The organism is Ruegeria sp. BHSA162, from assembly GCF_059613385.1.
This window is the reverse complement of record NZ_JBXWSK010000001.1, coordinates 1-54,091: the sequence shown is the minus strand read 5'-3', so window position 1 is coordinate 54,091 and position 54,091 is coordinate 1. Positions and strand designations below refer to the sequence as shown.

62 protein-coding genes and 1 tRNA gene (1 of these 63 cut by a window edge) are annotated in these 54,091 nt (G+C 60.2%); 30 read left to right on the top strand and 33 right to left on the bottom strand.

The genetic code is table 11. From position 1 onward, the window contains the following. A protein-coding gene (locus tag AC2FM5_RS00315; RefSeq protein ID WP_496733283.1) for an iron-sulfur cluster assembly scaffold protein crosses the window boundary here: on the bottom strand, positions 1-412 show its 5' portion. 41 nt of this gene lie to the left of the window's left edge; 412 of the gene's 453 nt are visible here — the first part of the coding sequence; its start codon is at positions 410-412; the stop codon falls past the left edge of the window. A gap of 48 nt (positions 413-460) precedes the next feature. Between AC2FM5_RS00315 and hisI the strand changes: the two genes are divergently transcribed. Beyond that, entirely contained in the window at positions 461-850 is a 390-nt protein-coding gene (hisI, locus tag AC2FM5_RS00310) for a phosphoribosyl-AMP cyclohydrolase (protein WP_170442666.1), read from the top strand. 15 nt (positions 851-865) lie between these two features. Here the strand turns inward: hisI and gluQRS are convergent, their stop codons facing one another. The 4 genes from gluQRS to AC2FM5_RS00290 all read right to left on the bottom strand — a co-directional run bounded on the left by gluQRS (position 866) and on the right by AC2FM5_RS00290 (position 4,793). Then, positions 866-1,744 (bottom strand): tRNA glutamyl-Q(34) synthetase GluQRS, encoded by an 879-nt coding sequence (gene gluQRS / locus AC2FM5_RS00305; protein ID WP_496733282.1) that lies wholly within the window; start codon positions 1,742-1,744, stop codon positions 866-868. Continuing rightward, entirely contained in the window at positions 1,741-2,355 is a 615-nt protein-coding gene (locus tag AC2FM5_RS00300) for a class I SAM-dependent DNA methyltransferase (RefSeq protein ID WP_170432707.1), read from the bottom strand. The genes gluQRS and AC2FM5_RS00300 overlap by 4 nt, the downstream gene beginning before the upstream one ends. Before the next feature lie 37 nt (positions 2,356-2,392). Continuing rightward, positions 2,393-3,733, bottom strand: coding sequence for a methylenetetrahydrofolate--tRNA-(uracil(54)-C(5))-methyltransferase (FADH(2)-oxidizing) TrmFO (gene trmFO, locus AC2FM5_RS00295; RefSeq protein ID WP_170439273.1), 1,341 nt, complete (start codon positions 3,731-3,733; stop codon positions 2,393-2,395). A 274-nt stretch (positions 3,734-4,007) separates the two neighbouring features. After that, on the bottom strand, positions 4,008-4,793 hold the full coding sequence (locus tag AC2FM5_RS00290) for an enoyl-CoA hydratase (RefSeq protein WP_170439270.1): 786 nt from the start codon (positions 4,791-4,793) through the stop codon (positions 4,008-4,010). 58 nt (positions 4,794-4,851) lie between these two features. Between AC2FM5_RS00290 and AC2FM5_RS00285 the strand changes: the two genes are divergently transcribed. Next, the gene (locus AC2FM5_RS00285) at positions 4,852-5,295 is read left to right on the top strand and encodes a PaaI family thioesterase (RefSeq protein ID WP_170439268.1); all 444 of its coding nucleotides are present in this window, start codon (positions 4,852-4,854) and stop codon (positions 5,293-5,295) included. A 61-nt stretch (positions 5,296-5,356) separates the two neighbouring features. On the opposite strand, the gene AC2FM5_RS00280 is transcribed toward AC2FM5_RS00285, so the two are convergent. Next, positions 5,357-5,584 carry a DUF1127 domain-containing protein gene (locus AC2FM5_RS00280; protein WP_170439266.1) on the bottom strand — a complete coding sequence of 76 codons (228 nt, stop codon included), beginning with the start codon at positions 5,582-5,584 and terminating at the stop codon, positions 5,357-5,359. A gap of 99 nt (positions 5,585-5,683) precedes the next feature. Here AC2FM5_RS00280 and AC2FM5_RS00275 point away from each other — a divergent pair, with 99 nt between their 5' ends. The 3 genes from AC2FM5_RS00275 to rpsI all read left to right on the top strand — a co-directional run bounded on the left by AC2FM5_RS00275 (position 5,684) and on the right by rpsI (position 8,202). Continuing rightward, complete coding sequence (locus AC2FM5_RS00275; protein WP_496733281.1) at positions 5,684-7,087, top strand: aminotransferase-like domain-containing protein; 1,404 nt, start codon at positions 5,684-5,686, stop codon at positions 7,085-7,087. A gap of 164 nt (positions 7,088-7,251) precedes the next feature. Next, positions 7,252-7,710 carry a 50S ribosomal protein L13 gene (rplM, locus tag AC2FM5_RS00270; protein ID WP_170339225.1) on the top strand — a complete coding sequence of 153 codons (459 nt, stop codon included), beginning with the start codon at positions 7,252-7,254 and terminating at the stop codon, positions 7,708-7,710. A gap of 6 nt (positions 7,711-7,716) precedes the next feature. Then, complete coding sequence (gene rpsI / locus AC2FM5_RS00265; RefSeq protein ID WP_005983014.1) at positions 7,717-8,202, top strand: 30S ribosomal protein S9; 486 nt, start codon at positions 7,717-7,719, stop codon at positions 8,200-8,202. 71 nt (positions 8,203-8,273) lie between these two features. Here the strand turns inward: rpsI and AC2FM5_RS00260 are convergent, their stop codons facing one another. From AC2FM5_RS00260 to AC2FM5_RS00220, 9 genes are all read right to left on the bottom strand, one after another. Further along, entirely contained in the window at positions 8,274-9,434 is a 1,161-nt protein-coding gene (locus AC2FM5_RS00260) for an ABC transporter substrate-binding protein (protein WP_170357792.1), read from the bottom strand. A gap of 31 nt (positions 9,435-9,465) precedes the next feature. Beyond that, on the bottom strand, positions 9,466-11,352 hold the full coding sequence (locus tag AC2FM5_RS00255; RefSeq protein ID WP_496733280.1) for an AMP-dependent synthetase/ligase: 1,887 nt from the start codon (positions 11,350-11,352) through the stop codon (positions 9,466-9,468). A 5-nt stretch (positions 11,353-11,357) separates the two neighbouring features. Then, entirely contained in the window at positions 11,358-12,131 is a 774-nt protein-coding gene (locus AC2FM5_RS00250; protein WP_170357796.1) for an ABC transporter ATP-binding protein, read from the bottom strand. Further along, entirely contained in the window at positions 12,128-12,892 is a 765-nt protein-coding gene (locus tag AC2FM5_RS00245) for an ABC transporter ATP-binding protein (RefSeq protein ID WP_149775121.1), read from the bottom strand. The genes AC2FM5_RS00250 and AC2FM5_RS00245 overlap by 4 nt, the downstream gene beginning before the upstream one ends. Next, positions 12,889-13,986, bottom strand: coding sequence for a branched-chain amino acid ABC transporter permease (locus AC2FM5_RS00240; RefSeq protein ID WP_480633065.1), 1,098 nt, complete (start codon positions 13,984-13,986; stop codon positions 12,889-12,891). The genes AC2FM5_RS00245 and AC2FM5_RS00240 overlap by 4 nt, the downstream gene beginning before the upstream one ends. Before the next feature lie 4 nt (positions 13,987-13,990). Then, positions 13,991-14,866 carry a branched-chain amino acid ABC transporter permease gene (locus AC2FM5_RS00235; RefSeq protein WP_496733279.1) on the bottom strand — a complete coding sequence of 292 codons (876 nt, stop codon included), beginning with the start codon at positions 14,864-14,866 and terminating at the stop codon, positions 13,991-13,993. Positions 14,867-14,941: 75 nt separating this feature from the next. Beyond that, the gene (locus AC2FM5_RS00230; RefSeq protein WP_496733278.1) at positions 14,942-15,970 is read right to left on the bottom strand and encodes a zinc-binding dehydrogenase; all 1,029 of its coding nucleotides are present in this window, start codon (positions 15,968-15,970) and stop codon (positions 14,942-14,944) included. A 232-nt stretch (positions 15,971-16,202) separates the two neighbouring features. Beyond that, on the bottom strand, positions 16,203-16,754 hold the full coding sequence (locus tag AC2FM5_RS00225) for a hypothetical protein (RefSeq protein ID WP_496733277.1): 552 nt from the start codon (positions 16,752-16,754) through the stop codon (positions 16,203-16,205). 208 nt (positions 16,755-16,962) lie between these two features. Next, positions 16,963-17,052: transfer RNA gene (locus tag AC2FM5_RS00220), tRNA-Ser, on the bottom strand. A gap of 123 nt (positions 17,053-17,175) precedes the next feature. Between AC2FM5_RS00220 and AC2FM5_RS00215 the strand changes: the two genes are divergently transcribed. From AC2FM5_RS00215 to AC2FM5_RS00175, 9 genes are all read left to right on the top strand, one after another. Then, entirely contained in the window at positions 17,176-18,018 is an 843-nt protein-coding gene (locus tag AC2FM5_RS00215) for a DUF2059 domain-containing protein (protein ID WP_170357817.1), read from the top strand. After that, a complete protein-coding gene (locus AC2FM5_RS00210) occupies positions 18,018-18,824 on the top strand; it encodes a DUF2059 domain-containing protein (protein WP_170371063.1) in 807 nt (268 codons plus the stop codon). The genes AC2FM5_RS00215 and AC2FM5_RS00210 overlap by 1 nt, the downstream gene beginning before the upstream one ends. A gap of 208 nt (positions 18,825-19,032) precedes the next feature. Then, positions 19,033-19,647, top strand: coding sequence for a 50S ribosomal protein L21 (locus tag AC2FM5_RS00205; protein WP_170339207.1), 615 nt, complete (start codon positions 19,033-19,035; stop codon positions 19,645-19,647). A gap of 11 nt (positions 19,648-19,658) precedes the next feature. Then, positions 19,659-19,928 (top strand): 50S ribosomal protein L27, encoded by a 270-nt coding sequence (gene rpmA, locus AC2FM5_RS00200; RefSeq protein ID WP_005983052.1) that lies wholly within the window; start codon positions 19,659-19,661, stop codon positions 19,926-19,928. Positions 19,929-20,024: 96 nt separating this feature from the next. After that, positions 20,025-20,633, top strand: a complete 609-nt coding sequence (locus tag AC2FM5_RS00195; RefSeq protein WP_149777268.1) for a LysE family translocator — start codon at positions 20,025-20,027, stop codon at positions 20,631-20,633. Further along, positions 20,630-21,166 carry a GNAT family N-acetyltransferase gene (locus tag AC2FM5_RS00190; protein WP_170339204.1) on the top strand — a complete coding sequence of 179 codons (537 nt, stop codon included), beginning with the start codon at positions 20,630-20,632 and terminating at the stop codon, positions 21,164-21,166. Before AC2FM5_RS00195 ends, AC2FM5_RS00190 begins: the two co-directional genes overlap by 4 nt. 37 nt (positions 21,167-21,203) lie before the next feature. Beyond that, the gene (obgE, locus tag AC2FM5_RS00185) at positions 21,204-22,238 is read left to right on the top strand and encodes a GTPase ObgE (RefSeq protein ID WP_170432672.1); all 1,035 of its coding nucleotides are present in this window, start codon (positions 21,204-21,206) and stop codon (positions 22,236-22,238) included. Continuing rightward, positions 22,226-23,332 (top strand): glutamate 5-kinase, encoded by a 1,107-nt coding sequence (gene proB, locus AC2FM5_RS00180; RefSeq protein ID WP_496733275.1) that lies wholly within the window; start codon positions 22,226-22,228, stop codon positions 23,330-23,332. Before obgE ends, proB begins: the two co-directional genes overlap by 13 nt. A 51-nt stretch (positions 23,333-23,383) precedes the next feature. Continuing rightward, the gene (locus AC2FM5_RS00175) at positions 23,384-24,646 is read left to right on the top strand and encodes a glutamate-5-semialdehyde dehydrogenase (RefSeq protein WP_170390085.1); all 1,263 of its coding nucleotides are present in this window, start codon (positions 23,384-23,386) and stop codon (positions 24,644-24,646) included. A gap of 9 nt (positions 24,647-24,655) precedes the next feature. On the opposite strand, the gene AC2FM5_RS00170 is transcribed toward AC2FM5_RS00175, so the two are convergent. Continuing rightward, the gene (locus AC2FM5_RS00170; protein ID WP_170390087.1) at positions 24,656-25,252 is read right to left on the bottom strand and encodes a histidine phosphotransferase family protein; all 597 of its coding nucleotides are present in this window, start codon (positions 25,250-25,252) and stop codon (positions 24,656-24,658) included. 45 nt (positions 25,253-25,297) lie between these two features. On the opposite strand from AC2FM5_RS00170, the gene AC2FM5_RS00165 reads away from it, so the two are divergent. From AC2FM5_RS00165 to tsf, 5 genes are all read left to right on the top strand, one after another. Further along, a complete protein-coding gene (locus AC2FM5_RS00165) occupies positions 25,298-25,480 on the top strand; it encodes a DUF3553 domain-containing protein (protein ID WP_170339192.1) in 183 nt (60 codons plus the stop codon). A 108-nt stretch (positions 25,481-25,588) separates the two neighbouring features. Beyond that, on the top strand, positions 25,589-26,344 hold the full coding sequence (olsB, locus tag AC2FM5_RS00160) for an L-ornithine N(alpha)-acyltransferase (protein ID WP_496733272.1): 756 nt from the start codon (positions 25,589-25,591) through the stop codon (positions 26,342-26,344). Continuing rightward, complete coding sequence (gene olsA / locus AC2FM5_RS00155) at positions 26,331-27,185, top strand: lyso-ornithine lipid O-acyltransferase (RefSeq protein WP_496733270.1); 855 nt, start codon at positions 26,331-26,333, stop codon at positions 27,183-27,185. The genes olsB and olsA overlap by 14 nt, the downstream gene beginning before the upstream one ends. 168 nt (positions 27,186-27,353) lie before the next feature. Continuing rightward, a complete protein-coding gene (gene rpsB, locus AC2FM5_RS00150) occupies positions 27,354-28,133 on the top strand; it encodes a 30S ribosomal protein S2 (protein ID WP_093962056.1) in 780 nt (259 codons plus the stop codon). A gap of 76 nt (positions 28,134-28,209) precedes the next feature. After that, positions 28,210-29,085 carry a translation elongation factor Ts gene (gene tsf, locus AC2FM5_RS00145; RefSeq protein ID WP_170580407.1) on the top strand — a complete coding sequence of 292 codons (876 nt, stop codon included), beginning with the start codon at positions 28,210-28,212 and terminating at the stop codon, positions 29,083-29,085. Positions 29,086-29,429: 344 nt separating this feature from the next. On the opposite strand, the gene AC2FM5_RS00140 is transcribed toward tsf, so the two are convergent. The 3 genes from AC2FM5_RS00140 to AC2FM5_RS00130 all read right to left on the bottom strand — a co-directional run bounded on the left by AC2FM5_RS00140 (position 29,430) and on the right by AC2FM5_RS00130 (position 31,757). After that, positions 29,430-30,182: a LuxR family transcriptional regulator gene (locus tag AC2FM5_RS00140; protein WP_093962957.1), complete on the bottom strand. Its 753-nt coding sequence runs from the start codon at positions 30,180-30,182 to the stop codon at positions 29,430-29,432. Beyond that, complete coding sequence (gene aroQ / locus AC2FM5_RS00135) at positions 30,182-30,631, bottom strand: type II 3-dehydroquinate dehydratase (protein ID WP_170339183.1); 450 nt, start codon at positions 30,629-30,631, stop codon at positions 30,182-30,184. Before aroQ ends, AC2FM5_RS00140 begins: the two co-directional genes overlap by 1 nt. 130 nt (positions 30,632-30,761) lie before the next feature. Continuing rightward, positions 30,762-31,757, bottom strand: coding sequence for an NADPH:quinone oxidoreductase family protein (locus AC2FM5_RS00130; RefSeq protein WP_496733267.1), 996 nt, complete (start codon positions 31,755-31,757; stop codon positions 30,762-30,764). 154 nt (positions 31,758-31,911) lie between these two features. Here AC2FM5_RS00130 and AC2FM5_RS00125 point away from each other — a divergent pair, with 154 nt between their 5' ends. From AC2FM5_RS00125 to AC2FM5_RS00115, 3 genes are read left to right on the top strand one after another with little or no spacing between them, the layout of a single operon-like run. Then, on the top strand, positions 31,912-32,730 hold the full coding sequence (locus AC2FM5_RS00125; RefSeq protein ID WP_496733265.1) for an SDR family NAD(P)-dependent oxidoreductase: 819 nt from the start codon (positions 31,912-31,914) through the stop codon (positions 32,728-32,730). Positions 32,731-32,762: 32 nt separating this feature from the next. Continuing rightward, complete coding sequence (locus AC2FM5_RS00120) at positions 32,763-33,788, top strand: phosphotransferase (RefSeq protein ID WP_480726453.1); 1,026 nt, start codon at positions 32,763-32,765, stop codon at positions 33,786-33,788. A 10-nt stretch (positions 33,789-33,798) separates the two neighbouring features. Beyond that, positions 33,799-34,593 (top strand): IclR family transcriptional regulator, encoded by a 795-nt coding sequence (locus tag AC2FM5_RS00115; protein WP_496733263.1) that lies wholly within the window; start codon positions 33,799-33,801, stop codon positions 34,591-34,593. A 4-nt stretch (positions 34,594-34,597) separates the two neighbouring features. Here AC2FM5_RS00115 and AC2FM5_RS00110 read toward each other — a convergent pair whose 3' ends face one another. Then, positions 34,598-35,203, bottom strand: a complete 606-nt coding sequence (locus AC2FM5_RS00110; RefSeq protein WP_496733261.1) for a 2-hydroxychromene-2-carboxylate isomerase — start codon at positions 35,201-35,203, stop codon at positions 34,598-34,600. Positions 35,204-35,421: 218 nt separating this feature from the next. Between AC2FM5_RS00110 and AC2FM5_RS00105 the strand changes: the two genes are divergently transcribed. Together AC2FM5_RS00105 and AC2FM5_RS00100 are read left to right on the top strand one after the other, a co-directional pair. After that, positions 35,422-36,639, top strand: coding sequence for a serine hydrolase domain-containing protein (locus tag AC2FM5_RS00105; protein ID WP_496733259.1), 1,218 nt, complete (start codon positions 35,422-35,424; stop codon positions 36,637-36,639). A gap of 49 nt (positions 36,640-36,688) precedes the next feature. Further along, positions 36,689-37,558 carry an acyl-CoA thioesterase gene (locus tag AC2FM5_RS00100; RefSeq protein ID WP_170403122.1) on the top strand — a complete coding sequence of 290 codons (870 nt, stop codon included), beginning with the start codon at positions 36,689-36,691 and terminating at the stop codon, positions 37,556-37,558. On the opposite strand, the gene AC2FM5_RS00095 is transcribed toward AC2FM5_RS00100, so the two are convergent. Both AC2FM5_RS00095 and AC2FM5_RS00090 read right to left on the bottom strand, forming a co-directional pair. Then, positions 37,555-38,322 carry an SDR family oxidoreductase gene (locus tag AC2FM5_RS00095; RefSeq protein WP_496733257.1) on the bottom strand — a complete coding sequence of 256 codons (768 nt, stop codon included), beginning with the start codon at positions 38,320-38,322 and terminating at the stop codon, positions 37,555-37,557. The genes AC2FM5_RS00100 and AC2FM5_RS00095 overlap by 4 nt on opposite strands. Positions 38,323-38,452: 130 nt before the next feature. After that, positions 38,453-39,682, bottom strand: a complete 1,230-nt coding sequence (locus AC2FM5_RS00090) for an acyl-CoA dehydrogenase (protein ID WP_170600540.1) — start codon at positions 39,680-39,682, stop codon at positions 38,453-38,455. A gap of 96 nt (positions 39,683-39,778) precedes the next feature. Here AC2FM5_RS00090 and AC2FM5_RS00085 point away from each other — a divergent pair, with 96 nt between their 5' ends. Further along, on the top strand, positions 39,779-40,690 hold the full coding sequence (locus AC2FM5_RS00085; protein WP_170357851.1) for a LysR family transcriptional regulator: 912 nt from the start codon (positions 39,779-39,781) through the stop codon (positions 40,688-40,690). A gap of 1 nt (position 40,691) precedes the next feature. On the opposite strand, the gene phoB is transcribed toward AC2FM5_RS00085, so the two are convergent. The 7 genes from phoB to AC2FM5_RS00050 all read right to left on the bottom strand — a co-directional run bounded on the left by phoB (position 40,692) and on the right by AC2FM5_RS00050 (position 46,102). Then, positions 40,692-41,381 carry a phosphate regulon transcriptional regulator PhoB gene (gene phoB / locus AC2FM5_RS00080; protein ID WP_170339162.1) on the bottom strand — a complete coding sequence of 230 codons (690 nt, stop codon included), beginning with the start codon at positions 41,379-41,381 and terminating at the stop codon, positions 40,692-40,694. A gap of 12 nt (positions 41,382-41,393) precedes the next feature. Beyond that, a complete protein-coding gene (phoU, locus tag AC2FM5_RS00075; protein ID WP_093962068.1) occupies positions 41,394-42,095 on the bottom strand; it encodes a phosphate signaling complex protein PhoU in 702 nt (233 codons plus the stop codon). 16 nt (positions 42,096-42,111) lie between these two features. After that, a complete protein-coding gene (pstB, locus tag AC2FM5_RS00070) occupies positions 42,112-42,891 on the bottom strand; it encodes a phosphate ABC transporter ATP-binding protein PstB (protein ID WP_260066122.1) in 780 nt (259 codons plus the stop codon). A gap of 70 nt (positions 42,892-42,961) precedes the next feature. Beyond that, positions 42,962-44,008 (bottom strand): sensor histidine kinase, encoded by a 1,047-nt coding sequence (locus AC2FM5_RS00065; protein ID WP_170339160.1) that lies wholly within the window; start codon positions 44,006-44,008, stop codon positions 42,962-42,964. 16 nt (positions 44,009-44,024) lie between these two features. Further along, positions 44,025-44,558, bottom strand: a complete 534-nt coding sequence (locus AC2FM5_RS00060; RefSeq protein ID WP_170418871.1) for a gamma carbonic anhydrase family protein — start codon at positions 44,556-44,558, stop codon at positions 44,025-44,027. Then, positions 44,555-45,196 carry a guanylate kinase gene (gene gmk / locus AC2FM5_RS00055; protein WP_170357855.1) on the bottom strand — a complete coding sequence of 214 codons (642 nt, stop codon included), beginning with the start codon at positions 45,194-45,196 and terminating at the stop codon, positions 44,555-44,557. Before gmk ends, AC2FM5_RS00060 begins: the two co-directional genes overlap by 4 nt. A gap of 15 nt (positions 45,197-45,211) precedes the next feature. Next, positions 45,212-46,102 (bottom strand): YicC/YloC family endoribonuclease, encoded by an 891-nt coding sequence (locus AC2FM5_RS00050; RefSeq protein WP_496733253.1) that lies wholly within the window; start codon positions 46,100-46,102, stop codon positions 45,212-45,214. A gap of 237 nt (positions 46,103-46,339) precedes the next feature. On the opposite strand from AC2FM5_RS00050, the gene AC2FM5_RS00045 reads away from it, so the two are divergent. Beyond that, entirely contained in the window at positions 46,340-47,014 is a 675-nt protein-coding gene (locus AC2FM5_RS00045) for a PAS domain-containing protein (RefSeq protein WP_496733251.1), read from the top strand. Between the two features lie 54 nt (positions 47,015-47,068). Here AC2FM5_RS00045 and AC2FM5_RS00040 read toward each other — a convergent pair whose 3' ends face one another. After that, on the bottom strand, positions 47,069-48,439 hold the full coding sequence (locus AC2FM5_RS00040) for a class II 3-deoxy-7-phosphoheptulonate synthase (protein ID WP_170339151.1): 1,371 nt from the start codon (positions 48,437-48,439) through the stop codon (positions 47,069-47,071). A 169-nt stretch (positions 48,440-48,608) separates the two neighbouring features. Between AC2FM5_RS00040 and AC2FM5_RS00035 the strand changes: the two genes are divergently transcribed. Beyond that, complete coding sequence (locus AC2FM5_RS00035; RefSeq protein ID WP_170338595.1) at positions 48,609-49,613, top strand: GlxA family transcriptional regulator; 1,005 nt, start codon at positions 48,609-48,611, stop codon at positions 49,611-49,613. 3 nt (positions 49,614-49,616) lie between these two features. On the opposite strand, the gene AC2FM5_RS00030 is transcribed toward AC2FM5_RS00035, so the two are convergent. From AC2FM5_RS00030 to AC2FM5_RS00020, 3 genes are read right to left on the bottom strand one after another with little or no spacing between them, the layout of a single operon-like run. Further along, positions 49,617-49,841, bottom strand: a complete 225-nt coding sequence (locus AC2FM5_RS00030; protein WP_480635764.1) for a hypothetical protein — start codon at positions 49,839-49,841, stop codon at positions 49,617-49,619. 3 nt (positions 49,842-49,844) lie between these two features. Then, on the bottom strand, positions 49,845-50,027 hold the full coding sequence (locus AC2FM5_RS00025; RefSeq protein WP_480635763.1) for a hypothetical protein: 183 nt from the start codon (positions 50,025-50,027) through the stop codon (positions 49,845-49,847). 32 nt (positions 50,028-50,059) lie between these two features. Next, the gene (locus AC2FM5_RS00020) at positions 50,060-51,157 is read right to left on the bottom strand and encodes a PQQ-dependent sugar dehydrogenase (protein ID WP_480635761.1); all 1,098 of its coding nucleotides are present in this window, start codon (positions 51,155-51,157) and stop codon (positions 50,060-50,062) included. A gap of 167 nt (positions 51,158-51,324) precedes the next feature. Between AC2FM5_RS00020 and AC2FM5_RS00015 the strand changes: the two genes are divergently transcribed. The 3 genes from AC2FM5_RS00015 to AC2FM5_RS00005 form a co-directional block, all read left to right on the top strand. Beyond that, positions 51,325-52,506, top strand: coding sequence for an ABC transporter substrate-binding protein (locus tag AC2FM5_RS00015; RefSeq protein ID WP_170338589.1), 1,182 nt, complete (start codon positions 51,325-51,327; stop codon positions 52,504-52,506). Positions 52,507-52,637: 131 nt separating this feature from the next. Next, entirely contained in the window at positions 52,638-53,426 is a 789-nt protein-coding gene (locus AC2FM5_RS00010) for an ABC transporter ATP-binding protein (protein WP_496733247.1), read from the top strand. Next, positions 53,423-54,091: ABC transporter ATP-binding protein (locus AC2FM5_RS00005; RefSeq protein ID WP_496733245.1), on the top strand; the 669-nt coding region annotated here is incomplete at its 3' end. The genes AC2FM5_RS00010 and AC2FM5_RS00005, both read left to right, overlap by 4 nt.

The window sequence follows — 54,091 nt, the reverse complement described above, 5'->3', positions numbered from 1 at the left end:
CGGTTGCGTCGAGCGCAAGCATGATCGACGCGTGCCGGTTCTTGTAATCGCGGGCGGGCCGCAGAACTTCCAGTTCGTCAAACGGCGCATCCGGGGTGGGGCCGTCACTCTTGAGCATGGCCGCCAGCTGGTCGCGCGCGGTTTCAATTTGGGGGCGGGTTGCCCAGATGACCGATGCACCGACCACTGCCGCTGCGGCCTGACCCAGTGCGCAGGCTTTCACGTCCTGACCAAACTCGGTAATCCGGCCGTCCCGCACTTTGATGTCCACGGCAACCGTCGAGCCGCACAAGGGCGACCGTTTCTTGACGGTCGCATCCGGATCTTCCAACCGCTGCAGGTGCGGAATGTCGGCCGCCAGCGCCAGAATGCGCCCGGAGTAGAGCTTGATCAGGTCGGTTTCGCCGGACATGGGTTTCCCTCGGTGGCTGTTCCCCATACATAGTGGCCATGTTCTGGGATGCAAAAGGTTTTTGCGATGTCGCGCTCTGCTACGTTCGACCCGTCGACGCTCAAATTCAATGAGGCTGGGTTGGTCCCGGCCATCGCGCAAGAGGAGAGCACCGGCGAGGTTCTCATGATGGCTTGGATGAACGCCGAGGCGATCCGAAAGACGCTGGAAACCGGGCGCGTCACCTATTGGTCGCGCTCGCGCCAGTCCTTCTGGGTCAAGGGAGAAAGCTCGGGCCACGTGCAAGAGTTGGTGGATTTTCGCGTCGATTGCGATCGGGATTGCCTGTTGGTTCTGGTGCGACAAAGCGGCCCCGCTTGCCACACAAACCGCCGAAGCTGCTTCTACACCGCCGTCCGGAACGGGGAAGAGGTCGAATTGATGTCGCCGATGGCCTGAGGGCGCCTAGCGGGCCTAAAGACCGACCATTGCGCGGACGTCTTCGGGCGTCGCTCCTTCGGCCCGGTATTTCGCAATCGCCCTGGCGTCGTCTCGCTTGGCCAGCCGTTTACCCGTTTCGTCCCGGATCAGTCGGTGATGGTGATAGGTGGGCGTCTCAAACCCCAACAAGCGCTGCAGCACCACGTGAATCCCGGTTGCGTCAAACAGATCCTGACCGCGAACCACATGTGAGATGTTCTGGGCGGCATCATCCAGAACGACTGACAGGTGATAGGACGTGCCCATACCCCGCCGGGCGAGGACGACATCGCCGACGCCGTGCAGCATCTGTTCGTCCGACAATTCTATCCAGCCAGTCGCGCCATCCGGACCGGACCCGGTCTCGTGAAACCTCAACCCGGTGGCGTCCCTCGCGATCCGGCGCAGCGCTTCGGACATATTGAGACGCAGGGCCACATCTTCCGGGATCGCGGACTGCACCTGATATGTCCATTTTTCACGGCATGTTCCGGGATATATGACGCCGTCAGGTCCGTGCAGAAGATACCCTTCCTGCGGCGCACTGGCGGCGGCCGCGATATCCTTGCGATTGCAGGTGCACGGATATAGCAGCCCTTGGGACCACAGCCAGTTCAAGGCCTGCCGGTAGAGCGGCATGCGATCGGATTGCCGCAACACAGGGCGAGGCCACGTCAAACCCAACCACGTCAGATCGTCATAGATCTGATCCTCCCAATGCTGACGCGCACGGGACTGATCGATATCCTCGATCCGCAGCAGGAACGTGCCGGAGTTTCGGACAGCAAGGTCATACGCCAGCAATGCAGAATACGCATGACCAAGATGCAATGGCCCGGTTGGAGATGGGGCAAATCTTGTGGTGAATTTCACGTCTTTTCAACGATATATACGTCGGATTTCAAGTCCAGCCCTGGCAAGTGCGGTCCGTGTTCGCGAAACAGAAGGCGCGCCGCTCCCATGTCCAGCCATTCGTTCAGGCGCCCGGTATAGCCGGGATCATCCAATGTATGGTCGTTGAACGAAAACGCCAGCAGGCCACCTTTGGGCAAGACTTTCATCAGCATGTCGAATGTCTGGGGCGGCGCGGCGCCGGCGCCGATCACTCCGATCGCGGCGATTGCCTTGTATGCCCCCGTCTCCAACGGGTTGGGATCGGTGATGTCGATGGCAGCAAGGTTGCGGTAGACGCCCTTGGCAGCAGCACCTTTCAGCATCTCTGGTGTCGGATCGACGCCGTCGATTGCCCGGTATCCGACCTTGTGCAAGGCGACACCGGACAACCCGGTCCCGCAGCCATAGTCAAGGATAGGTGTGTCCGGTTGCGGCAACTTGGACCACAACGCCTCGGCCACGCGGCCCGGCGTGGCATACCCGTGCTCGGCCACCTCATCTTCGTAAGAGGCCGCCCATTTCTGGTAATGCGCCTGGGTTTCCTGCGGCGTGTTCAGATCATATGTGTTTTTGAGGAACTTCTCGCTCATGCCGTCAGTTTAGGCGCGTGGCCCGGTCTGCGTCCAGTCAGCTTTGCGTCAGCCACTGCTGCCATGCCTCCTTGGCGCGATCGGTATAGGCTTTGTAGCGATCCTTGCGGCCGCGCCGTCCGCCTTTCAACCCGTCGACCGGTCGGAACAAACCAAAATTCACGTTCATAGGCTGAAAGGTCTTGGCCTCTGCGCCGCCGGTGATGTGGTGGATCAGCGCGCCCATGGCGCTGTCCTGCGGAACCGGGGGCAGGGAGTGGCCAAGGATCTCTGCCGCCGCGAGACGACCTGCCAGCAGGCCCATCGCGGCGCTCTCGACATATCCTTCAACCCCGGTGATTTGCCCGGCAAATCGGATGTTCGGCTTGGATTTCAGGCGCATCTGCGCATCCAGCAAGGTGGGCGAGTTGATGAAGGTGTTGCGATGGATGCCGCCCAGACGTGCAAAACTGGCATTCTCGAGCCCCGGAATCATCCGGAACACCTCGGTCTGGGCGCCATATTTCATCTTGGTCTGGAACCCAACGATGTTGAACAGCGTGCCCAAAGCGTTGTCGCGACGCAGTTGAACCACGGCATGAGGTTTTACGTCCGGCTGATGTGGATTGGTCAGGCCCACCGGTTTCATCGGCCCGTGACGGAGAGTCTCGCGCCCACGCTCGGCCATCACCTCGATCGGCAGACAGCCATCGAAATAGCCAGCTGTTTCACCTTCGTGGAACTCGGTCTTGTCAGCGGCCAGCAGCGCGTCGATGAAAGCCTCGTACTGGTCACGGTCCATCGGGCAGTTCAGATAGGCGGTACGCTCTTCCTCGGTCTCACCTTTGTCATAGCGCGACTGCATCCACGCCTTGCTCATGTCGATCGTGTCAGCGTAGACGATCGGGGCAATCGCGTCGAAAAAGGCCAGCGCTTCGGCCCCGGTCTCGCGCTGGATCGCTGCGCCCAACGCTGGCGAGGTCAGCGGACCGGTGGCAAATATCCAATGTCCATCGTCCGGAAGCGTAGTGACTTCCTCACCGGTGACGGTGACGCGTGGGTGCGCCTTCAGCTTGGCGGTCACCGTTTCGGCAAAAGGTTCACGGTCTACGGCAAGAGCGCCGCCCGCAGGAAGTCGGTGGGCGTCTGCCGTGGTCATGATCAACCCATTGGCCGCGCGCATTTCCCAATGCAGCAAACCAACGGCATTCTGCTCGTCATCATCAGACCGGAACGAGTTGGAACAGACCATCTCGCCCAGGTTGCCGGTTTGATGCGCAAAAGTGCCCACTTTGGGGCGCATTTCGTGAATCACGACGTCCACGCCCATTTCGGCGGCCTGCCATGCGGCCTCGGATCCGGCCATGCCGCCGCCAACGATATGCAATTTCTGTGTCATGTGCGTCCAAATAGGGCAGGTGGCCCGCGCGTGCAACGGCCATCGAAAACTGCCGCCAACAAGGCAGCGACGCGATGATTTTATTGGGAAGTCTTGGGGTCGCCGCTGCGGGAATGTCTGCGCCGGTGAGAGAAACCAGCTTGGAGGGACCTTCCGCCCACGGCGACCCAAAAGATAGTGAGGGCCTCAGCCCTGTCTCAGCTTTGCCACAGAGATGCCCATTTGAAAAGTGCAAAAATGCGAACAGTCGATAATTTTAGCCATAACAATTGCGTCATTGGGTCCAATTTGGTGAGCGTTTTTCGATAAATGCGGAAATACCTTCCTCGGTATCCCGGTGCAGCATATTTTCGGCCATCACGCCGCCGGTATAGGCATATGCCTGATCCAAAGGCATCTGAAGTTGCTGATAAAACGCCTGTTTCCCAATCTTTACCGCCGCGCCCAGTTTGGAGGCCAACTGCTCGGCCAACGACAGGGTTTCATGTTCCAGCAGCGTTTCCGGAACGACACGATTGACCAGGCCCAGCTCGGCGGCCCGCTCCGCTGGTATGAAATCACCGGTAGTCAGCATCTCAAACGCCAGTTTGCGCGGAATGTTGCGGCTTAGCGCCACCATCGGCGTCGAGCAGAAGAGACCGATATTCACGCCATTGACGCCGAATCGCGTTCCTTCGGCTGCCACGGCCAGATCGCAGGTCGCCACCAGTTGGCAGCCGGCGGCCGTTGCAATGCCATGGACCTGCGCGATCACCGGTTGGGGCAGGGATTGGATCGACATCATCATTCGGGCGCACCGATTGAACAGATCGGTGAAGTAGGCCTTGCCGCCATCTTCGGCCTGCCGACCTGCGGTCATCTGCTTGAGGTCGTGACCGGCACAAAACGCCTTGCCTGCCCCGGACAGTATCACGGCGCGGATCGTGCGATCATCGCGCAGGGTATCCAGTTCAGATTGCAACGCCTCCAGCATTTCGTCGCTCAGCGCATTCAGCCGCTCGGGCGTATTCATTTTCAGATGAGCGATCGCGCCCGTGTCGTTACGTTTCAAAATTGCCATCTTGCCCTCCTGCCGGCTGTGGGGCCAACTCTAGGTCGGCAAATCGAGGAGGGGAAGCATGTCATTGGCAATGAACAAGGAAGAGCTGACGGAATATCTGGCGCAGGTCTTCCCGCAGGTGCACAAGGATTTCGTCGTCATGGATCTGACCGACGACTCGATCCGCATGCGTCTCGTTGTCGAAGATCGGCATCTGCGTCCGGGCGGAACCGTGTCCGGGCCTTCGATGTTCGCCCTGGCCGATGTCTGCGTCTATTCGATGGTTCTGGCGCGAAAGGGCCGGCAATCGCTGGCGGTGACCACCAACAGTTCCATAGATTTTCTGCGTAAACCTGCTGGTGGGGCCGACATGATTGCCGAGTGCAGGTTGCTGAAACTGGGGCGTACGCTGGCTGTTGGTGACGTCCTGATGTACTCGGAAGGGCAGGAGGCGCCGGTGGCGCGCGCCAGCATGACCTACTCGCTGCCACCTGCCGGGTCCGCCGCAGCTGCGTTCGGATAAAAAAATGCCGGGGACAAGCCCCGGCACAGGAAGAGGTCCCGTAATTGGGACTGGGGATATTCTAGCCAAGCCAGAATTGGCGGCGTGCTTCGCGGTCAGCCTCAAAGCGCGTCAGTCCGACATCCTTCAGCAGACGGTCGTCCAGCCTGCTCAGGTTGACGCGACCGCGGCGCCGGCGTTCCCATTGGGTGACAGTCGCCGCAAAACGCACGGCCAGCGCAGCGATCAGAGGCAGCCGGGGGCTGTCGTTCAGCAGCAAGAGGGCGGGGGTGTGCATTGCGCGTGTCATGGTAAGTATCCTTTCAAATTGTATTGACACAAAGCATAAATGTTCGGTACATTGTTGTGATACATTCACGATTGTGTTGAACGCAAAGGAAGAATTGTAATGGATACAATTTGGCCGACAGACCTGCCAAAATCCAAGGGGCCAAAGTACGCACTGGTCGCAGATACAATTCGAAAAGCCATCGAAAACAAGCAGCTGGAAGTCGGGGTGAAACTTCCTCCGGTGCGGGAACTGGCGTATCGATTGCAAATCACACCAGGAACGGTCGCCCGGGCCTATTCGATTCTGACCGAGGAAGGGTTGCTGCAGGCCGAGGTCGGGCGTGGTACATTCGTGGCACCACCAAAAATGCCATTGCTAGACGATGTCTGGTCACGGCAGCTTCATCTTCGGGACGACAAGTATGACGCCAATGTCAGCCTGTTCAGCCCGCGACTGCCAGATGTCGGGCAGGTGTCCCTGATACGGTCATGCCTTGCCAAGGTGGCGCAGGGGGATCCGAAGATGTTCATGAACTATCCCACCCGTGACGCTTACCTGCCGGTGCGCCAGGCTGTTGTTGATTGGCTCTCCGACTTGCCGCTGGGTGCTTTGAACGCCGATGACATCGTTCTTACGCATGGCGGGCAAAGCGGACTGTGCGTCGTGTTTCAGACCGTTCTGCGCGATCCGAAACCCGTTGTTCTGGTCGAAGACCTTTCTTATGCGGGGTTCCGTCGCGCCGGTGAGTTGATGCGCGCCGAAGTTGTCGGTGTGAAAATGGACAAATGGGGTATCAGCCCCGACGCGCTGGACCACATCCTTCGTCAAACTCGTGCGCAGGCGATCTGCGTGTCGCCCGAAGTTCAGAATCCGACCGGTGGCCATTCTCCTCTTGAACGCCGCAACGAGGTGATCGAGATCGCCCGCCGCCACGATCTGCAAATCATCGAGGACGATTGCTATCGTATGGGCGAGGCGCGCGCACCCAGTTACAGGGCTCTTGCGCCTGAACGGGGCTGGCACGTGTCGTCGATTTCCAAGACCCTTACGCCGGCGTTGCGCGTGGGGTTCGCCATCGCTCCGCGGGAACGCAGCGGAGACCTGCGCCGATCGGCGGAATACGGGTACTTCGGGTTGGCGCAGCCATTGGCCGAACTGACCCGCTTGCTCCTCAGTCACCCTCAATCCCGGCAAATGGCGCGGGATGTTCGCGCGAAGATGGGTGAGTATGTACGGGTGGCCGTCAATGCACTGGGTGGCTTCAATCTGAACTGGGACGCCGACATTCCCTTTGTCTGGCTAAGCCTGCCCTCCGGCTGGCGTGCTGCAGCCTTCAGCAGAGCCGCCGAGCGGGAGGGCATTCAACTCCGATCGGCAGATGAATTCGCGCTGAGGGATGGACGAGCGCCAAATGCCGTGCGCATTGCCATGAACGGGCATGTCTCGCTGAAGCAGTTCGAATCCGCCATGCTGCGTCTGCGCGCCTTACTGGACAATCCGCCCGAACAAATCAGCGTTTGATTTGGGGTAAATAGATACCTATTTTATAAGCCTATGTTTTATAATAATTAATTGGACGCTACCATTCTTGACGTGCACTTACGGGCCGTCTAAATACCCATCCATCGAATTCGGGCCGGTCCACCTTTGGGGCGGCCTTTCACATCAAACAGGATTGTCCTGACATGAAAACCTTCTCTGCAACTCCTGCAGACATCGACAAGAAGTGGATCCTGATCGACGCCGAGGGCGTTGTTCTGGGCCGTCTTGCCTCGATCGTCGCCATGCGCCTGCGTGGCAAGCACAAGCCGTCGTTCACCCCGAACATGGACATGGGCGACAACGTCATCGTCATCAACGCCGACAAGATCCAGATGACCGGCAAGAAGCGCGACGAGCACTTCTACTGGCACACTGGCCACCCGGGCGGCATCAAGTCGCGCACCAAGCAACAGATCCTGGAAGGCGCGCACCCCGAGCGTGTGGTCTTTCAGGCCGTCAAGCGCATGCTGCCGGGCAACCGTCTGTCGCGTCAGCAGATGACCAATCTGCGCATCTATGCCGGTGCCGAGCACCCGCACGAAGCCCAGGCCCCCGAAGTTCTGGATGTCAAATCCATGAACAAGAAAAACACCCGGAGCTAAAGACCGATGGCTGATCAGATCAATACTCTCGAAGAGCTGAGCGCCGTCGCAGGCGTTGAAACCGTGGCCGAAGAAGTTGTTGTGCGCGAGCCCGTGCGTGACGAACTGGGTCGCTCCTATGCAACCGGCAAGCGTAAAGACGCTGTTGCCCGCGTTTGGATCAAGCCGGGTTCCGGCAAGGTCACCGTGAACGGCAAGGACCAGGACGTGTATTTCGCACGCCCCGTTCTGCAGCTGATCCTGCGCCAGCCGTTCCAGGTTGCCGGTGTCGAAGGTGAATTCGACGTTGTGGCAACCGTCAAGGGCGGTGGCCTGACCGGTCAGGCCGGTGCGGTCAAGCACGGCATCTCGAAAGCGCTGCAGCTGTACGATCCCAGCCTGCGCGGTGCCCTGAAAGCCGCGGGCTTCCTGACCCGCGACAGCCGCGTCGTGGAACGCAAGAAATACGGCAAGCGCAAAGCCCGCCGTTCGTTCCAGTTCTCGAAGCGTTAATCGCTGCCGAGTTTTTCAAATGCAAAGGGCTCGCAACCGCGAGCCCTTTTTTTCGTTGAGTTTCTCTGGCCTTACTCTTCGTAGACCATTTTCCACGCGCCGTTTTCCACCACGTTGACGTAGACCGTATCGGCGCCCTGATGGTCATCGGGGCCAAAGGTCATGTGGTTGCCGACCAGTTCATCCTGATAGTCCAGCGTCTCCATTGCAGCGATAAAGCTTTCCTGGGTCAGGTCGGGGCCTGCCGCCTCCAGCGCCTTGACCATCATTTCGGCCGCGGCATAGCCCAGCATCGAAAAGCCCACCGGGTCTTCGCCGGTGGCGGCCTTGTATTCCTCGATGAAGGCCTTGGGGGCGGGTTCATCCGCGCGGGCCCAAAGGTCCTGCCACGAGGCGGCGGCGTAGAAACCGTCGGTCACGCCACCCGGCACCTGTGCCACCACGGTCAGGAAACTGGCCGAGGTGCCCAGGAACTTCATGTCGGTCAGGCCCATCTTCTTGGCGGTGCCGACCACGGTGATGGCCTGCCGCACACCCAAGGCGATTGTGACGATATCGCAGCCTTCTTCCTTCAGCTTGCTGAGCGAGCCCACGAAATCGGTTTCGTCAGGTTTATGAGTGGTTTCCGCGGCAAAGGTAATGCCGGCTTCCTTGGCGCCTTCCTGGCTGCCTTCAAGGATTTCCTTGCCGAAATCGGTGGGCAGATACATCGCGCAGACCTTGTCGCCGCCGAATTCCTGCGCCAGATATTTCACGCCCACGCGCGCCTGGTCGTAATAGCTGGAAAACGAGGTGAACTTATTCTTCATCGGCTCCTGCAGCATCTGCCGCGCGGCCGACAGGGGGGCGACGTTGGGGATGCCTTTGGGATCCAGCAGTTTGAACCCGGCCAGGTTCATCGGCGTGCCCAGCGATTGCAGCATCGCAAATACCTTGTCGCGGTTCAGCAGCTTGTTGTAGCCCTGCATCGCACGCGGCATCTGGTATCCGTTGTCCTCGACCACATAGCGGATCTTGCGGCCATGCACGCCGCCATTGGCGTTGACCCGGTCGAACACCACGTTCGCGCCCTTGGTGGCCGGAACCCCCACGGCGGCGAAAATGCCGCTGAGGTCATTGACCGAGCCGATGACGATTTCGTCGTCGGTCACGCCTTGCGTTTCGGCCCAGCCCATCGAGGCCAGGGCGGATAGGGCGGTTGCAGCCGCCAGCCGTCTGATTGCTTTGGTCATGTGTCTTCCTCCCTTGGGATTGATCCCTGTTCTATTTGTACATGTCTTCAATGAGATGCGCGTGTTTCTTTTCCACCAGGCTGCGTTTCAGTTTCATCGTCGCGGTCAGTTCGTCGTCTTCGGCGGTCAAGAGCACGTCGATCAGGCGGAAATCCTTGATCTGCTCGACCCGCGCGAATTCCTTGTTCACAGCCGCAACCTCGGCACCGATCAGTTCGCGCACCTCGGTTGCAGCGCAGAGCGAGGCGAAGTTCGAGAACGGCACCTTGCGGTCCTGCGCGAACTTCTCGACGTTTTCCTGATCTATCATCACCAGCGCCGTCAGGTACTTGCGGCGGTCGCCGATGATCACCGCGTCCGAGATGTAATGCGAGAACTTCAACCGGCTTTCGATCTCGGCCGGGGTTATGTTCTTGCCGCCGGCGGTGATGATGATGTCCTTGAGGCGGCCGGTGATCGTGACATAGCCGTCCGCGTCCACGTGCCCCATATCGCCGGTGCGCAGCCAGCCGTCGGCGGTGAAGGTCTCGGCGGTCTTGGCATTGTTGCGCCAATAGCCCTGGAACACGTTCAGGCCGCGGATCTGGATTTCGCCCTCGTCCGAGATGCGCAGGTCGATCCCCGGTGCGGGCTTGCCGATGGTACCGATGCGGTTGGCCTCGGGCGTGTTCAGCGTGGCGATGCCCGAGGTCTCGGTCATGCCGAAGCCCTCGACCAGCGGCACGCCGATGGCCCAGTACCATTTCAGCAGCTCGGGCGAGATCGGGGCCGCACCGGACCCGCCGCGCCGCAGCCGGTCCATGCCCAGCATCCGGCGCAGGTTGCGCAGCACCAGCCGGTCCCACAGCCAGAAATTCGCGACCACCGCCGGCGGCACCGGTCTGCCCTGCAGGATGTATTCGGCACGCTTCATCCCGGCCTTCAGCGCCATGCCAAAGGCGGCGCGCCCGGCCGGGGTGGCCTCTTGCGCCATGATCAGCACCTGCGAATAGATCTTCTCCCACACGCGCGGGACGGCGGTGAAGGTCGAGGGCGACACTTCCTGCAGGTTGGCAAAGACCGTCTCGGGGCTTTCGGCGAAGTTCACCGTGCATTTCGAAGCCAGCGGGAAATAGATCGACACGTCGCGTTCAAGGATATGACACAGCGGCAAAAAGCAAAGCTGTTCGTCCGTTTCCAGCGCGGGCAGGCAGCGAGCGCCGCATTCGATCGCGGCCATGATGTTTTCGTTGCTCAGCATCGCGCCCTTGGGCATGCCGGTGGTGCCCGAGGTATAGATCAGCAGCGCCGTGTCCTGCGGCGTGGCTTGCGCGATTTCCGCCTCGAACCGGCCTGGTTCTTCGCGCTCGACCTCCCGACCGAGGGCGTAAAGATCTTCGATCATCATGCAGCGGGGATGGGTCAGGTCGTGCAGGCCTTCGTCCTCGAGGATGATGACCTTCAACAGGCCGGGCACCTCGTCTTCGATGTCCAGGAATTTGTCCAGCTGCTCTTCGTCTTCGACGATCAGAAAGCGGCTGTCGCTGTCATTGACCAGGTATTTCAGCTGGCTGGCGGAATCGGTGGTGTAGACGCCCGAGGCGATGCCGCCGACGCATTGGATGCCAAGATCGAACCACGCCCATTCCTTGCGGTCCTCGGACAGGATCGAGACGACCTCGCCGCGCTGCAGCCCCAGTTTGCGCAGCGCCAGCCCGATCCACTTGGCGTGCTGCCAGTAGTCGGCCCAGGAATAGGATTTCCAGATTCCCAGATCTTTCTCCCGATGCGCGGTGCGGTCGCCCAGGGCGGCGCAGCGTTTCTGGAACAGCGCGGGGATGGTGACGCAGCCATCGACCCGCACGGGGCGCTGGCCGGGGGTGGCGTTGAACTGGACGCCGTTGATGGTGGTCTGCGGGGGCAGGGTGGTCATGTTCATCCGGCTCACCTCCACGTCTTCTTGCGTTTCCAGCGGCGGTTTTCCCGCGCGCCTTCCTCCTGCACGCCCAGATAGAAGTTCTGGATGTCCTCGGACCGCATCAGCACGTCGGCGGGGCCGTCCATCACGATGCGCCCGACCTCCATGACATAGCCATGATCGGCCAGTTCCAGCGCGGCGTTGGCGTTCTGCTCGACCAGCATCATGGTCATGTTCTGCTCGTCATTCAAACGTCTGAGGATGCCGAAGATCTCTTGGACCAGCAGCGGCGACAGGCCCAGCGAGGGTTCATCCAGCAGCATGATGCGCGGGTTGGCCATCAAACCGCGTCCGATGGCCAGCATCTGCTGCTGCCCGCCCGACAGGGTGCCGGCCTCTTGATTTCGGCGTTCCTTCAGAACCGGGAAGTAGGAAAACACCAACTCGCGGTCGCGCTCGATCTGGGCCTTGTCATGCAGGGTATAGGCCCCCAGGCTGAGGTTCTCGTTCACCGTCAACAGCGGGAACACCTCGCGCCCCTCGGGCACATGCACGATGCCCTTCTGGACGATCTTGTGCGGCTCCAGCCCCTGGATTTCCTCGCCGTCGAAGGTGATCGTGCCCTTTTCCGGGTCCATCACGCCCGAGACGGTCTTCATCAGCGTCGTCTTGCCCGCCCCGTTGGCGCCCAGGATCGAGACGATCTGGCCCGGGCGCACGTCCAGCGACACGCCGCGGATCGCCATGATCGGGCCATAGAAGCTTTCGATGTTGCGGATGCTCAGGATCGGTGCGCTCATGAGGCTTTCCCCAGATAGGCTTCTACGACGGCGGGGTGCGATTGCACCTGCGCCGGTGTCCCAAGGGCCAGTTTCGCCCCGTCGGCCATGGCCAGCACCCGGTCGGACACGCCCGAGACCAGCCCCATGTCATGTTCGACCATCAGCACCGTGATCCCCATCTGCCGCCGGATGTCGTCGATCCACCAGCGCATGTCGGTTGTTTCCTCGACCGACAGCCCCGAGGCCGGTTCATCCAGCAGCAGCAGCTTGGGGTCGGTGGCCAGTGCGCGCGCGACCTCGACCACCTTGCGCACGCCATAGGGCAGGCCGGCGATCATCTTGTCGCGATAGGCCTGCAGGTCGAGGAAATCGATGATCTCTTCGACCTTCTCGCGGTTCTCCAGCTCTTGCCGGCGGGCCGAGGGGGTAAAGAACACCTCGGACAGCAGATTGGTACGCCGGTGGCGGTGCCGCCCGACCAGCAGGTTCTGCAACACGGTTGCATGTTCGAACAGCTCGATGTTCTGGAAGGTCCGCGCAACTCCATAGGCGGCCACACCCGAGGGCTTGACCTGAAGCAGATCGTGCCCGTCGAACCGGATCTGGCCCGCGTATGGGTCGTAGAAACGCGAGATCAGGTTGAACACCGTGGATTTGCCCGCCCCGTTCGGGCCGACGATGGCAAAGACCTCGCCTTCTTCGACCGAAAAGGACAGATCGTTCACCGCCGTCAGGCCACCGAATTTCAGGGTGACGTTCTCGAATTCCAGCAGGCTCATCTCAGGCGCTCCGTCTTGAGATAGGATTTCTGCCGCTTGAACATGTCCTTGCGGTAGAAGGGGAACAGCTCGAACCAGGTGCGGATTTTCAGCCATCGGCCGTAGATGCCCATCGGCTCGAACAGGATGAACCCGATCAGGATCATGCCGAAGATGCCGAATTCTAGCCCCGGAATGGCGACGGTTCCGCCACCGAACAGGGCGGCTGCGTATTCCTTGGCGATCGACAGGAACTGCGGCAGAAACCCGATGACGATGGCGCCCAGAAACGCGCCGTGGATCGAGCCCAGTCCGCCGATCACGATCATCATCAGCAGCTGGATCGAGATCACAACGCTGAAGGTTTCGTTGTTGAAGGCCCCGGCATAAAGGCCCATCAGCGCTCCCGCCCATCCGGTTACGGCGCAGGACAGGGCAAAGGACACGGTCTTGGTGCGCGCGATGTCGATGCCCATCGCCTGCGCGGACACTTCCGAGTCGCGCACCGCGATGAAGCTGCGCCCCAACGGCGTGCGCAAAAGGTTAATGTAGCCCAGCGTGACCAGAACCGTGACGACCAGCACCAGCCAGTAGAACTGCTCGGGCGTGCCCCAGCGATCGACCAGATGGCCGAAAATCTCGACCCCCCCCATGTACTTGCCCGCCACGCCGCCGGTGATCGGTTCCGCCAGAACGATGAGGTCGTCCATCAGGATCGACAAGGCCAGGGTGAAGATCGCAAGATAGATACCGTGCAGCCGCAGGGCAGGGATGGCAACCGTGACCCCGGCGATGCCGGTCAGAATGCCGGCAAGCGGAAAAGCCACCAGAAACGGCACGCCAGACTCGATCAGGATCACGTTGGCATAGCAGCCAAAGGCCAGAAACGCCGCGTGGCCCAGGCTGGCCTGGCCGGTATGCCCGGTCAGGATCATCAGCCCCAGCCCAGCGATGGCCCAGATCAGAACGTTGGTCAGCTCACCCAGATAAAACGCGTCCAGCCACCACGGCGCGGCAATGACCACCGCCAGCAGGATCAGGTAGAGCGACAACTGGTATCCGTCCTTCCACGGGCGGATGTCCTGCATATAGTCGGTTTTGAAAACGATCCTCATGCGCTCAGACCTTCTTGACCCGGACCTGGCTGAACAGGCCGTGCGGACGGAAGATCAGCACCGCCAGCAACAGCGCATAAGGCGCGATCTGGCTGTAGCCCGCAGCGATGTAGCGGCTGGCAAAGGGTTCGATCACGCCGACGATCAGACCGCCCGCCAAGGCTCCGGGCAGGCTGCCGAACCCGCCGATGACCGCAGCCGCAAAGGCCTTGATCCCCAGCAGCCCGGTGGTCGGATCGACCGATCCCTTGGCGGCGAACAGGATGCCCGCGATCCCGGCCACGACACCGGCCAGACCCCAGATGAAACCCTGAACACGCTTGACCGGGACGCCCATGTAATAGGCCGCCAACTGGTTCTGCGAAGCGCCCTGCATCGCCAGCCCCAGCTTGGTCTTGCTGAAGAACACATAGAGCCCCCAGGTCAGCAGCACGGTCAAGACGATGACCGCCACGTCCTCCATCCCCAGAACCAGCCCGCCAAAGCGGACCTCCTTGCCGGCCAGTGGGTTTTCCAGCGTCTGCGGCTCATGGCCCCAGATCAGCCCGGCAACAAAGCGGATCACGAAACCCAGGGCGATGGTCAGGATGACCACGGCGGTCTGGCTTTCCCCGAACAGGCGGCGGATGATCAGCCGGTCCAGCAGATACCCCAGCGCGCCCATGATCCCCAGCGAGATGGGCAGGGCCAGCCAGAAGGGCAGGCCCATATATTCGGTATTGGTCAGCCCGATGGTGACGAAGGCGCCCAGCATCATGAAATCGCCCTGGGCAAAGTTCACGGCCTCGGTCGCCTTGTAGATCAAAACGAAGCCAAGCGCGATCAGGCCGTAGACACAGCCATTCGCCAGCCCGCTGATCAGCAGCTGTGCGTTGTCCAAATTCTCCTCCCCATGCCGGTTTGCCCGGCGTCCTGACGCCCCGGATCTCCTCCAATCACCGGGGCGCCTGTTCTACTATGGCGTGATTATTACCTTACCGTCACTCTTTTTCAGTGCAACTGCCAGATCGGAAACGATTTTGTTCAGCGGGACATGCGCCGAGACATCCGTTTTCCACCGTCCGTCCGCAAAGCGGGCCTGCACCTCGGCAACCGCGCGCATCTGCTCTTCGGGCGGAGTGGACATCATCCATTTGGTCAGCCAGAAGCCCTCGATCCGTTTGCTCATAAAGATCAGCTGGCCCATCTGGGTCAGCTTCGGAGGCTCGCTGCTGAGTTTGCCATAAGACACCCAGCGCGCGCCGTTGGGCATGGCGCAGAAGACCTGCTCGGACAGCTGATCCGAGACCGCATCCAAAAACACCCGCGGCTTGAGCTGTGCGCTGATGGCAGCAAACTTGGAGACGGCATCGTCTTCGGTGGTTACGATGATCTCGGCCGCTCCGTGGCTTTTGAGCAGTCCGACCGTTTCAGGGCGCCGCACCATCGCAATCGGCTTCAGGCCAAGGTCTCGGCCCAGCCCGCACATCAGCTTGCCCAACTGGCTGGTGGCCGCGGAAACGACAAAGGCCTCTCCTTCGGAACGTGCGATCTCAACCATTGCCATCGCGGTCAGCGGATTGACGATCTGTGCGGCACCGTCATCGTCCGAGATCTCGGGCCGCAAAGGAATGCACATCTGCGCCTGTGTCAGGGCATACTCGGCCCATGCGCCGGACCCGGACGCGACGAAGGCGACCCTTTGCCCCTTCAGCGCTTCCGCGCCCGCGCCGGTGGCTACGACGTCTCCGCACCCTTCGAAACCGGCCGGGGCACCCTTGACCCGCGGCTGACCGTACTCACCTTTGATGAAATGGAGGTCCGAGGGGTTCACCGATGCGGTGCGCAATTTGATCAGAACCTGGCCGGGGCCAGGCGTGGGCACCGGGATCTCGGCATACACAACCCAGTCGGCGGCGTTCTCGATCGCCGGGCCCGTGGCGGTACCCGAGTATCCGTCAAATTTCTGGATCACGGCAAACATGGATTTGGGGAGGTCAGTCATTCTTTTTCCTTTGTTTCCGACACTTTCAAGCAAACGGGTCGATCCAAGTGCACGCCCTGGGGCAGGGCGCACCGATGCCGACAATAGGTCGTCCCGACTTGATGCGACTGGTTGAGCCAAGCCAAACAAATGGCACCGGACACGTCAATCGACCACAGGGTTAACGTTGGGGAATTGGGAAGCCGGTGCAGGTGTGACAAGGCCGGACAAATGCCGGCCTTGTCGAATGATCTTATTGCGTCAACAGGTTGCGCAGTTCCTGGATCTTGAGCGCAGCCGTTTCCGGCGCTTCCTTGATGCCATCGAGGATCTTGATCACCTGGTCCTGGATTTCCTGGCTCAGCTGGCTGTTTTTCACGGATTCAACCATCGCGTCATAGTCGAACTGCTCGGCCGACAGCATGCCTTCGTCAACCCAGGTATTCAGCAACTCCTGCCCTTGGGCAGTGAGTGCTGCAACCTGATCGCCGGCCTGGTTGGCCAGATCCGTCGCAGCATCGCCGGCCTGGTTAGCCAGATCCGTGGCTGTCTGACCGGCTTGCTCGGCGGCTTCACCGGCCTGTTCGACGGCGGCCGAGGCTGCGTCACCCGCTTGCTGCGTGGCCGTCGACAAAGCCTCGCTGGCAGCTTTCTGGGCTGCGGTTGCGGCCTCGCCAACGGCCTCGCCGGCTTCTTTGGCGGCAGATTGCAGTTTCTCGGCCGGGGTGGGCTCGGGCTGATTCAGGTAGAAATACGCGCCGGCACCCAATCCGGCGATGATAATCAGGATGATAATGCGGGACATTGGGGTCTCCTTTTCGGATGTGTGCCGCTGATGTGGGGAGAAACTACCTGAGATCAAAGGGGAAATCCCAAAGATTCGGCGCATGTTCGGGGTTTGGGCCACTCGGCGCTGATCAGTCAGACGATCGGCGGCAACAACACGCCACCCGCGAAAATACACGGTTGCAACCATCAGGCGAACAAGAAGGGGGGGCGTCATTGGGAAGTAGTGGCGGAGAGACAGGGATTCGAACCCTGGGTGGGCTTGCACCCACAACGGTTTTCGAGACCGCCCCGTTCGACCACTCCGGCACCTCTCCGCGGGGGTCTGTGAGGGGGGGATTTAGTTGTGATCGCCGAGGGGTGCAAGCAGAAAATTCCCGAATTCGCCAAACCGAGGATTTTCCATTGCCAGTCCGACGAAATCTCCTAGGCTGACATGTATGAGACATCTTCTGCACCGCATTTCGCTTCTGCTCATCCTGCCCGTGTTCGCGTTCGCTCTGACGGCTCAAAACGCCTTGTCCGCCAGCCGGGATCGGATTGAGGCTTTTCTGACGACGACGGGTTTTGACGTGGCGCTGGAAAGCATCGCATTGGCCTCGGCTTCGGCGCCTCAGATGCTGGGGATCGACCCCGAGGGTTTTGGCTCGCAATGGACGCGTCTGACGGAAGAGGTGTTCGACACCGACGACATGCATGAAACAGCGGTTGCGATTCTCGAACAGACGCTGAGCGACGAGGCCCTGAACCACGCGGTCGAGTTTTATGCCTCGGATCTGGGACAACGGCTTGTCGAGGCGGAAAATGCCTCGCACCTTGTCGAGGATGACGAAGCCAAGCAACTTGAGGGGCAGGAGATCATATCCGATCTGGTCAAGTCCGGTTCGAGCCGCATCGAAAGCCTGAAGCGGATGAACAGCGCCATCGATGCCAGCGAAACCTCGTTGCGGGCGCTGCAGGAGATCCAGCTGCGGTTCCTGCTGGCCGCCAGCGCCGCCGGAGTGATCGACCTGCAGTTGGACGCGGACGGGCTGCGCCAGATGATGAAGCTGAACGAACCCGAGATGCGGCAGTCATTGCAACTGTCCGCCTTGGCCAACGCGGCCTACACCTATCAGGATTTCTCTGACGCGGATGTCGACGCCTATACCAAAGCGCTGGAACAGCCGCTGATGCAGGAAGTCTACGAGCTGTTGAACGCAATCCAGTACGAGATCATGGCCATGCGGTTTGAAGTGCTGGCGGCGCGCATGGCCGAACTGCGTCCGGCTCAGGACATCTGATGCGGCTGTTTCTGGCTCTGTGGCTGGTTTTGGCCGGTTGGGCCAGTGCGGTCACGGCGGACCAGGTCGACCGTCTGACCAAGGCAATGCATTTGTCCGACGTGATGCAGATTCTGCGTGATGAGGGTGTCGCGCAGGGGCGCGAACTGGACAAAAGCCTGCTGGACGGTGAGGGCGGATCGTTTTTCGAGGCCCAGGTTGAAGACTTGTACGACAAGGCGTGGATGCAGGCCAAGATTTATGACGCGCTGGCTGGCGGTATGTCCGAAGGGCAACTGGAGCAGGCTGCGCTGTTTTTCGAAAGCGATCTGGGCCGCGCCGTCGTGTCTCTGGAAAACTCGGCCCGTCGAACTTTTTCCGACGAAGCCATCGAAGAGATGGCCATGGCCGCCTATCGGGAGGCCGATCGTGATGCGGCCTATTTTCGTCTGATCGATGAGTATGTCGAGATCAACGACCTTGTTGATCGGAACGTGCGCGGAGCGTTGCAGGCCGATTACAATTTCTTCCGTGGGTTGGCGGACGGGCAGGGCATCACGGGCGACGACGGGGAAATGTTGGCCCAATTGCTGGCGCAGGGAGCGCAGTCCGAGCAACAAACCCGCGAGTGGCTGTACTCGTTCCTGCTGTTTGCGTACCAACCGCTCAGCGAGGCCCAGCTGCGCGAGAATATCGCCTTTTCACGTACCGAGGCAGGGCAAGCCTTGAACAACGCCTTGTTCGCTGGTCTGGACACCATGTTCAACGAGTTGTCATACCAGCTGGGCGTAACGGTGGCACAGGTTCTGCAAGCGTCGGATCTTTAGGCCGGTTTGCTGTTGACTTTGCCGTGTGATCCGTGGATAAGCGCGCATCCCGGCCGGAACCTCCGCGCCGGGTATCGTTATTGTTGGCCTGACGGGTGCGCCCTGACGGTCGTTCATCCGCCCGAAAAGGGCGCGCTGTTCGAGGTGGCCTTGGCCGAAACGCCCGTCTGACGGGGACCACAGAACGCGGTAGAAAAAGGAAAGACGCATGTTTGCAGTCCTCAAGACTGGCGGCAAGCAGTACAAGGTTCAGGCGGGCGACGTGCTCCGCGTTGAAAAACTGGCTGCCGACGCAGGTGAAAAAGTCCAATTCAACGACGTTCTGATGCTGGGTGGCGACGCCCCGGTGGTCGGCGCGCCGTTCATCGATGGTGCGGCCGTTCAGGCGGAAGTGATCGAACAGATCAAAGGTGACAAGGTCATCAAATTCGTCAAGCGCCGCCGCAAGCACAGCTCGAAGCGCACCGTTGGCCACCGTCAGAAGCTGACCCTGGTCAAGATCACCGACATCCTGCCCTCGGGCGCGGACAAGTCGGGCGTCAAGGCCGCAACCGGTTCGGCTCCGGCAGGTGAAGTTGCTAAAGCAGCGAAACCCGCCAAGAAAGCCGCTGCCAAGGCAGAAGCCCCGGCCGCTGCTGCTGCCGCTGACGATCTGACCAAGATCACCGGTGTTGGTCCCGCAGCTGCCAAGAAACTGGCCGAAGCCGGTATCGAAAGCTTTGCCGCTCTGGCCGCCTTGTCGGACGAGCAGATTGCTGCTATCGAGACGGTCAAAGTGAAACCCGAATGGGTTGAGCAGGCCAAAGATCTGGCCAAAGGCTAAGGAGAGAGAGAATGGCACATAAAAAAGCTGGCGGTTCCTCCCGTAACGGCCGCGACTCAGCGGGTCGTCGCCTTGGCGTGAAACTGTATGGTGGCCAGGCCGCCGTTGCAGGCAACATCATCGTGCGTCAGCGCGGCACCAAGTTCTGGCCGGGCGAAGGCGTGGGCATGGGCAAGGATCACACCATCTTTGCAACTGTCGATGGCGCCGTGAAGTTCCACAAGGGACTGAAAAACCGCACCTTCATTTCGGTCCTGCCAGTGGCGGAGGCCGCAGAGTAAGCCGAAACCCAGAAGGTTTAAGAAAAATTCATGGGGGACCGGCACAAAGTGCCGGTCCCCTTTCTCGTTTTGACGCAGATTTGATCGAAAGCCCCGATGCCCGTTGCAACCACCAGTTTCCTGATCTTTGCCGCCAGCCAGGTCGGCACGCCGGGACCGGCCAACATGGTCCTGTTGGGAACGGGTGCGCGCTATGGGTTCCGGGCTGCGCTGCCCTTCGTGGCGGGCGTGATTCTGGGCAAGCAGCTGATCATCTGGCCGTTGGGCTTTGGCCTTCTGCAACTGGCAGAACAAGCCCCCACCGCGTTTGCGGTTCTGAAATATGCTTCGGCGGCCTATATTTGCTGGCTTGCATGGAAAATCGCCAACCTGCGCCTGTCCCATCAGGACGCGGGCGAGTCGGTTCCGGGTTTCTGGGCCGGGCTGGTGGTGCATCCGCTAAACCCCAAGGCCTGGGCGATGATCATCGCGGGATTCACCGGGTTCGTCGCGGCGGGAACGTCGGTGCTGAGTGCGACGCTCACGATCGCGCTCGTTTTGTTGACCTGCCAGTTGGTCCTGCACCCGATCTGGACCTTTGCGGGCGATAGAATTGCACGCGTGGTTGCGGGACGGCCGGCGGAAAAATATCTGATGTGGACCCTCGCGGGTCTGACTGTTGCATCCGTACTTTTCGTGTTGTTCGGAGGAGGAACACACCAATGAAACTTGAGGCAATCATAAATCAGCCGGTCATTGAAACCGAGCGGTTCGACCTGCGCCCGCTGCGCCGGTCGGACATGGGCCTGATCGAGCACTACGCCGGGGACGAGCGCGTGGCGCGCATGACCACGTCGATCCCGCACCCCTTGCCGCCCGGTTCGATCGAGGCTTTCGTGACCCGCGCCATGGCCGAGGACCGGGACGAGGACGTCTGGGCGATGGACGCCACCAAGGATGGCGGGCCCGAGTTGATCGGGGTGATCTCGCTCAAGCGGCTGGATCGCAACCAGTCCGAAGTGGGCTATTGGGTCGCGCCCTTGTATTGGAACACGGGCATCGCCTCGCTGGCGGTGGAAACGCTGGTTCAGGCGAATCCGTTGGAAAACGCCACGATGTTTGCCAGCGTGTTTCAGGACAATCCCGCCTCGGCACGGGTTCTGACCCATTGCGGGTTCCAGTATCTTGGCGATGCCGAAAGCTTTTCGGTGGCGCGCGACGCAAATGTGCCCACCTGGACGTACAGCAAAAAACTCTGACTTGTGGCCGATGGGGCCTTTGCAGTAGGGGACTGACATGAAATTTCTCGATCTTGCAAAGGTCTACATCCGGTCCGGGGCCGGCGGTAGCGGGTGCGTCAGCTTCCGACGCGAAAAGTACATCGAATACGGCGGCCCCGATGGCGGGGACGGCGGCAAAGGCGGGTCCGTCTGGGCCGAGGTCGTGGACGGGCTGAACACCCTTATCGACTTCCGCTATCAGCAGCATTTCTTTGCCAAGAACGGACAGCCCGGCCGAGGCCAGCAGCGCACCGGCAAGGATGGCGACGACATCATTCTGCGCGTGCCCGTCGGAACCGAGATTCTGGACGAGGATCAGGAGACGGTGATCGCCGACCTGACCGAAGTGGGGCAACGTGTCCTGCTGGCGCGGGGTGGCAATGGCGGTTTCGGCAACCTGCATTTCAAATCGGCCACAAACCAGGCGCCGCGCCGGGCCAATCCGGGGCAGCCGGGCGTGGACCGTACGATCTGGCTGCGTCTGAAATTGATTGCCGATGTGGGTCTGCTGGGCCTGCCGAATGCGGGCAAGTCGACCTTTCTGGCCGCCACCTCGAACGCCCGGCCCAAGATCGCCGATTATCCCTTTACCACGCTGCATCCTAATCTGGGCGTCGTCGGTGTGGACAACGTGGAATTCGTTGTGGCCGACATTCCCGGCCTGATCGAAGGCGCGCATGAAGGCCGCGGCATCGGCGACCGTTTTCTGGGCCATGTCGAACGCTGCGCGGTGTTGCTGCATCTGGTCGACGGCACGTCGGAGACCATCGCGCAGGATTATCACACCATCATCCACGAGCTTGAGGCCTATGGCGGCGCGCTGGCTGACAAGCCCCGGATCACCGTGTTGAACAAGATTGACGCGCTGGACGAAGAACAGCTCGAACTGGCCAAGGCCGAGTTGAAAGAGGCCGTGAGCGGCCCTGTCATGACCATGTCGGGCGTCGCCCGGCAGGGCGTGACCGAAGTTTTGCGGGCCCTGCGCGCCCAGATCGACGAAAACCGCCTGCGCCAGAAACCCACCGAGGAGCGCGAGACGTGGCAGCCCTGACCGACGCAAAGCGCCTGGTGGTCAAGATCGGCTCAGCGTTGCTGGTCGATCGTGCGACCGGCAAGCTGCGTTCGGAGTGGTTGCATTCGCTGGCGCAGGACGTGGCGTGGCTCAAGGGGCAGGGGGCCGATGTGGTTCTGGTCTCGTCCGGTTCGATCGCGCTGGGGCGCGGTGTTCTTGGCCTGCCCGCAACCGCGCTCTCGCTGGAGCAGTCCCAGGCCGCTGCCGCCGTCGGTCAGATCCGGCTGGCGCGGGCCTATGAAGAGGCGTTGGCCCCGCACGACATCACCACGGCGCAGGTTCTGGTGACGCTGGAAGACAGCGAGAACCGCCGCCGGTACCTGAACTCGCGCGCGACGCTGGAAACTCTGCTGGGGTTGGGTGTCGTGCCCATCGTGAACGAAAATGACACGGTGGCCACGGATGAAATCCGATACGGCGACAATGATCGACTGGCCGCGCAGATCGCCGTGACCGTCGGTGCGGATCAGTTGATCCTGCTGTCCGATGTCGATGGGTTCTACACCGGCAATCCAGCCGAAGACCCATCCGCCACCCGGTTTGACGTGATCGACGCGATCACGCCCGAGATCGAGGCGATGGCCGGTGACGCCGGTTCGGGGCTGTCCAAGGGCGGCATGAAGACCAAGCTGATGGCCGCGCAGATGGCGACGGCGGCGGGCTGTGACATGGCGATTACGGAAGGATCGCCTTTGAACCCGCTGAAACTGCTGAACAATGGCGCGAACAGCACTTGGTTCAAGGCCAAGATGGACCCGCATGCGGCGCGCAAACGCTGGATCTCGGCGATGAAGCCGCGGGGCGAGATCACGGTCGATGCAGGGGCAGCGCAGGCGCTGGAGAATGGCAAAAGCCTGTTGCCGGCCGGCATCGTCGAAGTGACGGGCGATTTTGGACGGGGCGACCCGGTGGCCATCAAGGATCACGAAGGCCGGCGTTTGGGATTGGGCCTCAGCCGCTATACCGCGCACGAGGCCGACACCATCAAGGGGCGCAAATCCTCCGAGATCGAGGACGCACTCGGCTATCCCGGCCGTGCGGTGATGATCCACCGTGACGATCTGGCTTTGTAGCTGCGAAAACTGATAGATTTGGCTGGTCCGACGACCGGAAAGGCAGATGACATGAAGGACTTTGATAGCATTCCCGCCCTGATGGCCGATCTTGGCAAGCGCGCCAAGGATGCGTCTCGGGATCTGGCCTTTGCTTCGGCCGAGCGCAAACACGCCGCGTTGATTGCCGCCGCCGACGCTGTGTGGAAGAACCGTGCGCAGATCATCGAGGCCAACAAGAAAGACCTGGACTACGGCCGCGAAAAGGGTCTGAGCCCGGCAATGATGGACCGTCTGATGCTGGACGAGACGCGCATTCAGGGCATGGTCGACGGGTTGCGCACCGTGGCTGAACAGACCGATCCAGTGGGTGAGGTTCTGGCCGAATGGGATATGCCCTCGGGGCTGAACATCCGCCGCGTACGCACCCCGCTGGGCGTGATCGGCGTGATCTATGAAAGCCGCCCGAACGTGACCGCGGATGCCGGGGCGCTGTGCCTCAAGTCGGGCAATGCCGTGATCCTGCGCGGCGGGTCGGAAAGCTTTCATTCCTCGACCGCGATCCACGCTTGCCTGGTCGAGGGTCTGAAGGCCGCAAACCTGCCCGAGGATGCGATCCAGCTGGTCCCGACCCGTGATCGGGCGGCGGTGCAGGAATTGCTGACCATGACCGACTATGTCGACGTCATCGTGCCGCGTGGTGGCAAGGGGCTGGTCGGGTTGGTCCAGCGCGAGGCGCGGGTGCCGGTCTTTGCCCATCTTGAAGGGATCGTGCACATCTACATCGACAAGGCTGCGGATCCGCAGAAAACGCTGGACGTGGTGCTGAACGCAAAGACCCGCCGCACTGGCATCTGCGGGGCGGCCGAATGCCTGCTGGTGCATCAGGATATCGCGGAAACGCTGGGGCGCGACGTGATCGCCGCGCTGCTGGCCGCGGGCGTCGAGGTCCATGCCGCGGGTGCGCTGGCCATCGACGGCACCGTGCCGGCCACCGATGCCGACTGGGGCAAGGAGTTTCTGGACAGCATCATCGCCGCAAAACCGGTGACCGATATCGATGAAGCAATCGCGCATATCCGGCAATACGGATCGAACCACACCGATTGCATCATGACCGAGGATCAGTCCGCCGCCGACCGCTTCTTTGAACGGCTCGACAGTGCGATCCTGATGCACAACGCCTCGACCCAATTTGCCGACGGGGGTGAGTTCGGAATGGGCGCCGAGATCGGAATCGCCACGGGCAAGATGCACGCGCGCGGCCCGGTGGGGGCGGCGCAGTTGACCAGTTTCAAATACCTGGTGCGCGGCAACGGCACGACGCGCGCCTGAGGCGCTGCGTCAGAACCGCAGCACCACGCGGGTTGCGCCCGTCTCGGCCGAAACCCGGCGGCCCTGAGCGGCCGCCGTCTGCGGCAGCAGGGCGAACTGCACCTGCGCCGGCGTGACCTTGTTGGCGAATGTGCCGGTTGGGAGGCCTTTCCACAGGTCGGGATCGACATTCATGCGGTCGGCCGTACCAGTGACCGTCCATTTGTCGCCCACGCTGTCGATCTTTACCTCGCCGCCCATCGGCATGGCGCTTTCGCAGCACATGATGGCCAGAAAGGCCAGTTTGATCTGATTGCGCGGCATCGCCTCGGTGACGTTCCAATGCACCCGGACACGGCCCGCGTGGTTGACATCGCGCAGCAGGTCCGTCACTTCGCTGCGGCCTAGCGGCTGATCGCTGGCCGCGCCAAAGGCCACGCGAAAGAACCGAACCCGCGCCCCGGCGCTGCCGACGCTGCCGGTGATCAGTTCCATCTCGGGGCCCTGGGTGCCGCCAACCATCTCCAACAGTTCCAGCCCATTGGTGATCGCGCCGATCGGGCTGATCAAATCGTGGCAGATCCGAGAGCCGATCAACTCGGCCAGGTTGACGTTGGTGTCGCCCATGCGTACCTCCTGTGGTATCCCCCATGCCCGACCCGGAGCCGTCGCATGACAGATCTGAATGCCATTCTTGCACCGGGCATGTTTGTCCGCCACCCAGATTTCCCTGACTGGGGCGTTGGACAGGTCCAGTCCAACATCGGGGGCAAGATCACCGTGAACTTTCGCGACCAGGGCAAAGTGGTGATTGACGGAACACGCATCGCCTTGATGCCGGTTCTTGATCCATGAAACTGGTTTAGGAAAGGTTAACGGTGCTCGCCACCCGGTTCGTGTTGCCATTCGCCGCGCAGCTGCGGTATCAGCGCTGGGATCGCAACAAGACGACGACCATTCCACATGCCGGATACGGGCCCTTCATTCACTGTCAAACTTGCCGAAACCGACGAGGAACTGCGCGCGGCGCAGCGGCTGCGTTATGACGTCTTCGTGCGTGAATTGGGCGGTGGCGGAGAGATGGTCGATCATGCAGAGGGCCTGGAACGCGACCAGTTCGACCCGTATTTTGATCACATGCTGGCCTATGACGACGTCACCGGAGAAGTGGTCGGAGTCTACCGCCTGTTGCCGGATGACCGCGTAGCTGAAGTCGGACGGTTCTACTCTGAGGATGAATACGACCTTACCGTTCTGAAAAACAGCGGCCGCAAATTGCTGGAACTCGGCCGGTCCTGCCTGCATCCGGACTATCGCGGCGGAACCGCAATGTATCATTTGTGGAATGGCCTCGCGAAATATGTGTCCGAACGGGAGATCGAGGTTCTGTTCGGCGTTGCCAGTTTTCACGGCACAGACGTCGAGCACCTTGCCCAGCCTATGTCGATGCTGCATCACAACCACCTGGCTCCACCCGAACTGCGGGTGCGTGCGCAGCCGGATGTTTATCAGAACATGAACCTGGTTCCGAAAGATGCGCTGGATCGACGGAGTGCGATGTTGCAAGTTCCGGCCTTGATCAAGGCCTATCTTCGATTGGGCGGGTTTGTGGGCGAGGGGGCATTCATCGACCATGCCTTCAACACCACCGACGTTTGCCTGATCCTCGACACCACACGGATGAACGAAAGACAGAGACGCATCTATGGCGGAGCGTGACGTGCCAAACGGTGCTGTCTGGCACAGCTCGGACGACCCGGACCCGGTTGAGTTGGGCGTGTGGGGTTGGATTTTGGTGATCCTGCGGGGGCTTCCTCTGGCTGTGCTGGTGTTCGGTGGTCTGATCGTTCTGTTGCTTGTGCGCCTGGTCGAAAGACCCATCTTTGGCCTGCGTCGACCAGTAACGCCCTTCATTGCCCAATTCGTGTGTCGCAATGCGTTTCGAATTCTGGGGATCGGATTTTCAAGCTCGGGTGAGCTGATGCAGCAGCGCGGGGCCGTCGTGGCCAATCACACGTCCTGGCTGGACATCTTCGCGCTCAACGCCCGCAAGCGTGTATACTTCGTTTCCAAGGCCGAGGTGGCGAATTGGCCCGGCATCGGTTGGCTGGCCCGCGCCACCGGAACCGTGTTCATCGAACGCAATCCCAAAAAAGCACGCGAGCAGACCAAATTGTTCGAAGACCGTCTGAAGGCCGGGCACAAGCTGTTGTTTTTTCCAGAGGGCACATCGACGGACGGACTGCGGGTTTTGCCATTCAAAACAACGCTTTTTGCGGCATTCTTTGCAGATGAACTGCGTGATTTCATGTATGTTCAGCCGGTCTCGGTGGTCTACCACGAGCCCGATGGGCAGCCGGACCGGTTCTATGGCTGGTGGGGGGACATGGATTTTGCCCCGCATCTTCTGAAGACGCTGGGCGCGCGGCGGCAGGGGCGGGTCGAATTGATCTATCATTCTCCGGCGCGGGTCAGCGACTTCGATAACCGCAAGGCTTTGGCCGCGCATTGCGAGCAGGCCGTTCGCCACGGGCATGCCTTGGCGCGGCCAGAAAAATAGGGGCAAAAGCCCCTTGCACCGTCAGTCAACCTGCCGTATACGCGCGGCATTCAAATCCGCAGGCGGGGTTTGGTCGTTTTGAGGGAGACATCCTCATCAAGGCCGCCGGTTGGAGCAAACGCTTCTTTCACCCCCGCCAAGGCGAAAACCGGAAAAGGAAAACATAGCATGGCTCTTCCCGAGTTCACCATGCGTCAGCTGCTGGAAGCTGGCGTTCACTTTGGTCACCAGACACAGCGTTGGAACCCCCGCATGGCGCCTTTCATCTATGGCGCACGCAACGGCATCCACATCATGGACCTGACCCAGACCGTTCCGATGCTGGACCAGGCGCTGCAGGCGGTACGTGACACCGTCGCCAAAGGTGGCCGCGTTCTGTTTGTCGGTACCAAGCGTCAGGCTGCACAGCCGATCGCCGAAGCCGCTGAAAAATCGGCTCAGTATTACATGAACCACCGCTGGCTGGGCGGCACGCTGACCAACTGGAAAACCGTTTCCCAGTCGATCAACCGTCTGAACCAGATCGACGAAGCCATGGAATCGGGCGCTGAAGGCCTGACCAAGAAAGAGCGTCTGGGCATGGAGCGTGACCAGGCCAAGCTTCAGGCTTCGCTGGGCGGCATCCGCGAGATGGGCGGCGTTCCTGACCTGCTGTTCGTCATCGACGTCAAGAAAGAAGCACTGGCCATCGCAGAAGCCAACAAACTGGGTATCCCGGTTGTGGCCGTCGTCGACACCAACTGCTCGCCGGATGGTGTGGACTACATCATCCCCGGCAACGACGATGCTGCCCGTGCAATCGCACTGTATTGCGACCTGGCCGCACGCGCTGCACTGGACGGCATGACGGCTCAGCTGGGCGCCGCCGGCGTCGACCTGGGCGAGTTCGAAGAAGCACCGGTTGAAGAAGCCGTTGCAGAAGAAGCCGAAGCGTCGGCCGAAGCGTAAGCTGCCCGTCACGTAAATGACATATGGGGCAGGGTAGACCTGCCCCAATTCCGTTTGAATTGAGGAGAGCCAAGAGATGGCAATCACTGCAGCAATGGTGAAAGAACTGCGCGACTCGACCGGCGCAGGCATGATGGACGCTAAAAAAGCGCTGACCGAAACCGGCGGCAACATGGACGAGGCCGTTGACTGGCTTCGCACCAAAGGTCTGGCGAAGGCCGCAAAGAAATCCGGCCGTACCGCAGCAGAAGGCCTGGTTGCCGTTCACGTCGAAGGTGGCAACGGTGTTGCTGTCGAAGTGAACTCAGAAACCGACTTTGTCGCGAAGAACGCCGAGTTCCAGGAAATGGTCGGCAAGATCACCTACGCAGCCCAGGGCGTTGACTCAGTTGAGGAACTGCTGGCTGCTGATCTGGGCGGCAAATCGGTTGCCGACACGCTGACCGACAAGATCGCCACCATCGGCGAAAACATGTCGGTCCGCCGCATGGCGAAACTGTCGGGCGACACCGTGGTCTCGTATGTCCACAACGCCGCAACCAACGGCATGGGCAAGATCGGTGTTCTGGTTGCTCTGTCGGGCGGCGATGAAGCCATCGGCAAGCAGGTCGCGATGCACATCGCAGCCGTGAACCCGGCCGCTCTGTCCGAAGCCGACCTGGATCCGGCCGTTGTCGAAAAAGAAAAGCAGGTTCAGATGGACATCGCGCGCGAGTCCGGCAAGCCCGAGCAGGTCATCGAAAAGATGATCGAGGGTCGCATGAAGAAATTCGTCGCGGAATCGACCCTGCTGAGCCAGCAGTTCGTTGTGAACCCCGACCTGACCGTGGAAGCAGCGGCCAAGGAAGCCGGCGCAACCATCACCGGTTTTATTCGCCTGGAAGTTGGCGAAGGCATCGTGGTCGAAAAAGAAGACTTTGCCGCCGAAGTCGCCAAAGCGGCTCAGGGCTGACGCCTGTTCAGCCCGGGTTTTCCGGGCTGCTCCAAAAACATCCGAAACCGGTTGCGCGACGCGCGACCGGTTTTTTTTGGCGAATTTCCGATTGATCAGAGGAGTAATTGGAGGGCCCCGCAAGATGGGGATGGTCGAGGCCCCCCAAAATTTCCGACATCGGCACGCGGACGAATAAGCGCCCTTTGTCAGAGCGAACGGAGAGCCTTGGCAATACAAAGATCCGTCCAAATGTTCCTTGGCTAAAGCCACCACTCACGGAACAGGATCAATGTGCAATTTCTGCGCAGTTTTAGGAAGTCATGTATTCCTTACCTAAGGTCAACTGCCGCGCGACAGCGGATTCAGACCTCCATGACGAACATCTGATTCTGCAGCGAAGCCTTCAAAACCGCCTGTGCAGTCGTCTCGACGGAAAGAGCCTCGCGCGCCAGCCTGAGGTGTTTTTCAACAGTTGCCGAAGTCAATCCCATCAGCAGGGCAATGTCCTGGGTCGTTTTTCCGTCACCCACCCATTCCAGAGCCTCTCGCTGCCGCTTGGTCAAGGCGCGGTTCGGGGGATTGTAGGGCAGAGTCAGAATTTTGAGGTGGGCGATGTTGTTCATCAGCAGGATATCATCGCCGTGCTCAGCCCACATCTCGTCCATCTCGTCCTGGCTGCGGTTCAGAGCGGCCAGCGAAATTGCCCCCTTCGACCGCATGGACACCGAAGTGAAACTGATCGTGTAGCCGACGGTGATCCCTTTCGAGCGGTTGAACTCGTACACCTTGCGCTCTTCGTTGGTCATCGTGCCGCTGGACATCATCTCGCGGATCATGCTCCAGCTTGCGGCCCCTTCGTGATCCAGCGCCCATTTCAGCATGGGCGCATGGAAATAGAGACCATCCCGAAGGAAACCGTCCATGTATTCCTTGCAGTGATTGGTCAGGATCACGAAGTCTTCGGGGTCGCCCAAAGACGTTTGGGTGCGGTATTGTGTGTGTCCGTACAACAGGCGGTCAAAACCATACTTGGCCATCTGTTCGGTGTGCGCGGCCCAAAGCTCCTCGAGCGTTTTCACATAGCTCAGAAAGTTGAGGTATTCCTTGAGCGTCATCATGCGCCGCCACCCTCCTGAAGATGCGCGGCCAGCGCTTCCAGCGCTAGAACATAGCTTTGAGCGCCAAAGCCGCATATCTGCCCGATGGCGACGGCCGAGATGTAGGACTTGTGCCGAAATGCCTCGCGGGCGTGGATATTGGACAGGTGAACCTCGACCACCGGCAGTTGAGCCGACGAAATGGCATCCATCAACGCTATTGACGTGTGGGTATACGCGCCGGCATTCAGGACGATCCCGTCATGGGTCCCGCGCGCGGCGTGGATGGCATCGATCAACACGCCTTCATGGTTTGATTGAGCGCACTCGACACGCAACCCGATCGATGCGCCATGCGAAACGCACAAGTCTTCGATCATCTTCAAGGTGGTATGACCGTAAACCTCGGGCTGCCGTGTGCCCAAAAGGTTCAGGTTCGGTCCGTTCAATACAAGAATACTACGCATTATTTTTCTGTCCCCATACCTGTTTCATAGCCGCGAATTGAAAACGCGTCTACCGGCTTTGCTCTCATGAGGCGAGCAGGCGCAGGTCAGGTCTTGGGGACAGGCGGTGAAACGACCGTGAATGTCGTTCCTAGTCGATGGACACGACAACTTTGCCGAGAACCGACCGGTCGCCCAACATCTCCAAAGCTTCGGCGGCGCGGGGCAAGGAGAAGCGGGCGCTGATACGCGGCTTGATCTTGCCGCCATGATACATGGCAAACAGTTCCCGCAAGTTTTCGGCATGTCCGGCCGGATCGCGGAATACGGACGCGCCCCAGAACACGCCGACGATCTCACAGCCTTTGAGCAAAGGCAGATTCAACGGGATGTTGGGGATACCGGCCGGAAAGCCAACGACCAGAAACCGCCCCTTCCAGGCCATCGCGCGCAATGCCGGCTCGGCGTAGTCGCCGCCAACCGCATCATAGACCACGTCAACGCCATCACCGCCCGCCAGCTTCTTGACTTCGGCCGAGAACGCTTTTTGCGCCTCTCGCGTCATCTCCTTGGAGTAGACGATCGTTTCATCAGCGCCCAAATCCTTGCAGAACTGAGCTTTGTCTTCCGTGGACACCGCAGCAATCACACGCGCGCCCATCGCTTTGCCCAACTCGACCGCAGCCGAGCCGACACCGCCGGCGGCCCCAAGCACCAACAGTGTCTCACCGCCCTTGAGCCCGGCGCGATCTTTCAGCGCATGGTAGGACGTTCCGTAGGTGAAAATGAAACAAGCCGCATCCTCGTACGGCATGGACTCCGGGATGGTAACGGCGCTGGCGGCCGGAATGCACAGCTGTTCGGCGAAACCTCCGTGACCTGTCAGGGCCAGAACGCGGTCACCGACCTTCAGATCGGAAACACCATCTCCAACGGCGATCACATCGCCCGACACCTCCCCTCCGGGCGCGAAGGGGCGCGGTGGTTTCATCTGGTACAAATCGCGGATGATCAGCGTGTCCGGAAAATTCACGCCTGCCGCACGTACCCGGATCAGCACCTGACCCTTTTTGGGCGTTGGATCGGGCAGGGTGGTCAGTTCAAGTGTTTCCGGACCACCCGGGGCGACGCTGAGTAATGCTTGCATTTCGTTTTCCGATCCTCGCCATTTGTTGGCCCGAAGGTCGGGTCCTCACACCATGTTGTCAAGGCAGATGTGAAATGCAATTCTGCATAGTGAAACTGACCCGACCTGAAATAGAACTCAGGACGCAATAAAAACGAATTATGGGGAGAGGCTGATGACACCGGAGAACTTATTTTCGCTAGCGGGCAAGACTGCTCTGGTCACGGGCGGCGCGACCGGCATTGGTCGGATGGCAGCCGAGGCTCTGCTGCGCGCGGGTGCGCGGGTGCTGATCGCCTCGCGCAAGGGCGAAGCCTGCGAAGCTGTGGCCGCCGAACTGAACGCGCTGGATGCGTCCGGAACCGCCGAAGGGTTTGCCGGTGACGTCAGCAGCGAGGCCGGCATTGACGCACTGGCCGAAGAGGTGAGCAACCGCACCCAAAGGCTTGATATTCTTATGAACAATGCCGGCGTTTCGTGGGGCGCGCCAATGGGACAGTTTCCCTATGACGCCTGGGACAAAGTCATGTCCGTGAATGTCGCCGGCATCTTTCATCTGACCCAGAAGCTGCTACCTCTGCTGATGCAATCGGGCTCGGACGATGATCCGGCACGGGTAATCAACGTCGCCTCGGTGATGGGCGAGGTTCCGATGGGCGATGGCGCCTACAGCTATTCCGCGTCCAAGGCGGCCGTCATCCATCTAACCAAGATCATGGCAAAGGAGCTGTCGCCCTACCGCGTGACTGTGAATGCTCTGGCACCGGGACCGTTCGTTTCGCGCATGACCGCCTTTGCCACGGCTGACGAAGAAAAACGCGAGAAAGTGGGCAAGTCAGTCCCGCTGGGCCGTGTCGGGCGCGACGAGGACATCGCGGGCTGTATGCTGTTCCTCAGCGGACGCGGCGGCAGTTACGTGACCGGCGCCGTGATCCCGGTCTCGGGTGGTATCAACGTTCTGACCGGAGGAAACATCTTTGCTGATGCCCTGTGAAACCCGGTCCAGTATCAAGCGAGGCCGATCGCATGAGCGATGACCCGAACACTCTCGACCTTGTCGCCGTAGATGACTATCTGCGCGCCAACCTGCAAGGCTATGCCGGTCCGCTTGAGGCGACGAAGTTCACAGTGGGTCAGTCCAATCCGACCTACGAACTGCGCACGCCTGGCAAATCTTATGTTCTCCGGCGCAAGCCGCCCGGAGTTCTGCTGAAATCTGCCCACGCGGTCGACCGCGAATTCCGTGTTCAGACCGCGTTGGCGCACAGCAAAGTGCCGGTGCCGCGCATGTACTTGCTGTGCGAGGATGACAGCATCATCGGCTCTGCCTTCTATGTCATGGAGCGTCTGGACGGTCGGAATTTTCTGGAACCGACCATGAAGGGCGAAACCAACGAAACCCGTAGCGCCGTTCTGGATGAGATGAACCAGGTTCTGGCCGAATTGCACATGGTCGACATCGACGCAGTGGGCCTGTCCGACTACGGACCGACCGGCAACTACTTTGAACGCCAGATCGCGCGCTGGACCAAACAGTATCGCGCCTCGGAAACCGAAACGGTTGCCGACATGGATGCGCTGATCGACGCGCTGGAAAGCTCGATCCCGGCGGATGATGGTCAACGAACGCTGGTTCATGGCGACTATCGCATCGACAATCTGATGTTCGAGCGGGACGGCACCCGTTGCATCGGGGTCCTGGATTGGGAACTGTCCACCATCGGCCATCCCTATGCCGATCTGGCGGCCGTAATCATGCAATGGCAGATGCCGCCGGGCAAAGAGGGTCGGGGGCTGGCCGGCGTTGACCGCGGCAGCCTGGGGCTGCCCAGCGATCAGCAGTTCATCGCCTCATATTGTCAGCGGCGCGGACTACCGGGCATCGACAATTTCGGCTTCTATCTTGCGTTCAATTTCTTCCGCATGGCCGGAATTCTACAGGGCGTCTACAAACGCGCGCTGGACGGGAACGCCTCCGATCCGGCCCGGGCGCGCGCTTTCGGAGCCTATGTGCCCATGTTCGCCAAACATGGCCTTGCAGCGCTGGGATAGAGGGGCAGGCGTGGTTTCCGAGACATCATCTAGCGCCGACACTGGCAAGGATCGGAACTTCGTCACTGCACTGGCGCGGGGGCTTGAACTGCTGCGGTGTTTTCGACACGGCGAAACGGCCCTGACCAACACGGATTTTGCGGAACGCACGGGTCTGCCCAAGCCAACGATCTCGCGGTTGACCCATACGCTGTGCCAACTGGGTTATCTTGTTCAGGATCACGCAGGCGGTTCTTATCGGCTTGGTGTCGGAGTGCTGCGGCTGGGATTTGGAGTTCTGGGGGCGGCTGACATATGCGAGCGTGCCGTCGAGGTACTGAGGGAACTGCGCGATGGAGCCAATCCGTACCTGACGGCCGCCCTGGGCGAAGCGCATCGGGCCGAGGTCGTATACGTCGCGGTCAGCAGGTCGACGCAGAACGTGGCGCTTACCATGCATGTCGGATCCCGGCTGCCGTTGTTCTCCTCGGCCATGGGGCGGGCCATTCTGGTTGGCATGACCGAGGATCAAAGGGAAACGGCTATTGACGCTGCTGGACGCGATCTGAACCTGCCCGAAAATCACCTGCGCGACTCGATAAAAACCGCGTTGGATGAATACGATACACAAGGTTATTGTACCGGATATTCTCTGTGGCGGGACGACGTCCATGCCATTTCCGTTCCGGTGTCCACCGCCAGCGACGGGCGGGTATTTGGATTGAATATCGGCGGGCCCAGCTTTTACGTGACCCCGGAAGAGCTTGAAGGAGACCACGCGCACAAGCTGATAGATGCCGCCCGGCAGTTGGGACTGCGTCCATGAAACCTCAGTGCAACGCCTCGAGTTCAAGTTCTACGTTGGCCAGGCTGTTCTTACCAAAAAACATCTCGGACCCGACAAACAGGCTGGGCACCCCGAAAACTCCGCGGCGAACGGCCGCTTTTGTCTGATCCTTCAGGGTCTGCTTGGCCAAATCGCCGGTGATCGCCTCACGGATTTTTCGTACGGGCAGGTCACGTTCTTGAATGATGTCGGTCAACACATTCAGGTCGTCAATCTTCTGCCCGTGCACCCATATTGCATCAAAAACGGCGTCTACATATCTGCCTTCCCATGATTTTCCCATCGCCGCGACCGCGCCACGCATGGCGAATTTCGTGTTCAGCGGAAAATAGGGGCTCATATGAAAGTTCAGGCCTCGCCGCCGCGCAAAGCGGTGCAGGTCATGGGTCAGATACGCCGATTTCTTCCGATTTTCCGAGAACGCCCGAAATGGGCTCTGGTTGTTGGTAGCCTTGAAAACTGTGCTCAGAAGAACGGGCACAAAGCGAATCTCGGCCCCGTGGCGCGCGGCGAGATCTGGCAAAACCTTATGAGCGAGGTAAGCGTTCGGGCTGCAAAAGTCGTATACGAATTCCACGTTCTGCGTCATCTGGCACCTCCGGCCGGTGGCGAATTCAGGGGTAACGGCTGCAAATCACGAATCCAGAACGCCGTCAGTCTAGCAGTGTCGCGGGTCGTGGCCGAGAGCAGACTTGCAGATCGCCCGCCCGGCAGTTTGCGCCGGCTGTGTTTTTAGGGCTGTTTTTCTTTGCCACAGGACGGCAGGATTGCGCGCAGGTGAAAGAAAAAACGGGGAAATTTCGGCCAATGCAGTTTGATCGGACGAGGCTGAACCGCATTCAGACATGGATGCAAAGGTATGTGGACGAACGAAAATACCCCGGGTGCGCCTTTCTGTTGAAGCAGCACGGGCGCGAAGTTTTCTTTCACGATTGCGGATTGCGCAGTCTCGAGAGTGATTTGCCGTTCGACCGCGAGACCTTGGTTCGCATCTACTCGATGACCAAGCCGGTGACCACGACAGCGCTGATGATCTTGGTAGAACAAGGTCTGATGCACCTTGAGGCGCCGGTATCCGAGTTTCTGCCGGAATTCTCCGAAATGAAGGTGTTGCGGAAAGACGCGCAATCCATTGAACAAACAGAAGACTCGACGCCGCCGACCCTGCATCAATTGCTGACCCACACCAGCGGGCTAAGCTATCCGTTCAATCCGGGCGTTCTGCCTGCCGCAATGGATGCTCAGGACCTGATGTTCAAACCGGACCAGGGTCCACTGGCCGATCAGGTTCGGGCCGTGGCTGCATTGCCGCTGGCATTTCAACCCGGCAGCCGCTGGGAGTATTCGGTCGGCATCGACGTTATCGGACGGGTGGTCGAAGTCGTGTCCGGCAGGAGTTTGGACCAGTTCTTTGCCGATGAGATCTTTGGACCGCTTGGGATGGACGAAACCGGGTTTTCGGTTCCCAAAGGGGCAGGGGACCGGTTCGCCTCGCTCTATACACCGCTCGAGGGAGACGCGATGGCCCTGAACGCGGCCAGGTCCGGCGGCGAAACGTTGCGATTGGTGGATCAGGCCGGAGACACGCCATTCGAAGCGGCCACGCTGTTTTCCGGCGGTGGTGGGCTGGTCAGCACGATCGACGATTTTGCCCGTTTCGCCGAGATGCTGCGCGCAAAAGGGAAAGTGGGTGATCAACGACTGCTGGGCCCGAGCACGGTGGACTTCATGATGCGCAACCACTTGCCGGGCGACATCGCGTCCTTGGGGCCTCAAAGCTTTGCCGAACAGCCGATGGACGGCATGGGGTTCGGGCTTGGCGGCGCTGTGGTTTTGGACCCGGGCCGTGCACGTACCCCCGGATCGGTCGGAGATTTCAGTTGGGGCGGAATGGCGTCGACCTTTTTCTGGGTCGACCAAAAGAATGACATGTCGGCTGTTTTCTTTACGCAGCTATCGCCCTCCAGTTCTTACCCGTCACGCTCAGAACTCAAAGCCCTGGTTCACGCCGCCCTCATTGAATGACCCGCGCGGGCCTGCTAGGCCGATCACGAACAGAACCAGAGAGAGTCGAATGACCGAAGCCGAACGCATCCTGTTGGATTTGCTGGACATTGAACGCCTTGAGGTAGACTTGTTCCGAGGCACCGGGTCCGGCGGTGAAACGCCCACGCGGATATTTGGTGGTCAGGTCATTGCGCAGGCTCTGGCGGCGGCGTACCGAACGGTCGAAAACCGCCTTTGCCATTCACTGCATGCCTATTTCATCCGCCCGGGAGATCCGGAAATTCCGGTTATCTATCAGGTAGATCGCGCGCGGGATGGCGGGTCGTTCACCACACGGCGCGTGGTTGCAATCCAGCACGGAAAGCAGATCCTCAACATGTCGGCCTCGTTCCACATTCAGGATGAAGGCTGGAACCATCAGCACGCGATGCCTGATGTCCCATCGCCCGAAACACAACCGTCCCGCGATGAATTGCGGCAGAAATACCTGAACCGCGTTCCCGAAAGGCTGCGCGCCGAATTGCTGCGCGAACGTCCGATCGAGGTGCGCGAGATTGATCCCTTGGACATATTCCAGCCCGAGAAAAGCGACGACCGAAACCATCTGTGGTTCCGCATGGGAGCAGCGGAACAGGCTGATCACGTGACCCAACACCTGTTGCTGGCCTATGCCTCGGACATGGCGCTGCTGAGTTCCGGCATGCGGCCGCACGGGTTGAGCTGGTTCACGGGCGAAATCAATGGCGCGAGCCTGGATCACGCGATCTGGTTTCATGCACCGGTTCATTTCCAGAACTGGCATCTCTATTCCATGGAGTCGCCATGGACGGGGCAGGGACGCAGCTTCAACCGCGGGTCAATCTATGCGCAGGACGGTACCTTGGTCGCCTCCGTCGCGCAGGAAGGCCTTCTGCGCCGCGCCCGCAAGAAAGACTAGGTATCGCCTGCAAACTGCTGATTCAACTTGTTCATTCCTGAAATCCAACGGTCGTAATCGGCGGTTTTCAAGCGCATGTAATCCAGAACCTGCGGATGCGGCAGAATCAGAAAGGTCTCGGTGCCAATGGCCTCGACACAAGCCTGTGCCACGTCCTCGGGTTCAAGCATGCCATCAATCGCGGCAACTGAGTCTTCAAACCCTTTGGTCATTTCCGATCGGACGGCCTGAGGACACAAGACCGAAACCCGGATGCCTTTGTCGGCATAGGTCAAAGCCAGCCATTCCGCGAAACCAACCGCCGCATGTTTGGTGACTCCGTATGGCGCGGCTCCGGGCTGGTTGAGCAGCCCCGCAGCGGAAGCCGTGATCAATATGTAGCCGCCGCCGCGCGCAATCATCCGCGGCACCAGATGGCGTGCCGTCCACACATGAGACATGACGTTGATCTTCCAGATCCTTTCCCAATGCGCATCGGGAACATCGAGACCGCCAAGCGTCAGAATGCCGGCGTTGGCACAGAACAGATCAATGGGGCCGATCCTGGATTCAACGCTTTCGATCATTTGCTGGATATCGTGTTCGTCGGCCACATCGCATTTGAACGAATGCCCGCCAATGTCCTGGGAGACTGCTAGGGCGCCGGCTTCATCAATATCCGCACAGATCACATGCGCGCCGTCCGCCGCGAAGCGCGTCGCCATACCTTTGCCGATGCCTTGGGCTGCACCGGTAACAACTACGATTTTTCCCTGAAGGTCCATCAGCGCATCCTGTCTTGGGTTCACACAGGACCGTAACAGGTTGAAATAGCACCGCCAACGCGAACGTAGCGGTGCCAGGTCTCACAGTTTTATTTACATAATACCGATTACGCGAACTTTAGATTGAGGATCAGTAGAAGGCCTGCAACCCAGTCTGCGCCCGCCCCAGGATCAACGCATGAACATCATGCGTGCCCTCGTAGGTATTAACGGTCTCAAGGTTGACCATGTGACGAATGACCTGGAACTCCAACGAGATCCCGTTGCCACCATGCATGTCCCGCGCCATCCGCGCGATATCCAACGCCTTGCCGCAATTGTTCCGCTTGATGATCGAGATCATCTCTGGTGCGGCTTCGGCATTGTCCATCAACCGTCCGACTGTCAGGCTGGCCTGCAAGCCCAACGCGATTTCGGTCTGCATGTCCGCCAGTTTCTTTTGGAACAGCTGTGTCTGCGCCAAAGGACGATTGAACTGCTTGCGATCCAATCCATACTGACGAGCCGCGTGCCAGCAGCATTCTGCGGCCCCCATGACACCCCAACTGATGCCATAGCGTGCTCGGTTCAGGCATCCGAACGGCCCTTTCAGGCCCTGGACGTGCGGCAGCAAGGCACTTTCTTCAACCTCCACGCCATCCATCACGATTTCGCCGGTGATTGACGCGCGCAGGCTAAGCTTGTTTTGAATCTTGGGCGCGCTCAGACCTTTGGCGCCTTTTTCCAGTACGAAGCCGCGGATCTTTCCGTCATGCGCTTCGGACTTAGCCCATACTACAAACACATCGGCGATTGGCGCGTTTGAAATCCACATCTTGCTGCCGGTCAGACGGTAGCCGCCGTCGATCTTTTCTGCCCGGGTTTTCATTCCAGCCGGATCAGACCCCGCATCCGGTTCGGTCAGGCCAAAGCAACCGATCCATTCACCGCTAGCCAGTTTCGGCAGGTATTTCCGGCGCTGCTCTTCACTGCCATAGGCATAGATCGGATACATCACCAGCGAGCTTTGCACCGACATCATCGAGCGATAGCCGGAATCCACACGTTCGACCTCGCGCGCGACGAGACCGTAGGTTACGTAACCGGCGCCAATCCCGCCGTATTCCTCGGGAATGGTGGTGCCCAGCAGGCCCATTTCGCCCATCTCACGGAAGATTTCAGGATCGGTCTCCTCGTTCTGAAACGCCTGAGTTACCCGAGGCTGCAGCTTTTCCTGCGCATACGCACGAGCGCTGTCAGCGATCAGGCGTTCATCCTCGGTCAGTTGATCAGACAGGCGGAACGGATCGTCCCAGGTAAAGCGGCCAAGATCGGGCGCATCCTTTGCGCGCAATGCAGGTTTGGTGTCGGGGGCGTTCATCTTCTGGCTCCAAACTGAAGTTCATACGCACCCTACCCTGCAATTTACGCAAAAAACAGCGAGACATTTGCAAGTTTTCATGAGTAAAACGCATAGATGGATACGCCTCGTCGACTTTTTCCGTCAATTTCTTCGCTTCGCGCGCTCGAAGCATTGGACAGGCTGGGGTCCGCCTCGGCCGCCGCGGAAGAGCTTGCGCTGACCCAGAGCGCCGTCAGCCGTCAACTGCAGACGCTCGAGACCCAACTGGGCGTGCAACTCATTCTGCGTGACAAGAAGCGATTGGCGTTGACGCCGGTGGCGCAGGACTATGTCGCGGAAATACGGCAAGGTCTGAACCAAATTGCGCAGGCCTCCCTTAAACTGCACGTCGCGCCAGTGGGTGGAACGCTGAATCTGGCAATCCTGCCGACATTCGGAATGCGTTGGCTGGTGCCACGGCTGCCGGATTTTGCCCGTTTGCATCCTGACATCACTATCAACATGTCCACGCGCCTGAGGCCTTTCAATTTCTCGTCGGAACCCTTTGATGCTGCGTTACATTTCGGGGAACCGGATTGGCCCGGAACCGATCGTCTGCTGCTGAAGGTGGAAAGGGTTCTACCGGTATGTGCACCCTCGCTACTGCCAGGAGGCGCGCCGGACGATCCGCGCGAATTGCTGAAACTGCCCCTGCTTCACATCCAGACCCGCCCGCGCGCTTGGCAAGACTGGTTCAAACAAATGGGCGTTCCGCATTCAGGCGCCCTGCCCGGTACGGTGCACGATCAATTCACGACCATCAATCAAGCCGCCCTGCATGGGCTGGGCGTCGCCCTGCTGCCCAACTATCTGATCGAGCAAGACCTGGCGACCGGCAGACTTGTTGCAGCCTGCAAGGATCCGGTTGAAACCATGGGGGCCTATTATCTGGTCTGGCCAAGCTCAAAGTCCGAAGATCCGACACTTCGGCACTTCCGTCACTGGTTGGCGTCTCAGGCCCAAAACGACGAAACTCTGCCCAGATAGGCTAATCCAGCGCGTATCCAGCACCTCGAACCGTTCGAAGGGGGTCGGCTCCGCCAAACGCCGTCAACGCCTTGCGCAGTCGACCAATATGGACATCCACGGTGCGGGAATCGACATAGACGTCGCGCCCCCAGGCACGGTCCAATAGCTGATCGCGACTGAACACGCGCCCCGGCTTCTCCATGAAGGTGCACAGCAGCCGGAATTCGGTTGGCCCCATCCGGAGCGGCTTGCCCGCCCGACTGGCCTTGTGGCTTTCGAGGTCCACGACGATGTCGTGATATTCCAGGGTTTCCGCAGCCGCCGCCGGGCGTACCCGACGCAGTTGAGCTCGGATCCGCGCCATCAACTCCGCCATCGAATATGGTTTGGCCACATAGTCATCGGCCCCCGTCTCCAAACCGCGCACCTTGTCCACCTCATCGGACCGCGCCGACAGCATGATAATCGGAATCGCGCGGGTCTGCGGGCGTGCCTTTAGCTGACGACACAGCTCAATCCCGCTGAGATTGGGCATCATCCAGTCAAGAACAATCAGATCAGGCGCCACCTCTTGGACCAGCACCAGGGCTTCTTCGCCGCTTGCCGCCTGAACCACTTCGTACCCGGCGGACTGCATGTTGTACGCCAGCACCTCGCGCAGCGCGGGCTCATCATCGACAATCAGGATAGTCGGCTGGCCCGTCGGCATGCCGGCCACCTCTTACAGAGATTGCGAGGTGTTGTCTGCTTTCGGGCGGGCTTCGGTCGGCCGTTCACCGGTCACCAGATAGATCACCTGTTCGGCGATGGCAGTGACATGGTCGCCCATCCGCTCGATGTTCTTGGCGATGAAATGCAGATGCATGCAGGCCGTGATGTTGCGCGGGTCTTCAGCCATGAAGGTCAGCAACTCACGGAACAGGCCGTTGTACATCTGATCCACTTCCTGGTCCCGATCGATGACGTCACGGGCCAGTTCAGCATCCCGTTGAATATAGGCATCCAATGCGTCACGCAACATCCGCTCGACCTCGCGCGCCATGCGGCGCAGTGCGGCGGTGCTGCCGCCGATCTGGTTGGCCTCGACCAGAATGGTGGTGCGCTTGGCGATGTTCTTTGCGTAATCGCCGATGCGTTCCAGATTGGCCGAAACCTTGAGAACCGACAGCACCAACCGCAGGTCGCCGGCGGTGGGCGCCCGCAGAGCGATTACCCGGGCGGTTTCCTCATTGATCAGGTCCTCAAGCGCATCGATGGCCTTGTCGCCCTGCCGCACCTGCTGCGCCAGTTCCTCGTCCCGCGTTTCCAGCGAACGGGCCGCACCTGTGATCGCGGCCTCGACCAGACCACCCATTTTCATGATGTGGGCTTGAACCGCCTCAAGATCGCGGTCGAAGGCAGATGCAATATGTTGTTCGCTCATGGTCTTTTACCTGTTCTCAGCCGATGCGGCCGGTGATGTAGCTTTCGGTACGCGGGTCTTCGGGGTTGGTGAAGATTTGGGCGGTATCACCGAACTCGACAAGATTGCCCAAGTGAAAAAACGCCGTTTTCTGGCTGACGCGCGCCGCCTGTTGCATCGAATGGGTGACGATCACGACCGAAAACCTCTCACGCAGTTCATCGATCAGCTCTTCGACCTGGGCGGTGGCAATCGGGTCCAGTGCCGAACAGGGCTCGTCCATCAACAGAACTTCGGGTGCCGTGGCGATGGCGCGTGCGATACACAGGCGCTGTTGTTGCCCTCCTGACAAACCAGTACCAGGGGCATCCAGGCGATCCTTCACCTCGTCCCAGATGGCGCCGCGGCGCAAGGATTTCTCGACGATCTCGTCAAGTTCGGCCTTGGTCTTGGCCAGACCATGAATGCGCGGGCCGTATGCGATGTTGTCATAGATCGACTTTGGAAAAGGGTTGGGTTTCTGAAACACCATGCCGACCTTGGCGCGCAGTTGCACGGGGTCGATCCGCTTGTCATAGATGTCTTCCCCATCCAGACGGATTTCACCCTCGACCCGACAGATGTCGATGGTGTCGTTCATCCGGTTCAGACACCGCAAAAAGGTAGACTTGCCGCACCCCGAGGGCCCGATGAACGCCGTAACGGTCTTGTCCTGGATTTCTACATTCACGTCCTTGATGGCGTGCGTGTCACCATAGAACACGTTCACGTTCCTGGCTGAGACCTTGAGGGTTTCGGTTTCCAATGCGCTATCCACGGGTGGCGGGTCCTTCGTTTTTTGGTCCGAGTACTCGGCTTGACCGTTCCTAGCCTATCACGCGCCAGTCTTACATGGGCAAAATGACGGTGAACACCGCGCCCTTTCCCAAATCACTTTCCACCCGCAACCGACCGCGGTGGCGGTTGATGATGTGCTTGACGATAGCCAGGCCCAGCCCCGTCCCCCCCAACTCGCGCGAGCGGTGGCTGTCGGCGCGGTAAAACCGTTCGGTAAGTCGAGGCAGATGAACCGGATCGATGCCAGGGCCCTTGTCGATGACCCTCACCCGGGCGGCCGGTCCCCGGATCGCGGTATCCTGATCTGAAACCGTCACTTGCACATCGACACCGCCACCGCTACCGCCATATTTGATCGCGTTTTCAATCAGGTTGGTGAAGACCTGCCGCAGCTGGTCATTGTCGCCCGGAAGGCGAACGGGGTTATCCGGGGCGCTCAGAGACAGGCAAACGCCCGCGTCATCCGCCAAGGGGCGCAACGTCTCGAGCGTCACGCGCAGCAGCTCGATCAGTTCAATCTGCTGCCTTGGCCGAACGCGCTCTTCGCTCTCGACCCGATTCAACGACAGCAGGTCACCGACCAGACGGTTCATCCTGTTGGCCTCGGCTGTCATGATCTTCAGGAATCTGTCCCGGGCCGCCGCGTCATCCTTGGCCGGTCCTTGCAAAGTCTCGATGAAGCCCATCAGAGCGGTCAGTGGGGTACGAAGTTCGTGGCTGACATTGGCAACGAAGTCACGGCGCATCTGGCTGGCCTGTTCAAGGTGGGTCACATCCATGAACGTTGCCAGAACCGCGCCACCGGAAACCGCGCCAACGCCCTGCATGTACCGACAGTGGACCTGAAACGCAGTGTCCTGTGCGCCGTCGTTCGCCAGATGCCGGCTGTTGGCCGGCCCCTTGCTCCGCAAGCTTTTCTCCATCGCTTCGATGACCTGCGGCTGTCGCAGGATCGTCGCAAAATGGCGACCGTCGATGTTTCGGCCCAACAGCGCACGCGCATCCGCGTTCGAGGCGATGATCCGCTCGGTCTGATCGACCATCAATGCGGGCATCGGCAAAGCAGAGACGACTTCGGCAAGCAGTTCGTTGCTCATGACCGGTTCACAGGACCTATGCGACGGGCGAAACGGGCGTCAGCGTTTCCCGGAACTTGCGCATGTTCTCTTGATAGTGGAGCGCGCTGAACGTGATCCGCCGGGCCGCCGCTTCGTCCAGTTGCCGGACCACCTTGCCAGGGGCTCCCATCACCAGCGAGTTGTCGGGGATCTCCTTGCCTTCCGTGATCAGGGCCCCTGCCCCGATCAGGCAGTTCCGGCCGATCTTCGCGCCGTTCAGGACGATGGCTCCCATACCAATCAGGCTGTTGTCACCGACGGTGCAGCCATGCAGCATCACTTTGTGGCCGATGGTGCAGTTCTTTCCGATCGTCAGAGGAAAACCAGCGTCGATATGCATCACGCAGTTCTCCTGCACGTTGCTGCCCTCGCCAACGCGGATTTCTTCGTGATCGGCACGGATGGTGCACCCGAACCAGACGGATGCACCTCGCTCCAGGACGACTTTGCCGATCAGGTTCGCGTCCGGTGCAACCCAGCTGTCTTCGTGGATCTGCGGGACGTCCTGTCCCAATGCGTAAATGGTCATGACATGCTCTCGAATTCGTATTGAAGGGCGCGGACGTGATCCTGCAACCGGGGCTGCTGAATACGGCGCATCCGCTCGGCGCTGACGATCGTCTTCAGCTTTTCCTCGGTTGCGGCCAGATCGTCATTGATCAACACATAGTCGTAGTAGCCCCAATGGCTGATTTCGTCCCAGCTTTTCATCATGCGCTTGGAAATGACGTCGGCGCTGTCCTGACCGCGAGTTTCTAGCCGGCGGCGCAGCTCTTTGATCGATGGCGGTAGAATGAAAATGGACAAAGCATGTTTGCCCAGTTCGGAATTCCGGATCTGCACTTCACCCTGCCAGTCCACGTCAAACAGCACGTCACGCCCGCTCTGGATCGCTTCGCGCACTGGCCCAGCGGGTGAGCCGTAGAAATTGCCGAACACATGGGCATGTTCCAGCATCTGTCCATTTGACACCTGCTGGCGGAAATCATCTTCGCTGAGAAAATAGTATTCGCGTCCATGTTCCTCACCCGGGCGCGGGGCGCGGGTAGTGGCCGAGATCGAAAACTCGAGATCGGTGTCCCACTCCATCAGGCGACGGGCCAAAGTGGATTTTCCGGCACCCGAGGGCGACGAAAGGATGATGAGTAGACCGCGGCGATCCGCCATTACACTTTTCCTTGCTTATTCGACATTTTGCACCTGCTCTCTCAACTGATCGATCACCGCCTTCAACTCCAGTCCGATCGTTGTCAGGTCCGAATTCTGGGATTTGGAGCACAGCGTGTTGGCCTCGCGGTTGAACTCCTGCATCAGGAAATCCAACTTGCGGCCGACCGGGGCCTCCTGCTCCAGCAGAGCGCGCGCGGCTACGACATGGGCGGCCAGGCGGTCCAGTTCTTCGGTGATGTCCGCCTTGACCGCGATCAGGGCCAACTCCTGCGCCACCCGGTCGGGATCGGCGCCCTGGCTGTTTTCCATTACCCGCGCAAGGTTCTGGCGCAGAGTGTCGGTCATGGCTTCCTTGCGCCGCTCGGCCAGCTCGCTGGCCTGCTCGGTCAGGGTCTGGATCTGATCCAACTGGGCCGACAGAATGGAAGCCAGGGCTTGCCCCTCATCCCGGCGCATTGTCACAAACTCGGCCAGCAGACTGCCAAATTCGGATTTTAACGCCTCGACCAGCGGAGCGGGATCGTCGTCTTCGGCTGCCGCGTCCAGCATCCCCTTGAGCATCAGCAGATCGCTGGCCTTTGACGGAGCAAGCGCGACGCCCTTGTTGACTGCCAATTCCTCGGCCTGCGCCAGCGCATCCAGCGCGGCGCTCATTGCGACTTCGTTCAGTTTCAGTTCGGCGGCGGTTTCTTCGCGGGCAACGCGCAAGCTCAACGTCACGTTGCCCCGGCTGATCTGTTTGGACATATCCGCGCGCAGTGCAGCCTCAAGTCCCGTCAGCCAGTCCGGCACCCGCAACCGCATGTCCAGACCCTTGCCGTTGACACTGCGCAGTTCCCAGCTCCAGCTGTGCGGCCCCAATGCGCCCTTCCCGGATGAAAAACCGGTCATGGATTTGATCATGCCTGCCCTTTCCCACTGCTGCGCAGCTTTGTTCTGCTGCACCTAAAGCTATCGTACCCCATAGGGCAAGACCTTGCCGGATGTGCAATTCATCGCAAGAAGTTAACCATTCCTTAAAGATTTGGTCCAAAATTGAATAAACCCGTGTCAATCTGTCAGTCGAAGGATGGGTCGGCCGCTATCGCTTTGCATGGCGCACGGACCGGATGGCCGCCAATCGACACGAGGTGCATGGTAATGAAAACCTTCTTCTGGAATGGTTCCGGGTCGAAAGCTGGAAAGATCATCGCAATGGATCGCTTTGACAGTGGGCGCAGTCTGTCCCCCATCCGTCAGGCTGAGGCGTATTGGACCGCGCTGCTGAGCGGCGACGGCGTTCCCAAGCGTTCCCAGATCGACCCACGCGGCCTCGAGAACATTCTGGAATACGCATTCATTCTGGAACGCATCGCGCCCGGCCTCGCCCGGTTTCGACTGGCGGGAAGCCATCTGAACAAGATCGCGGGGATGGAGGTGCGCGGAATGCCTCTGACCGCCTTCTTTGATCCCAGCGCCCGTGATCAGGTGTCAGAGGCGCTGGAAGAGGTGTTCGCCGCTCCGGCGACCGGTGAGTTCAGCCTTGTTTCAAAAGGCAAGCTCGGCCGGACGCGGCTGCAGGCCCGCATGATCCTGTTGCCCCTCAGAAGCGATCTGGGGGATGTCAGCCGGGTGCTGGGTGTGATGGTCAGCGATGGCACGATCGGCGCTACTCCGCGCCGGTTCGGAATCGAGGACACTCGGATCCGCGCACTGGTGAACATTCAGGATCAGGCCCACAACAGCCGGCCTATCGAGGCGGGCTTTGCCGAGGATCAGGCCGATTTCCAGAGACCGGCGAAACACCTGCGGCTGGTCTTCTCTCGCGACGAGTGAAAAGCAGAACGGCGGACCCGAGGGCCCGCCGTTTGCGTTTCAATCCGACATGCCTCAGCTTGCCGCGCGGTCCTTTCGGTCACGGCGCAGGTTGGTCAGCTCTTCAGCCACCAGGAACGCCAGCTCCAGCGACTGCGATGCGTTCAGGCGCGGGTCGCAGGCGGTGTGGTAGCGGTCCGACAGGTCCTCTTCGCTGACGGCGCGGACGCCGCCGGTGCATTCGGTCACGTCCAGTCCGGTCATCTCGAAATGCACGCCGCCGGGGATCGTGCCCTCGGCCTGATGCACGCCGAAGAAATCCCGAACCTCGCGCAGGACCGATTCGAACGGCCGGGTCTTGTAGCCGGTGGCCGACTTGATCGTGTTGCCGTGCATCGGGTCGCAGACCCAGGTCACCTTGGCGCCCTCTTCCTTGACGGCCTTGATCAGGCGCGGCAGGTGCTCGCCCGCTTTGCCCGCGCCGAAGCGCGCGATCAGGGTCAGACGGCCTTCTTCGTTGTCCGGGTTCAGCTTGGACATCAGAACCTTGAGGTCCTCGGCCGTGGTGGTCGGGCCGCATTTCAGGCCGATCGGGTTCAGCACGCCGCGGCAGAATTCGACATGCGCGCCGTCGGGCTGACGGGTGCGGTCGCCGATCCAGATCATATGGCCCGAGCCGGCCAGCCATTTGCCCGAAGTCGAATCCAGTCGCGTCAGCGCTTCTTCATACTCCAACAGCAGTCCTTCGTGGCTGGTGTAGAACTCGACGGTCGAGAATTCATGCGTGGTATCCGCGGTGATGCCGGCGGCCTCCATGAAGTCGATCGTGTCCTGAATGCGGTCGGCGATCTCGGAATACTTCTGCACGTCCTGTTCGTTGGTGAAGCCCAAGGTCCAGGAATGCACACGGCTCATGTCCGCGAAACCGCCGGTCGAGAACGCGCGCAGCAGGTTCAGAGTGGCTGCAGCCTGGGTATAGGCCTGCAGCATCTTTTCCGGGTTCGGGATACGTGCTTCGGGCGTGAAGGCCAGTTCGTTGATGATGTCACCACGGTAGCTGGGCAGTTCCACACCATCGATCACTTCGGTCGGCGCGCTGCGCGGCTTGGCGAACTGGCCAGCCATACGGCCCACCTTGACCACCGGAACCTTGGCACCATAGGTCAGAACCATCGCCATCTGCAGCATCACCTTAAAGGTGTCGCGGATCGCATCGGCGCTGAACTGGTCGAAGCTTTCGGCGCAGTCCCCACCCTGCAGCAGGAAGGCCTCGCCACGGCCGGCCGCGCCCAAATGCTGTTTCAGACGCCGGGCCTCGCCCGCAAAAACCAGCGGGGGATACTGCGAAAGCTTGGCCTCGACTTTGGCCAGCGCGGCCGCGTCGGTATAGTCTGGCATCTGAACCCGCGGCTTGCTGCGCCAGTTCGTTTTTTGCCACTCGGTCATAGCTTTGATCTCCGCTGAGGTAATTCAGGTGGTCTCTATACAAAATCCATAGACCAGAGACCATATCCGATTTGCGCCTCTTGACGTCGGAAACAAGCTTTGAGCATGGTGTCGGTCAAATTCGCCGCAGGCCTCGGGCCTCGGCCCGCCGAATCAAGGACAGTTCGCCATGCAAGAGCAACGCCAAGTTGTCACTGTGGACAAGCGCGCGGCCAAGCCGCTCAATTTCGTATTCGTGTTGCTCGACAAGTTTTCGTTGCTGTCTTTTGCCTCGGCACTGGACAGCCTTCGGATTGCCAATCGGATGGCGGATCAGCAGATCTATACCTGGTCGCTGGCCGGTGAAGGCGGAGAGGTGGTCAGCTGCTCGGCCGGGACGACGTTCGAGCTTGACCGCGATCTGGACGAACTGCAGCGGGACGAGGTGATCCTTGTATGTGGCGGCGTCGATGTTCAGGCGGCGACCACCAAAAAGGTTCTGAACTGGCTGCGCCGCGAGGCCCGCAAAGGTCTGAAGATCGGTGGCTTGTGCACAGCCGCCTATACCCTTGCCAAGGCCGGCCTGCTGGACGGCAAACGCGCCACCATCCACTGGGAAAACGCCGACAGCTTTGCGGAAGAGTTCGAAAATGTCGAACTGACGAAATCCGTCTTTCTGATCGACGGCAACCGGATGACAACGGCTGGTGGCACCTCGTCAATCGACCTGATGCTGAAGCTGATTGCCGATGACTACGGTGAGGAGTTGGCCAATGCCGTTGCCGACCAGATGATCTATTCCTCTATCCGCACCGATCAGGACACCCAGCGCCTTTCGACGCCCACGCGGATCGGCGTGCGCCACCCCAAGCTGAGCCAGGTCATCCTGATGATGGAGAAGAACATCGAGGAGCCGATTTCGCCCTCGATCCTGGCCAAGGATGTTGGCATGTCGACTCGCCAGCTCGAGCGGCTGTTCCGCCGGTATCTGAGTCGTTCGCCCAAGCGCTATTACATGGAACTGCGGCTGCACAAGGCGCGCAACCTGCTGATGCAGACCGACATGAGCGTGATCAACGTGGCCTTGGCCTGTGGCTTTGCCAGCCCCAGCCATTTCTCGAAATGCTACCGCGCGCATTACAACACCACGCCCTATCGCGAGCGTGGAACGCAGAGCGGACGGCTGTCGGTCTGACCCCTAGAACTTCGCCAGAATGGGCTCGGGGCTGGTGTTGATGCTGAACTGCAGAACCATCACGCCGTCGTCGCGTTGGTGCAGAAGGGCGTAATAGAAGAGATAGCTGTTCTTGTCGTTCCAGTAGATCCGCATTTCCTGCGCGAACCCGTTCTCAAGCTCGACCCGTTTGGCAACGTCGGCATTGGTCAGGTAGTACGGAACAAGGTCACGCAGCTGCCCTTGCACGACTTAAATCTGCTGGGGCGTGTATTCGTCAGTGCCGCCCAACCGGGTGATGACGTTCGAGAACTCGCGGTTCTTGATCTTGGTGTCGACGAAAGCTTCGTAATCGGCATTGGTCGCAAAGACCGCGTCGGCCGCGGCGGGAAGTGTCGAAAGGGACAAAAATATCGCTGCGAGAATGCGGAACATATCAATCCTCCTAGAAGTGCATTGCTGCACTCCTAGGACGAACGGGAAATCCTGTAAACCGCACCCTGCCCGACCGAGATGAACCAGATCGCACCGTCTGGGGCCTGCACGATGTCGCGGACCCGTTCGGTCTCGGGGCCTTTGATCTGCTCGACCTCGCGCAACGGGTTTCCGGACAGCCGTGCGATATAGTCGAATTTCAGCGAACCCACGAAGATGTCACCCCGCCATTCGGGAAACATCCCGCCGGAATAGACCATCAAGCCCGACGGCGCGATGGACGGATCCCAATACAAGCGGGGCTGTTCCATTCCGTCTTTGCTGGTGCCTTCGCCAATCTTCTCTCCGGAATAATGCGTCCCGTAGGAAATGACCGGCCAACCGTAGTTGGCGCCGGGTTTCACAAGGTTCACCTCGTCCCCGCCCCTGGCGCCATGTTCCGAGACCCACAACCGGCCGCTCGTATCAACATCAGCGCCTTGCGGGTTGCGATGACCAAAGGACCAGATCTCGGGGCGGATGCCTTCTTGCGCGACAAACGGATTATCCGCCGGGATCGAGCCATCGCGGTTGATCCGAATAACCGTCCCTATGTGGTTCGAGCGGTCCTGCGCGCTTGGCCTGTCGCCACGATCCCCCAAAGTGATGAACAGCGTCCCGTCCTGCGCCTCGACTACGCGCGATCCGAAATGCCGGCCGCCCGAGCCTCCGGGAACCGCTTCGAATACCACCTTCAAGTTGGTCAGCCGCTTGCCGTTCTCGGACAGGCGCGCCACGGCAACCGCCGTACCGGCCCCGCCGCTCTGTGGCTTCGAGAATGTGAGAAACACCTCTCTGGTGCGGTCAAAATCGCGGGCTATGGTTACGTCCAGCAGACCGCCCTGCCCCTGCGCCGCGACTTTCGGAACGCCCCGGACCTTGGTGGCCTTGCCGTCACGTGCCAAAAGCAACTGGCCGTCGCGCTCTGTAACCAAAAAACTGCCATCGGGCAGCAGGCCGATCGCCCAGGGCGTATCGAGGCCGGCAAGCATGGTCGTGACCGAGACCTCGCCTGCGGATGTCTTCAATGACTCGCCCGACGCGACGCTGCCGCAAATCATCAGAATGAGAATCGTGAAAACCCTGATCATATCTATCGCTCCAATCCCGGTCAGAATGAGCCGCCCGGGAACCAAACCCTAGAAAACAAATAGAGTTGTTCAGCCAAAAGACACATTCCTGTTTGGACTTTTCTTTTCTGAACAGCTTGCCTAGGGTCTTGCTCAGAACGAATACGTTCCAACAAGGGAGTAACCTAATGAAAAAGCTGCTTACTGCGACTGCAGCAACCGCATTGCTGGCCGGTGCCGCAATGGCCGAAGACGTCAAACTGGGCGTTCTGTTCGGATTTACCGGGCCGATTGAATCACTGGCCCCGGCAATGGGTTCGGGCGCTGAACTGGCGATGGCCGAAGTGACCGAATCCGGCAAGCTGCTGGGCGGCGCCACCGTCACCCCGTCGCGCGCCGATACCGGCTGCATCGACAACGGCCTGGCCACCTCGAACGGCGAACGCATGATCGCCGATGGCGTCGCCGGCATCATCGGCGGCGACTGCTCGGGTGTAACTGGCGCAATCCTGCAGAACGTCGCTATTCCGAATGGCATGGTCATGATCTCGCCGTCAGCGACCTCACCCGGTCTGTCGACGATGGAAGACAACGGGCTGTTCTTCCGCACCGCCCCGTCGGATGCGCGCGAAGGTCAGGTTATGGCTGACATTCTGAAAGACCGCGGCATCAATTCGATCGCTCTGACCTATACCAACAACGACTACGGCAAAGGTCTGGCCGACGCGATCCAGTCGTCGTTCGAGGCCGTGGGCGGTGAAGTGACCATCGTTGCAGCACATGAAGACGGCAAAGCGGACTATTCGGCCGAAGTCGGCGCACTGGCCTCGGCGGGTGGGGACATCCTCGTGGTTGCCGGTTACCTGGATCAGGGTGGTCTGGGCATCATCCAGTCCGCTCTGGACAGCGGCGCGTTCGACACGTTCGGTCTGCCGGGCGGCATGATCGGTGACTCGCTGCCTGCGAATGTCGGCCCCGATCTGGACGGCTCGTTTGGTCAGATCGCCGGTTCCGGCGGTGAAGGCGCCGAGAAATATTTCGCGATGGCCGAAGCCGCGGGCTTTGACGGCTCGTCGCCCTACTCGCCCGAAAGCTATGACGCTGCCGCGCTGTTCATGCTGGCCATGCAGGCCGCAGGGTCGGCCGATCCGGCCCAGTACGGTGGCAAGATCCTGGATGTGGCCAACGCCCCCGGCGAGAAGATCTACCCGGGTGAACTGGCCAAGGGTCTGGAACTGCTGGCCGCTGGTCAGGACATCGACTATGTCGGCGCTTCGGGTGTCGAACTGATCGGTCCGGGCGAAAGCGCTGGGTCCTACCGCGAGATCGAAGTGAAAGACGGCAAGAACGAGACCGTCAAGTTCCGTTGATCCGTCAGCTGACCGCATGATACCAAGCAGCCCGGGCCTTGTGCCCGGGCTGTTTCAATGACAAAAGGCGCCACCTTATCTTTGGGATGGGGCAACACGAAGAACCGCGAAAACCGCGGACAGGGGAACACATGATCGTCGTCGAGGACGTGCACAAGCATTTCGGCGGTTTCCATGCGGTGGACGGGGCATCGCTGGAGATCGAAAAGGGCTCGATTACTGGCCTGATCGGTCCAAACGGGGCCGGAAAAACCACTCTTTTCAATGTGATCGCGGGTGTTCTGCCTCCGAACAGCGGCAAGGTCTGGATGGATGGCGAAGACATCACCGGCCTGCCGCCCCATGATCTGTTTCACAAGGGGCTGTTGCGCACGTTCCAGATCGCGCACGAGTTCTCGTCGATGACATGCCGCGAAAACCTGATGATGGTCCCCGGTGGCCAATCCGGTGAATCGCTGTGGAACACATGGTTCGGCCGCAAGCGGATTGCGGATGAGGAACGCGCCCTGCGCGCCAAGGCCGACGAGGTGCTTGAGTTCCTAACCATCGAACATTTGGCCGACCACAAGGCGGGTCAGGTCTCGGGCGGCCAGAAAAAGCTGTTGGAACTGGGTCGCACGATGATGGTGGACGCCAAGATCGTGTTCCTGGATGAGGTCGGCGCAGGCGTCAACCGCACCCTGCTGATGACCATCGCCGATACGATCCTGCGTCTGAACAAGGAACGCGGCTATACCTTCGTCGTGATCGAACACGACATGGATTTCATTGGCAAGATCTGCGATCCGGTGATCTGCATGGCCGAGGGCAAGGTGCTTGCGCAAGGCACGCTGGACGAGATCAAGGCCAACGAGCACGTCATCGAGGCCTATCTGGGCACTGGGCTCAAGAACAAAGACCAGTTGGAGGCCGGGGCATGAGCGACAATCCCTATCAGGACGACAAGGGCAACAAGGACGCCTCGATCACCAACACGCATGGCATCGGCACAATGACGCCGGCCCATCGGGTCAGCGGCAAGACCCACCGGGTAGAAGGCGGTCCATTCCTGATCGGTGACACCATGACCGGTGGGTACGGCAAAGGCCCCGACATTCTGCACGATTGCACGATCGCCGTGGACAAGGGCGAAATCGCCGTGATCGTCGGCCCCAACGGCGCTGGCAAATCCACCGCGATGAAGGCCGTCTTCGGCATGCTGGACGTGCGCGCCGGATCGGTGCGGTTGGATGGAGAGGACATCACCAACCTCAGCCCGCAGGACCGGGTGATCAAAGGCATGGGCTTTGTGCCCCAAACGCAGAACATTTTCACCTCGATGACGGTTCAGGAAAATCTGGAAATGGGCGCGTTCATCCGCACGGATGATTTCTCGGACACGATGGAACAGGTGTTCGAGCTGTTCCCGATCCTGCGAGACAAACGCAACCAGGCGGCGGGTGAGCTCTCGGGCGGACAGCGCCAACAAGTGGCCGTCGGCCGCGCGCTTATGACCAAGCCCAAAGTGCTGATGCTGGACGAACCGACTGCGGGCGTTTCGCCGATTGTGATGGACGAACTGTTCGACCGCATCATCGAAGTGTCG

Bases quoted from the DNA above. Each gene is read 5' to 3' on its own strand.
- AC2FM5_RS00285 (WP_170439268.1), top strand. From the start codon at position 4,852: ATGTCATTGGCAATGAACAAGGAAGAGCTGACGGAATATCTGGCGCAG.
- olsA (WP_496733270.1), top strand. From the start codon at position 26,331: ATGGCGGAGCGTGACGTGCCAAACGGTGCTGTCTGGCACAGCTCGGAC.
- AC2FM5_RS00195 (WP_149777268.1), top strand. From the start codon at position 20,025: ATGCCCGTTGCAACCACCAGTTTCCTGATCTTTGCCGCCAGCCAGGTC.
- AC2FM5_RS00130 (WP_496733267.1), bottom strand. From the start codon at position 31,757: ATGCAAGCATTACTCAGCGTCGCCCCGGGTGGTCCGGAAACACTTGAA.
- AC2FM5_RS00140 (WP_093962957.1), bottom strand. From the start codon at position 30,182: ATGACGCTCAAGGAATACCTCAACTTTCTGAGCTATGTGAAAACGCTC.
- AC2FM5_RS00015 (WP_170338589.1), top strand. From the start codon at position 51,325: ATGAAAAAGCTGCTTACTGCGACTGCAGCAACCGCATTGCTGGCCGGT.
- AC2FM5_RS00105 (WP_496733259.1), top strand. From the start codon at position 35,422: ATGCAGTTTGATCGGACGAGGCTGAACCGCATTCAGACATGGATGCAA.
- AC2FM5_RS00125 (WP_496733265.1), top strand. From the start codon at position 31,912: ATGACACCGGAGAACTTATTTTCGCTAGCGGGCAAGACTGCTCTGGTC.
- hisI (WP_170442666.1), top strand. From the start codon at position 461: ATGCAAAAGGTTTTTGCGATGTCGCGCTCTGCTACGTTCGACCCGTCG.
- AC2FM5_RS00255 (WP_496733280.1), bottom strand. From the start codon at position 11,352: ATGAACATGACCACCCTGCCCCCGCAGACCACCATCAACGGCGTCCAG.
- AC2FM5_RS00045 (WP_496733251.1), top strand. From the start codon at position 46,340: ATGAAAACCTTCTTCTGGAATGGTTCCGGGTCGAAAGCTGGAAAGATC.
- AC2FM5_RS00025 (WP_480635763.1), bottom strand. From the start codon at position 50,027: ATGTTCCGCATTCTCGCAGCGATATTTTTGTCCCTTTCGACACTTCCC.
- AC2FM5_RS00170 (WP_170390087.1), bottom strand. From the start codon at position 25,252: ATGGGCGACACCAACGTCAACCTGGCCGAGTTGATCGGCTCTCGGATC.
- AC2FM5_RS00095 (WP_496733257.1), bottom strand. From the start codon at position 38,322: ATGGACCTTCAGGGAAAAATCGTAGTTGTTACCGGTGCAGCCCAAGGC.
- obgE (WP_170432672.1), top strand. From the start codon at position 21,204: ATGAAATTTCTCGATCTTGCAAAGGTCTACATCCGGTCCGGGGCCGGC.
- AC2FM5_RS00240 (WP_480633065.1), bottom strand. From the start codon at position 13,986: ATGAGGATCGTTTTCAAAACCGACTATATGCAGGACATCCGCCCGTGG.
- AC2FM5_RS00100 (WP_170403122.1), top strand. From the start codon at position 36,689: ATGACCGAAGCCGAACGCATCCTGTTGGATTTGCTGGACATTGAACGC.
- AC2FM5_RS00175 (WP_170390085.1), top strand. From the start codon at position 23,384: ATGAAGGACTTTGATAGCATTCCCGCCCTGATGGCCGATCTTGGCAAG.
- AC2FM5_RS00210 (WP_170371063.1), top strand. From the start codon at position 18,018: ATGCGGCTGTTTCTGGCTCTGTGGCTGGTTTTGGCCGGTTGGGCCAGT.
- AC2FM5_RS00085 (WP_170357851.1), top strand. From the start codon at position 39,779: ATGGATACGCCTCGTCGACTTTTTCCGTCAATTTCTTCGCTTCGCGCG.
- phoB (WP_170339162.1), bottom strand. From the start codon at position 41,381: ATGCCGACGGGCCAGCCGACTATCCTGATTGTCGATGATGAGCCCGCG.
- AC2FM5_RS00250 (WP_170357796.1), bottom strand. From the start codon at position 12,131: ATGAGCGCACCGATCCTGAGCATCCGCAACATCGAAAGCTTCTATGGC.
- aroQ (WP_170339183.1), bottom strand. From the start codon at position 30,631: ATGCGTAGTATTCTTGTATTGAACGGACCGAACCTGAACCTTTTGGGC.
- AC2FM5_RS00190 (WP_170339204.1), top strand. From the start codon at position 20,630: ATGAAACTTGAGGCAATCATAAATCAGCCGGTCATTGAAACCGAGCGG.
- AC2FM5_RS00300 (WP_170432707.1), bottom strand. From the start codon at position 2,355: ATGAGCGAGAAGTTCCTCAAAAACACATATGATCTGAACACGCCGCAG.
- AC2FM5_RS00040 (WP_170339151.1), bottom strand. From the start codon at position 48,439: ATGACCGAGTGGCAAAAAACGAACTGGCGCAGCAAGCCGCGGGTTCAG.
- AC2FM5_RS00205 (WP_170339207.1), top strand. From the start codon at position 19,033: ATGTTTGCAGTCCTCAAGACTGGCGGCAAGCAGTACAAGGTTCAGGCG.
- AC2FM5_RS00230 (WP_496733278.1), bottom strand. From the start codon at position 15,970: ATGACTGACCTCCCCAAATCCATGTTTGCCGTGATCCAGAAATTTGAC.
- AC2FM5_RS00010 (WP_496733247.1), top strand. From the start codon at position 52,638: ATGATCGTCGTCGAGGACGTGCACAAGCATTTCGGCGGTTTCCATGCG.
- gmk (WP_170357855.1), bottom strand. From the start codon at position 45,196: ATGGCGGATCGCCGCGGTCTACTCATCATCCTTTCGTCGCCCTCGGGT.
- AC2FM5_RS00225 (WP_496733277.1), bottom strand. From the start codon at position 16,754: ATGTCCCGCATTATCATCCTGATTATCATCGCCGGATTGGGTGCCGGC.
- AC2FM5_RS00090 (WP_170600540.1), bottom strand. From the start codon at position 39,682: ATGAACGCCCCCGACACCAAACCTGCATTGCGCGCAAAGGATGCGCCC.
- rpsI (WP_005983014.1), top strand. From the start codon at position 7,717: ATGGCTGATCAGATCAATACTCTCGAAGAGCTGAGCGCCGTCGCAGGC.
- AC2FM5_RS00215 (WP_170357817.1), top strand. From the start codon at position 17,176: ATGAGACATCTTCTGCACCGCATTTCGCTTCTGCTCATCCTGCCCGTG.
- olsB (WP_496733272.1), top strand. From the start codon at position 25,589: ATGCCGGATACGGGCCCTTCATTCACTGTCAAACTTGCCGAAACCGAC.
- AC2FM5_RS00060 (WP_170418871.1), bottom strand. From the start codon at position 44,558: ATGACCATTTACGCATTGGGACAGGACGTCCCGCAGATCCACGAAGAC.
- AC2FM5_RS00110 (WP_496733261.1), bottom strand. From the start codon at position 35,203: ATGACGCAGAACGTGGAATTCGTATACGACTTTTGCAGCCCGAACGCT.
- AC2FM5_RS00050 (WP_496733253.1), bottom strand. From the start codon at position 46,102: ATGATCAAATCCATGACCGGTTTTTCATCCGGGAAGGGCGCATTGGGG.
- phoU (WP_093962068.1), bottom strand. From the start codon at position 42,095: ATGAGCGAACAACATATTGCATCTGCCTTCGACCGCGATCTTGAGGCG.
- rpsB (WP_093962056.1), top strand. From the start codon at position 27,354: ATGGCTCTTCCCGAGTTCACCATGCGTCAGCTGCTGGAAGCTGGCGTT.
- AC2FM5_RS00035 (WP_170338595.1), top strand. From the start codon at position 48,609: ATGCAAGAGCAACGCCAAGTTGTCACTGTGGACAAGCGCGCGGCCAAG.
- AC2FM5_RS00165 (WP_170339192.1), top strand. From the start codon at position 25,298: ATGACAGATCTGAATGCCATTCTTGCACCGGGCATGTTTGTCCGCCAC.
- rpmA (WP_005983052.1), top strand. From the start codon at position 19,659: ATGGCACATAAAAAAGCTGGCGGTTCCTCCCGTAACGGCCGCGACTCA.
- AC2FM5_RS00290 (WP_170439270.1), bottom strand. From the start codon at position 4,793: ATGGCAATTTTGAAACGTAACGACACGGGCGCGATCGCTCATCTGAAA.
- AC2FM5_RS00260 (WP_170357792.1), bottom strand. From the start codon at position 9,434: ATGACCAAAGCAATCAGACGGCTGGCGGCTGCAACCGCCCTATCCGCC.
- AC2FM5_RS00020 (WP_480635761.1), bottom strand. From the start codon at position 51,157: ATGATCAGGGTTTTCACGATTCTCATTCTGATGATTTGCGGCAGCGTC.
- AC2FM5_RS00280 (WP_170439266.1), bottom strand. From the start codon at position 5,584: ATGACACGCGCAATGCACACCCCCGCCCTCTTGCTGCTGAACGACAGC.
- AC2FM5_RS00065 (WP_170339160.1), bottom strand. From the start codon at position 44,008: ATGAGCAACGAACTGCTTGCCGAAGTCGTCTCTGCTTTGCCGATGCCC.
- AC2FM5_RS00120 (WP_480726453.1), top strand. From the start codon at position 32,763: ATGAGCGATGACCCGAACACTCTCGACCTTGTCGCCGTAGATGACTAT.
- AC2FM5_RS00275 (WP_496733281.1), top strand. From the start codon at position 5,684: ATGGATACAATTTGGCCGACAGACCTGCCAAAATCCAAGGGGCCAAAG.
- AC2FM5_RS00245 (WP_149775121.1), bottom strand. From the start codon at position 12,892: ATGAGCCTGCTGGAATTCGAGAACGTCACCCTGAAATTCGGTGGCCTG.
- trmFO (WP_170439273.1), bottom strand. From the start codon at position 3,733: ATGACACAGAAATTGCATATCGTTGGCGGCGGCATGGCCGGATCCGAG.
- rplM (WP_170339225.1), top strand. From the start codon at position 7,252: ATGAAAACCTTCTCTGCAACTCCTGCAGACATCGACAAGAAGTGGATC.
- tsf (WP_170580407.1), top strand. From the start codon at position 28,210: ATGGCAATCACTGCAGCAATGGTGAAAGAACTGCGCGACTCGACCGGC.